Genomic DNA, 57,671 nt, shown 5'->3' on the forward strand with positions numbered 1-57,671 from the left:
ATAACGGACTGACGAAAATAATTCAGTTTATCCCAGGGAACCTGAGCCGTATCACCTTGGGCATACTGCGTTACCGTCTCCAGCCAGCCGGGCAAATTACGTTTGCTGTAACGGCGCTTATTAATCCCGGATGTCTCAACTAAAGGGGCCAGATCAGCGACAGATGCCAGCCACAGTGGCTTAAATTGCTGTAATGCTTCTTTTTCCGCCAGCCAGCCCTGCTGCAAATCAAACTGGCTATAATCCGGTTCCTGGATCAGCTCATGGATACTTAAAAAACTGCGGATTGCCGGCAATAACAGATCTGGGGTTTTGAACTGGTGTAACATTTCACCCGCCAATTCATACGGTGCCTGGTAAAATGCATCACGCCAATAATCCAATAACGCCTGACGAATCAGCGGAGCATCATCCGTAGTCAGTTCCTGGTTAAAGAGCGCACCACTTTCAAACGCATGTTGCTTGAGCATCCGTTGGCAAAAACCATGGATAGTAAAGATTGCCGCCTGATCCATTTCAGCTGCCGCCAGTTCAAGCAAGCGGGCTTTATCCTGATGAGCCGATGTGTGTTCAAGCAAGCGAGCCAGTAATGGATCGTCACTTTCCCCCGCCAGGAAGGCTTTCCGGGCTTCCCGGATACGTTGCCGGATCCTGTCCCGCAACTCCTGCGTAGCCGCTTCGGTAAAGGTCACCACCAGAATCTGCTCAACGCCAAGCGGCATCTGATTGCTTGCATTCTCAGGGCTGTTATCAGGGCTGTTTTCAGAGCCAGGCTCAGGGCTGTTTTCAGGGCTATTACCTAAACCCAGCAATAAACGCAGATACAAGGCCGCCAGTGTGTAAGTTTTACCGGTACCGGCACTGGCTTCAATTAAGCACTGGCCATGAATCGGCAGCGTCAGTGGATCAAGCAGCTTAATGGTCATCGTTATCCACTTCCAGATAGTTCATCATTTCACTAAACAGCTGTTCTGAATAAGCGAAAACACCCGGCTCAATCATGCGCCATTCAGGATAAACTCTGCGTACGTAGGGGTTGCTGGCATCCCCCCCCCGATCACTGTCAAAGCGGTTTTGTGCTTCTTTACGCGCTTTTTCTTCATCTTTATCACGCAGACTTAACCACTTCCACGCGGGCTCAGGTATCCAGTTCAGCGGGAAGCGCTGCCCCTCAAGGTAGATGTTGATCAGCTTGCTTAACTCAGCATGCGCCAATTCAGCAGTCATGGGTGTAAAGCTGAACTGCTCGCTCAAGCCTCGATAGGTAGTGCGCTCACTGTAGCCAGCAGCGCAGCTGGCCAGATGTTGCACCCAGGTCATAAAACGATGCCTTCCTGATACTTTGGAGACATCATATTTCAACACCCCGATATCGTAGATATCATTCACCCAGCCTTGTAGTTCCAGAGAATCCGGCAGATTAAAGCGTAAATTAATCTCGCGCCGACGCGGTTCACCCACCATCAATGGCTGCATTTTTTCGTAAAGTTCAGCAATATCATGAGTTCGCTTAGACAATTCCACATCGCCGGCTTTACCCACGGGTAAGATACCCGACTGGCGAATAAAGTGAGCAGTTGCCTGCAAACCATCGCCGCGAAGTGCCGATTGCAATAGTTTCCTGCGTAACTGGTAATCGATTAACGGCGCTAAACTAAAAGGCTCTTCATCAGATAACACCAATTCATCATCACGAAAGAAGATCTGCATGCGCTTCTGGAAAAAGTACTGAATCGGGTGCCGATAAAAAGCGATCAAATCATCCAGCTCTAACAAGGGGTTTTCAATTTTCTGTAATTTACCCTTAATAAAAGAGGCTGATGTCAGCGTCGACAGATCCGTTGGGATCATCCAGCGATTGTTATAACTAAACAGGCGCGGCGACGTTTGATCGAAGTAGCCGGGGCTATAAGCGGTTAACGGGTGCTCCAGTAAAAGATGCTCAAACAGGCTTTCAGGCGCTTGCCCCTCAATCCGATACGCCTGATCGCAGTACTCCAGCACTTCGCTGACCAGAACCGAGGGCACACGCTTTGCATTATCCGCAATCGATCGTCCAACATAACTGATATACAAGGTATCACGCGCCGAGAGCAACGCTTCAAGAAACAGGTAGCGATCATCATCACGCCGAGACCTGTCCCCTTTGCGCGGATGATCCACCATCAGATCAAACCCCATTGGCGGGATAGAGCGAGGATAGTCACTATCATTCATACCCAGCAGACAGACCACACTAAAGGGAATGGCCCGCATCGGCATGAGTGTGCAAAAGTTGATCTGTCCCGACAAGAAGCGCTGTGATGAGCGCTGGCTGGATAACTGCTCATGCAAATAATCCTGCACGATAGCGACATCAATATCTTTTTCAAAAGCCACTTCCTGAAAGGTTTCACGCAATGACTCCAGCGCCCGATAGATAAGTTCAAGCGCTTCATGGTCACGCTCATCCGGCAGATACATCGCCTCTATCATCTGCTGAATCAATGCAATCCAGCCGGTCAACGACTGAGCACCCGAAAACTGTGTGCGTAACTGCTGCAACTGCTGTAAAAAAGCGGATAACTGGCCTAATGCCGCCGACGCCAGGCCGCCTACACCATCGTAAGGCGAGATATCATTCCAGACGGCATCTGTCGTGCCAATGGCATAACCGCTAAACAACCTGTCCATGCCAAAGCGCCAGCTATTTTGCTCAAAACCTACACTGCCGCTATCAATACGTGACGTTTGATCCAGCCCCCAATGAATACCCGTTTCGTTGATCCACTGGCGGATATTTTCAAACGCCTCCTGCTCCAGCTCAAAGCGCTTTAAGGTCGCAGGTAGTTCCAGTAGCTCAATCACTTGTGAAACACTGAAACGACTTTTACTTAAGGATATTAACTGCAGGAAACTGCTTAACAGCGGTATTTCCTGCTCGGCTGATCTGTCAGAAATAGAATAAGGCAGATAATGCGCGGCAGCGGCATTGCCAAATACCGCATCAATATACGGCGCATAACGGGCCACATCCGGCATCATGACAATGATATCCCTCGGCTTTAAATCAGCTTTATCACTGAACATTGCCAACAGCTGATCCTGCAAGATCTCCACTTCACGTAACGCACTATGTGCTGAATGCAACTGAATACTCTGATCAGTATCCGCGAAGGTGATTACCGGGTCGCCGGGATTGATACCCGCGTGCGGCTCATTTCCACGATTAGTCAGCTCCAGCATGTCAGACTGTAATGCGCTCAGCAGTGTGTCATACCGGGCATCATTAAAAAGTGCGACTTCCGGTAGCTCCATCTGCTGGATCAGGTGCAGATAATCCCGCCCCAACTTTCCCATTGATGCCAATAAAGGATGGCCGGTTTGATAAGTTTCATCAGCATCCTGCCCTTTAGAAAGCCAGATACGATTCAGACGCGCCAGATAACCCGGATCGACGATATCGCCCCAGTAATGCCGACAGGGGTTCGCCAACATCAGATGTACTTCTACTTTTTGCCCTAATGCACCCAGTGCTTCGATATAGTTCTGCGGTAATGCAGAAATACCAAACACAAAGATCCGCCGTGGCACACCCGCCAATATGGTTTTGCTCTCTGAAAGTGCTTTGATAAAGGTGTCATACATATTGGCACGATGCCAATGCGGAAGTTCTCGGTTGTGCGTGTCTTCAACGATCGCCCGCCATAATGCTGGCTGCCAACGCTGATCTGCTTCTGAAGCAGGCTGATCATCACCCTGCTCCCACGCAGCAATCCAGTCGGGCCGATAAACAAGATACTGATCAAACAGATCGGCGACCCGCTCACACAGATGGTAGAGCCGCAGAGGGTCATCATCTTCCTGAAGATACTGTCGCAGCACACTAAACAGATCACTGTCGAGGTACTGTGGAAGAATCCGCATCAACACCCAGGTCATTGAGGCTTTGTTATAGGCGGAACGTTCCGGCACATCATCCAGTGCCGCAACAAAGACTTTCCACAAAAAACTGGCGGGTAAAGGAAACTCTATATTAGCAGCGATACCCAAACGTTCGGCAAGCTCCAATTTCAGCCACTGAGCCATACCCGGGCTCTGAACTAAAATCTGCTCTGCAACAAAAGGATCAGATTGCGGGTCCTGCCTGATCATCTCCACCAATACATCGCGCAACGTATCCAGCGCGTTAGAATGATAAACCCTTAGCATGATCCGATCCTTTGATGCCTGATGCCTGATGCCTGATACTGGTTAATCTGTCTGGGCTGCCTGGACTGGCGGTAAGCTGTCTGTTTCAGGCGGGCTTACCCGCTTATCTACAAACACAAACCCCTCCTCGACACTCCAGACATCTTTCCCCTGTTCAACCCTGATAACGCCGCTGAAACGCTTACCCAAATAGGTTACTGCCTCTTCCAGTGTATCGATGTCGCACAACATCACACCGCCTCGGTCATCTTCCGTAGAAAACAGAAAACTCTTCATGTTATCCCCTGATTTTCAGCATGACGGCGCCTGTTATATAAGCGCTATCACTATTATTTAGCAGGTATTCAGCATGTGGCTTCACACACATAAATTTATTCATGCATCTTACTGGAACTCAATTACAGCAGCCATTGATAAATAATTGTTTTATGTGAGAATATGGCTTTTTTAAGCTGTCAGAATTGACGCAGGACCCCCTTATGCAACACTCATTGGCGACACTCACAACACTGGTTCAGGAGATTTCGGGTGCTGAAAATGCCATGAGTGCAATGCAAACTATTGTGGCGCGTCTTAGTCAGCTAATGGATGTACCGGTCTGCAGTCTGTACCTCAAGTCCCCGTCACGCTCCAAATTAATTCTGGCAGCCACTCAGGGGCTATCTGAATCATCGGTAGGCAAAATAAAATTAAATCTTAATGAGGGGCTTGTCGGCGTTATTGCATCAACAAAGCACCCTCTGAACCTTGCAGATGCTCCAACACATGATCAGTTTGTCTTTTTTCCCCAAGCGCATGAAGCGCCCTACCGTCAATTTATGGGTGTCCCTCTTATCCACTTACGTCAGTTGATTGGGGTCATTGTTGTTCAGGGAACAACCAAAAAGGAGTTCTCACAAGAAGCAGAAGCCTTCCTCGTCACCATTGCATCGCAACTGGCAGCCACACTCTATAATATTCAGAGATCAGGCGAGTGGATCCCAACCCGCCGTCCCGCTAAGCTGTATAAACGCTTCAACGGCATCGTCAGCTCATCCGGCATCGGCATTGGTGACCTCACCCATATCAACACGCATATTGATCTGCTCCAGGTTCCTGAAAAAATAAGCGGATCACCCAAGGATGAACAGAACCTTTTTGAAGCCGCCTTGCAAAAAGTCAGCGACGATCTGGAGCATGGCGCAAACCGTATAAAAAAAGACCTGCCTGAAGATATTGTTTCTCTCTTTTCAGTCTATCGGATGATGCTACAGAGCCCGGAACTTCGCGATGGTACAATGCGAGAAATCCAGCTCGGCAACAGCGCTATGTGGTCGGTTCGCAAAACCGCACTTGAGCTCGCTACTGTTTTCGAAATGGCCGATGACCCCTATATGAAAGCACGCGGAGAAGATGTTCGCAATATCGCGATCAAGCTAATGATGCAGATGGCCAAACGTGAACGCTCGACCTCACCTGACAGCCTTACACCTATTATTTTAGCCGGCGATCTGATCAGTATTGCCGATCTATCTGAGTACAGCTCAACTCAAATTAAAGGTATTATCTGCAGCTCTGGTTCAGCCTTATCGCATACGTCCATTGTTGCCAATGCACTCGGGTTGCCCGCCGTAATGGGCGTCGCTGACCTCGATATTAAACGCTACGCCGGTCAACTTGTAGTCATTGACGGGAACCGTGGCGAAGTGGTCATTTCTCCTCCCAAACAGATGGTTAAAGAGTACCGCCAACTCGAGAAAAGTGATCAGCAATTCAACCAGGAGCTAGCCAAATACAGAGACCTGCCAGCCGTTACCCTGGATGGTTTCCATGTAACACTGCATACTAATACCGGTCTGCTGGCCGATGTATCCCCCGGTTTACGTAATGGTGCAGAAGGCATAGGTTTATACCGCTCTGAAATTCCTTTTATGGTGCATGACAGCTTCCCCACTGAAGAGGAGCAATACTTAACTTATAAAGAAGTTATTGATGCTTATAGCCCTCGCCCTGTTTCCATGAGAACACTGGATATTGGCGGAGACAAACAACTCCCCTATTTCGAATTCAAGGAAGAAAACCCCTACCTGGGCTGGAGAGGCATTCGTTTTACACTGGATAATACGGCGCTTCAGGTTACGCAGATCCGTGCGATGTTACGGGCGGCTCATGGGCGCGACAATTTACAGATTCTGATCCCCATGGTCAGTCGTATCGACGAAGTCAAAGCCATTAAAGAGCTGATCCAGCAGTCTTTGGTAGAACTTAACAAGGAAGGAAAACAGGTCAGCAAACCTAAATTAGGTATTATGATAGAAGTACCCTCTGCCATGCTTCTGTTAGACAAAATCGCACCCTATATTGATTTTGTCTCAATCGGTTCAAACGATCTGACCCAATACCTATTAGCAGTAGATCGTAACAACCCCAAAGTTTCGCGGTTATTTGACAACCTGAATCCAGCTGTTTTAGTTGCTCTGCAAATGATTAAAAGCAAATGTACTGAGTTGAATTTATCGGTGTCCTTATGCGGAGAAATGGCAGCAGACCCTGCCTCGGTCCTTTTATTAATTGCCATGGGATTTGATCGCCTCAGCCTCAGCGCACATAAGATCCCTAAAATTAAATGGATCATTCGCCAACTGAAAAGAGAAGATCTGTTAAAACTTCTTACCAAAGCAAATGCGGCTGAAGATGAAGCAGAGGTTCGAAAAGTGCTTTCAAAGAAAATCAAAGAACTTGGGCTATAGGACAAGATAATCTCTGAAAACATGACCGCTAGACTATATTTTAAAATTTTCCAGTAAAATAAAAAATAAAATCACGCTAAAGCCATCTATTCCTAGAAGGGGTTACTCTTTTTCTTTAAGATGTTTTAAAAATCAAACTGCAACCAGGTAGTATCGTGCAGCCAAAAACAGCTATACCCACTGATAATATCTATAAATTCTATGCTTTATCGGGACTTGTTTCGACTATCGTTTTAGTCGTTCTTTTTTTTCAGCTAAATGAAGAATATAACCGCAGGGTTTTCGATCGTTACCTGCAAACATCAGCGCTTCAGGGAATTATAACACCGACTCTGGAGCAGAAAGTGACACTACATGTGTTAGAGCGTCAGTCTGACTTAGATGCTTCCAACAAACAGTTTTATTCTATCTCGCTTGGTGTATTCATTAGCTGGAGTTTAATAGCCATGATAACCGGATTCTGGCAATGGCATACCAAAATCCAGCCTATACATACTGAAATTTGTCGTCATCAACTGATAAAGCTAAAGCACGAAATTGTTCGCTTAAAAAGAAACCTGTAACGCCAGCAAACTGTCGAACTTAACACTGGCCTACTGCCAACAAGCCCGACAGTCTGCTAGCGAACCATTTCAACTGCTTGCTGCATTTTTTTTGAAAACACCGCAATAATCAACATAGCCCACACAAGCACCGGTATCATAAGAACGTTCATGGTTTCCCAACCCATGCTGACTTCAAGCCAGCCAGAACTGAGGGCTGATAATGTCACCATACCAAACACCAGAAACTCATTAGTTGCCTGAGTTTTTGCACGTTCCTGATGGGTATATGCCCCAGTCACCATACTCGTCGCACTGATAAACATAAAGTTCCAGCCCAGCCCTAATAAGAACAGAGCGCTCCAGAAATGCCATTCAGACTGACCATTCAGGTTAATAAAGATACAAAGCAGCATAACTAACCCGCCCAACATCATCATACAAACAGAACCAAACCTTTGTATCAAACGCCCGGTAAAAAACGAAGGCAAAAACATACCCAGCACATGCCATTCGATGACCCAAGCCATCTGAGGAAAGGAAAAACCACACCGCGCCATCGCCAATGGTGTAGCCGTCATGAGTAAGTTCATGACGGTATAGCTGGCCATTGCAGCGACAACGGCGACAATAAACACTGGCTGCATAACAATTTCAAATAACGGACGCGACGGCCCTTTCTCTGCTTCTGCATTGACTGGCCGGGGAATAGAGACGCCGCTCAGCAACAAAAGCGCCAGACTATATAAACCCATTAACCCGACAAATGATCCTACAAACTCTTGCGATGAGATCCAATCACGGCTTTCAACTGCCAGCGCAGGCCCCATAATGGCGGCCAGCACCCCACCTAACATAACCATCGAAATTGCACGATTTTTTTGTTCAGGCCGACATGCCTCAACAGCAGCAAAACGATATAAGGTGCCAAAACCAATACCCACACCCAATAATGTAGTTCCCACACAAAAAATGAAAAAATTCTGATATAACAGCGCAACCGCAGAGATAACAGCCCCCATAATACCGAGCGAATTACCCAGATAAAAACCATTGCGTCGGCCAATCCGCTGCATGATGAGAGAAGCCGGAATGGTTGCCAACATTAACCCGATAAACTGCATGGCGATAGGTAATGTGATCAGTGCATCAGACGGCGATAACGATTGACCAATCAAGCCATTAACCGATATTAAAAGCACATTACCTGTTCCGAGCAAAGCCTGACACAATGATAATAATACGACGCTCCGGTTCATGCGCTTTCCCTGATTAAATATAAGCCGGTGGGGCAGTATGACAATTGAAGCGCATATCAGCAATTGATGATATACCTAAATTCAACAACCGACTGTTGCTAAAATTGTATACAGAAGATCAGGGATTATACCCCCGGCAACGAGACCTAAGCTGAACGCATGCATGCTTCTCTGATCCATGCAGAGGTCACATAAGCTAACAACCCATTTAACCTTATAAAATTTTTCTCACTGCGCAAAAGCTCTGGAATAGAAAATATTGACGGCTACAGTGACAGGGGTACAGCCTTAAACGCTATCCAGCTTCACATACCGGATATCGTACTTTCGTCGATGCACTTACCTGATATGACAGGTACTGATCTTTGCTGTAAACCGATCTGATATGACATTTTCAATAATATGATTACACAGCTGGTACTCAATCATGACACCTTGTAACTCATTCGGGATTCATTTTCACTTTATTAGCACATAAAAACGCCCGTTTATCCGGGCGTTTTAGCATATCTTTTACCACATTACAGAAGGTGAAGCGCTACTCTTCCAGCAACCTTTCAGGGTTAAACCCCATAATCAGCCCCCCCCAGTGCTGTCCGTTAATATATAACGGAATCGAAAGATCATTTAACACTTCGCCTGTGTCACGGATGAAGGTTTGCAACAGGAAGGGTTGTGTGTGTGCTGCCCTGCGTTTCTCCGCGCGGTTAGCCGAAAAAATACGACGATGACGGCTCTTGACATTATCCACCGCAAAGTCGCCCGTTAACCCAGCAGACACTTTAAGGTGATGTGCCGGAGCATAACCATTTTTATCGACAGCAATTGCATAAATAAACTCCGGACGTTCACTGACAAAGCTATCAAATAAAGGACGAAGCACAGATTCATAAGCCGAGACATAACTGACATCGTACTTTTCGGGCAACTGCCCTTCATTGGTACGCTTGTAGTTACTATCAAAAATATTATGTCCATTTTCAGATAAGGAGCTAATGGCGCCTGCCGTCTGATCCGCCCATTTCCGGCCCGTCTGAATCATACTTTCAAAGCCACCGTAGCCAATATTGAATCGTGACAACAACTCCTGCGTTTCTTCTGTTGCCAGCTCTAATTGACCGGAGTAAGTCTCAGACTCATCCATTTCATGTTTGATTTCATGCGCGATACTCGTAATTTCTGTTACGTGCTGATGCGACTGCTTATTGGTGTAGGACAATTCATCGATGGAAGCACTAATGCCCGATAACTCTTGATTCACCAACTCAAAGTCATCCACCAAACGAATAAACTGTGTATTGGTATTCTCTATAAAGCCCTCTGTGTTCTGGACATACTGCTGTATATCCTGAGCACTGATACGCGTATATTCAACCAGCTTTCCCATTTCACCAATGTTCTTATCGATCTCCTGAGTAGCCAGATTGACTTTCTGCGACAGACTGCGAACCTCATCGGCGACAACAGCAAACCCTCTGCCCGCATCTCCGGCTCTGGCAGCTTCGATAGACGCATTCAGTGCTAACAAATTGGTTTGTTCTGAAAACTCCTGAACCATTGTCAGAATATGAGTGATATTCAGTGAGTTTTCACTGAGTTTTTTCACGGTTTCCTGAAAGCTGTTCACCAAATCGCGAATAGAGCGTACCTGTTCTAATACCTTCATTAATTCATTTCCGGAAGTGCGCACCTCCTCCAAATTTGAATTATTATGCTCGTTCAACATCAGAGTGCTGGCCGCTACTTCATCAATCGCCAACGTAGCTTCCTCGCTCGACTGGAACACTAAGTGTGCTTGCTCCTCCTGCCGGGTAGCTGACGCCGATGCCTGAGATAAAACCTTTTGTAAGCGTGTTGCACTTAAAGCAACGCTGACACTTCGGCAACGTGACTCAGAAATCATTTTCTTTAAGCTACCGGAGAATTGATTATAACTACGCGCCATCTCAGAGATTTCGTCGTAGGTATATTCAGGCAGGGTGGCGGAAATATCGCCATCATTTTCTTTTATCTGCTGTAAAACATGGGTAATTTCATTGATCGGCCGCAAGAACAGCACGCGCATAAAGAAGATACTGAATACCGCAAGAGCCAATGCGATAACAATGCAGAAAACACTCGTTCGCCACAAGTCATGCAGCATGACGAGTAATTGATCAGAGGCATGGGGCTCTAAATTAAGGGCTGAAATCAGTTGGGTAATTTGACCTGAAAAGTAATGATTCACAAGCAGAAGCAGCACAAAGGGAACCAGTAGAAAAACCACATTCCCGACAATTTTTTTCGTTAATGAATTAAAAAATACCCGCTCAATTGTTTTATACAACGCCATGCCATTCTCATTTTTATAAAGTTATTAGGCCAGATTCAAAATTAACACTTCAGGACAGTGTAGCAGCGCTTACAATAACCACTAAATTGAAACATGCATTTTAATGCCGAACGCCCATAGTTTTACTTCTTCAGGCTGTATCAGATCAGGCCCGGCCTGATAACTTTCTCAGACGCTCTGACATTAATACCTCACTCATACCTCACCGCCATTGTAGCCATACACCTCTTTCTTTGAAGTAATGCCGCCACGTGGGAGTATCTGTGCAAAAAAGTGCCACCTTTCGCCAAAAAGCGGCCGAATGATTAAACTCCTGCAGATGACAAAGCTCATGGATAATGACGTAATCAATCGCCTCAGGATCCGCCATCATTAAACGCCAGTTCAGACCTATATCCCCTTTCGCAGAACATCGCCCCCACATGCTTTCATAATTACCGATGTCAACCCGGTTAGGCTTCAGGCCTACAACGTTTGATAATTCCAGCGTGCGAGGAATCAGGTAGTCTTTAGCCTGCTCTGCCAGCCAGGACTGCAACAAGCTATCCGCCACACTTTCAGGCGATCGACTAATGCGACGATTCAAATTCATGTCAATTGATTCATGGCAGAGAGCAACAGCACTGCGCTCAGCACTGTGACGTATATTCAAGGGGACATCCCGCCCCTTTAGCAGAACAGTACGTGTTTCATAAGGGTTGATCTGATAGTTTTTCTGCCGCGTTAACTGCGCCGCCATATGCTCTTCAATCCATGAGCGGCGCTGCTCAATAAACTGCTGAACCCATTCTTCCGGGGTTCCGACAGGTGTACGTATAGTTAATTCGCCATGCTTCACTTCAAGTGAGACAGTTTTTCGACGTCGACTTTGAACAACCACAGGGGCAACCCACACGCCATTGCATTGAATCGAATATTTACCCAGCTTTTTTTTCAATTCCTTTTCAACTCTTATTTCAACCTTTGCTTCAACTCTTGTTTCAACTCTTGTTTCAACCTTTGCTTCAACTCTTGTTTCAACCCATTACCAGACTCTTGTTTCAATTCGTTTTCCAACGCCAGCCTGTTTAACGCCTTTCCCGATGATACCTTGCTTTCCAAGTCGTTTAATTTTGTTCATAAGCTGTTGACTCAAACGATGATAAAGCCGGCTGGTTTCTTCTGCCTGAGCAGACACATCGGCATAGCGTAAACCCTGATACAAAGCGCTCCAGGCATCGAGCTCTGGTCCAATCTCAGGCAAGGTTTCTGCTAAACGTACACTATACATTTGAACTGTTTCACCTGAAGCGCGTTTAAGTTCAACGGATACCTTAGCCAATAGATCAGAAATAGCCACGACCTCCTTATCCAGCGGATGCATCCAGCGAGTCTGTACTTTTAACAGCCACCAGAAAACGAACATCAATACACAACCTACGGGTATAAACAGCAGCAATAGCACTTTCAAAACACTAATTTGACCAAACCAATCCTGTAACAGATTATTCTGCTGCTGATGGTAGCCAAGTATCCAACGATGCCAATTATAATTAAGCGCATCATAACGCAGACTCAGTGTTTTCACCCATGCTAAGTTTTGCTGCAGACGAAACGCCATCAAAGAGCTATCTGCCATAAATTCAGGTGATGACGAAAATAACTGATCAAACGGTTGAATGACTCTTTCGGGAGCCACGGCAGTCGTTGGATCCAGTCTTACCCAGCCTTTTCCATCCAACCAGGCTTCTACCCAGGCATGCGCTTCATATTGGCGTATCAACAGGTACTCTTCATAGGCATTCCACTCTCCTCCCAAGTAACCACCCACCACCCGTGAAGGTATACCTGCCAACCTGAGGGCATAGGCCGTTGCATTTGCAAAGTGCTCACAGAAGCCTTCACGCGTACTGAATAAAAATTCATCAATGCGATTACCCTGAAGTTTTTGTGGTGATAACGTATAGGTAAAATGCTGGTTATAACTCTTAAACAATGCTGCAATTTTCTCTTCAGCGGATAAACCTTTTTCCTGCCACTGCCTGACCATCTCTCTGGTTTGAGGATTGCCTGCTGCAGGCACAGCCAGATAACGAGACCGATTCACTAATGGATGTCCATCATACTGTTTAACCAGGAGCGAACTGGCGGTATAACTTATTCTTTGAGAAACAGCAGCGCTTGCTTTAAAAGTGCCATCACTATAACGCTGCACAGTAGAAGCGCTGGAAGCCAATGGATAATCTAAAGCAAATAACCATCTAGAAGCAGATGGCTCCGCTATAACCTGATATTCAACCAGGTCCTCATCAGACACACCCTGATGCATCTCTTGTTTCGTTACTTCAGCAATAGACCAACCCTGACCGTCAAAATCCGTAAATGTCATGACACGCCAATAGCGCTGCTCGGGCGCCGGAGGTTTGTTGTCGGTAAAGCTAACACGAAATGCAACACTATCTGAGCGAGTTAAGCGGCTGATATCTCCGGGCTGCATCCGATCAGACAGCCCCGTTTTTGCGGTGGATTTCTGATATTGGACACTCCACAGCGGCCCGATACGTGGAAAGATTAAAAACAGAATCAGCATTAAAGGAATGGATTGAAGCAACATAAACAGGCTTTTTTTAACCGGCAAAAACAACCATGCTTGCGTGTTGCCCTGATGCATCATCAGTAAAGCGCAAACAATACTCAGCAATGACACACCACCATAAACAGCACTGGGCATTGACTGATTAAACAAAAAACCAACTGCCGCTATAAAGCAGGCAACAAGCACTAAAACCCAGCCATCACGCTGTTTTTTTAGCTCCATAGACTTTAACAGTGCGCCTGCGATCAATAAGGACGACAGCCCATCTAAGCCTTTACTCTGCGAAGAAAAAACAAGCACCCCAAGAATGACAGCGATGACGACTAACCCTTTTCCCCATGGCGGGATCATATAGCGATGCCGTTCTAACGTCAGCCAGACCCAGAACAGTAGACACCCTCCGGTCGCCGCCAACCACAGCGGCACATACATCAGCTGAGGCGCACTGACTATAATCAGCATAATAAGCAGCCATTTCTTAGCCCCTGAGGTTAACTCCCCTGAAGTTTGATTAATCACTTCTGCCATCTTCAGCCCCCCTCGCCATAGAGAGCCAGCTGCGTTAATACGTTTTTTTTATGCTCAATCCCGGTTGCAGGGGCTATCTGCTTACCCGGTAACCGCAAACCAAATCGTGAACCACTCTGTGAAAAAACCAGTGCCCAGTAACACAACCGTGATAGCCGCGCCTCCACTGACAATTCAGGCCAGCTATCCCAGTCCAGCCACAGTTCATTTCCCGCATAACCCTGATGCTCTTTAACCTGTAACCCGTGCCCTTTGGCATAGACTTTCCAGGCAATGCTGCTTTTTGTAGCGCCGGGGTAATATGACTTTAATTCCTGAAACTCATCATCCCCCCGGGCACCGACTGCATGCTTATGCTGTTCAGCACCTCTTAACGCCTCTATCTCACCACCGGCAACCGGCTTTGGGTAAACCAACACAGACTGTTCAAAACGCAACCAACTCCAGGCTCGGAATAAACCCAATGGATACAAGCTACCGATGTACAACAGATCCGCCTGCTGCCATCCCCGCTGTAAACACAGCGATGGGATCTCGACATTAACAGGACGATTAGCGACAAGGTCCAGCGTCGTACACTCCGCCTTGTCAAACCCAAGACCCAACTGAAACAGCGCACGATCAGTATTCAACTGATAACGGAAACACGCTTCATCTCCAACAAACACAGGCTCTGTTAACAATCCCCTGGTTTCTAATCCGGACAAATTGGCATAGGTATGTAAAATAGCGGTGATAAACAGGGACAGTAAAGTAAAGCAGACAGCATAAGCGAGGTTGTTCTGATAATTAACAGCCAATAGCAAAATCAACAGCACAACCAGCAAATACGCACTCCCGGCTAGCGTCGGTAATATATAGATACGCTTTTGCGTTAATCTGATAACCGCTTGTCCGGGATAACGATTAACCAACCACGCCTGTATCCGGCCACGAAGAGACCGTCTATTCGCCATGCTCAACTCAGTACATCCACCTTAGCCAATATGGCCCGGGTCGGATCAGCCTCATGCTGATGGTCGTTTCTGATCAGCAGACGATGCTCTACAACAGAACTGAAAACCTGCTGTACATCATCGGGGGTAAGGAAATCACGACCTGACATATACGCCCACGCCTTAGCCGCCTGGATTAATGCCAGCGCTCCGCGGGGCGACAGCCCTAAAATAACCTCTTCACTACTGCGGCTAAACTGCGCTAATCGTTGGATATAATCTAATACAGGATCGGACACAGCCACCTGCTGGCACGCCGTTTGAATTTCCTGCAGCATTTTACTATCGATACAAACAGGCAGCTCTTCAATATCGCTTCGGGTATCACCATGCTTCAACAATTTTTTTTCTGTATCGGCGTCAGGGTAACCCAGAGAAATTTTCATTAAAAATCGATCCAATTGTGACTCAGGTAACGGGAAAGTACCAAACTGGCTCGTTGGGTTTTGCGTGGCAAGTACAAAAAAGGGTGAGGGTAATTGACGCGTAACCCCTTCAGATGACACCTGTCCTTCCTCCATCGCTTCCAGCAGTGCACTCTGCGTTTTCGGTGTCGAGCGGTTAATTTCATCCGCTAATAACAACTGAGTAAAAACCGGTCCGGGATGATAAACAAAACTGCTGGTTTGCTGATTGAATACAGCCCCTCCGAGGATATCAGCCGGTAACATATCACTGGTAAACTGGACTCGCCGGTATTCCAACCCAAACACATGCGCCAAGGTATGCGCCAATGTTGTTTTCCCCATGCCGGGTAAATCTTCAATCAACAGATGGCCACGCGCTAACATACAGGCAACCGCCAGCCTGACAACAGCCTCCTTACCTAAAACAACAGAAGATACCGTATCAACTAACTGATCGATCCTGTTTCGCATAAGCACTCCGTTTTGAGTATAAAATAACGGGGCTCATGCCCACTAAAGCCCCTTTTCACTATCAGTGTAGCGACAGAACTGAAAAATGAGACAAAAAAAAGCAGCCGAAGCTGCGTTTTTATAAGAACCGCTTAGTGGTGATGACCACCTTCACCGTGTACATGACCGTGAGAAAGTTCTTCCTCAGAGGCTGGTCGCACTTCCACGACCTCAACCGCAAAGGTCAGAGTCTGGCCTGCCAGCGGGTGATTACCATCTAATGTGATACCGTCTTCTTCAACATTCATAACAGTGACTGGCTGCTCTCCCCAAGGGGCTTGTGCCATAAACTGCATACCGACATGAATATCTTCAACACCCTCAAAGTTCTCATGATTCACTTTCTGTACTAATTCATCACGTAAAGGACCATATGCCTGTTCAGGCTCCACCGTCACTTCCAGCTTATCACCCACCTGCTTACCCACCAGCGCATTTTCCAGACCAGGAATAATATTACTTGCACCGCTTAAGTATGCCAGAGGCTCTTGCCCCTCAGATGAATCCAAGACTTCACCCTGGCTATTAGTCAAAGTGTAATGAATAGTAACGGCTGAATTTTCAGCAATCTGCATGAGAAACTCCCAAAATAAAAAATGAATATTACCGGAGGCTTTGAATATGTCGTCAGATCGCCAACAAACCCAAAGAACCCTCACAGAAATCAGGCGTCATCCTACCCCGCATGTAGCAAAACTTCCAGCCTGTTGCTAACACTGCCAAAAATAGTGAATAGATATTCAATAAATAGGAATTATTCCTATCTTTTTATGTCGAAGATGTAAGTACAATAATCTGCATAGAATCAATAATATGGAGTAACACTTGTTATGGATAACATCTGCCCCGATTGCCAAACGCTACTGACAAGTAAACATAAAGCATCTCACACGCTTTTATCTCTGATAAGCACGCTACCCAACAGCCAGCTATACAAGTGCACTGCATGTCACGCCTACTTGCATTGCTATGACCGTCAGTGGGAAGTATTAATTGAAGGTTACTACAGCAAAATGTCCGATCTAGTGAATTCATCTCAGCCTACACTAGCTGCCGTTTAACCCACATACACCCACAATCATTTTATAAACGGTTAAGATCGCATCTGCTTTCAGACGCGATCTTCCCCTCGGCTTTAGTAAGCTTATACTTGCTTACATTCAAAAAAACGTTTGAATACCTGAATCGTATTGATCAAATCATTCGTGCCCGCTAACTCCCTGATAGAGTGCATTGCTAATTGCGGTACACCTATATCAAGGGTACGTACGCCTATTTCTGCTGACGTAATGGGTCCGATAGTACTACCACAGGCCATATCCGAGCGCACAACAAACTCCTGTACCGCAACGTTATCCAGTGCTGCCAACATCCTGAATTGCGAGCTGGTAATGTCAGTCGTCGCATAACGCTGATTTGAATTGAGCTTAATAACCGGCCCTTTATTAAGAATAGGACCATGATTAGCATCGTGCTTATCGGCAAAATTGGGATGTATAGCGTGTGCGTTGTCTGCCGATATCATCATGGAATTCGCCAGCATACGGTTTCTACTTTCCGCTTCTGGCTGTATACGTTCAAACAAATGATCCAGCATAGGCCCCTGAGCGCCCGCCGCACTCATGCTTCCGACCTCTTCATGGTCGGTACACACCAACAAAACGCCTTCTTCTGAGTCAGATTGCAGCAAAGCCTCCATCCCCATAAAGCAGCTAAGCAGGTTATCCAAACGAGCCGACGCCAGAAACTCCTGCTCCAGCCCTATCAAAGCAGCAGACTGGGTATCATATAGAGACAGCTCATAATCAAGCACGTTAACCACTGTCTCACCTGACACCAGCAACTGATCCCGCAAAAGAGCACGGAAGTCCGGCTTCTCATCCACTTGCCCCAGCACCGGCGGCAGAAAAGTTTGCGCATTAATCGCACGCCCATTATTTGCTTCGCGATCAAGATGAATTGCCAAACTGGGAATCACAGCAACTGGCGTCTCAAAATTCACCAATGCACTACTTAGCTCGCCTGCCTCATTGACAAAACTAACACGACCAGCAATCGATAAATCCCGATCAAACCAAGGGGCCAGCAAGGCTCCACCATAGACCTCTACGCCTAACTGAAAATATCCGTGTTTATGCAGTTCAGGATTAGGCTTCACACGCAGACAAGGGGAGTCGGTATGCGCGCCGACCATACGTAAGCCCGACTCAGATAATAAGCGTTTTGCCGGCATTTGCCATGCAACAAGCGCAGAATCATTGCGCGTAATGACATATCGTCCCGCCTCTCTTAATACCCAGGTGTCTTTTTCATTGAGGGCTTCAAAGCCATCCTCAAGCAAGCGGGCTTTCATCTGCTGTACTGCATGAAAGGGTGTTGGCGAAGCATTAAGGAACTCAATTAAGCCCTTCAATGTACTATTTTTGTTATTCATTTTCTGTCCCTTTATTTTCCTGAACTTCAAGCAACTCTACTTTAAAAATCAATGTTGAATTAGCGGGTATTTCATTAGATGGGCTGGTAGCGCCGTAGGCCAGTTTCGCGGGTATATACAAGATCCACTCATCCCCGACTTTCATTTTCAACAAAGCTTCCTGCCAACCTTTAATCACTCTTTTAAGCGGAAAGGTGGAAGGTTTACCGCGTTGATAAGAGCTATCAAAAACTCCGCCATCAACACGCGTCCCTTCGTAATTAACAACAACTGAGTGCTGATAAGTCGGATGGACACCCGTACCACTTTTCAGAATCTGATATTGCAAGCCAGAAGGCAATTCAACAACACCGTCACGTTGTGCATTTTCTGCTAAAAATGTGATACCTGCTTCGCTGGTTTCATCGTTAAGTGCTTTTTCCATCAATTGTTGACGAAAAGCCTCCTTTTCAGGATCCTCACCACAACCGCCTAACAACAAACCGGAAATAAGCAGCAGGGGGATAAATAATAATTTCATCTTTAACCTTACGTCAGTAAATTGAATAAAACTCTTTAAATGGAACTCACTATCAGAGGGCTGAGGCTCCTTATCAGAGCGCTGAAGCTCCTTATTGGAGCGCTGAATCTCTTATCAGAGCGCTGAAGCTCCTCAACAGAGAACATAAACCTGCCCAGAGCGCATAATTAAAGGGTTGAATTAAAGCATTGATTTTACATTAGACAGGCCGATAGCTACACTCAGAATAAATGATTAAGGGAACAATAGATTACTATTCCTGTCATAACTTCATCGAATTAAAGAATATAGAATGGATAATATGTTGAAAGGTTTACGCACTCCCCTTCGCAACTCATTGGGCAACGCCCTTCGCAGTTCGCTTGCTGTATGCTTCCTGGTGCCTGCTATTGCACTAGCATCAGTCGATATTACTCCATTACATCCTGAAACGGTCCATCAGCAAACTATAAAGGATATTATCGGTTCCCTTAATGCTGGCCATTATAACAAGATTAATGTTGATGACTCGCTTTCCAGCGATTTACTCGACAAGTATCTTGAGGAACTTGATCCATCCAAAAGTTACTTTTACAAATCAGACATTGCTGAATTTGACGCCTACCGCTACGAATTGGATGACGCTATTCTCAACGGCAATCTGGACGTTGCCTACGCTATCTTTAATCGCCAGCAACAACGCATCATTGAGCGGCTCAACTGGACGCTCGACCGCCTGAATAATGAACAGGCTTTCAACTTTTCGCTGGATGAAACACTTAATACAGACCGGGAAAAAGATGATTGGATCGGCTCACAAAGTGAAATGAATGATCTGTGGCGCAAACGTATCAAAAGCGCCATTTTAAACCTTACTTTAGCTGACAAATCTGAGCAGGAAGCCCGAAGCACCCTGATCAAGCGCTACACAAGTCAGCTTAATCGTCTCTCGCAAAATAAAAGCGAAGATGTATTTCAGCGCTTCGCCAATGTTTTCACTAAACATTTTGACCCACACACTTCTTACTTTTCACCTCGCAACTCAGAAAACTTCAAAATCAACATGAGTCTTTCACTTGAAGGGATCGGAGCCGTGCTACAAAGTGAGAATGAGTTCACTAAAATTGTCCGCTTAGTCCCCGCAGGCCCTGCAGATAAAACAGGACAGCTTAAGCCCGCCGATCTGATTGTCGGCGTCGGCCAGGGAGAGACAGGCGAAATAGAAGATGTTGTTGGCTGGCGCCTGGATGATGTTGTTGATCTTATTCGAGGCCCTAAAGACTCGGTCGTCCGGCTTGAAATCATTCCTTCAGACAGCGAGGATAAAGCGAGCCGTAAAACAATTTCAATTAAGCGTAATACCGTAGAACTGGAAGAACAAGCGGCACAAAAACGCATCCTGAATGTTAAGCATAACGATAAAGACTATAAATTAGGCGTTATCGACATCCCGGCCTTTTATATCGACTTTGCCGCCTTACAACGCGGTGATAAAAACTATAAAAGCACAACACGTGATGTAGAAAACCTGATTAGTGAGCTACAAACCGAAAAAATCGACGGTCTGATTATCGATCTGAGAAATAATGGCGGCGGCTCACTGCGTGAAGCCAATGAACTGGTAGGCCTCTTCATTGATCGCGGCCCGACCGTACAGATAAGAGACCCGAATGGGCGTGTAGATATCCTTGGGGATTTTAATCCTAAAATTGCCTACAACGGCCCCATGGCAGTCGTCGTCAACCGTTTAAGTGCTTCCGCATCAGAAATTTTTGCCGGTGCTATACAGGATTACCAACGCGGCATCATTGTCGGCAACCAGACGTTTGGCAAAGGGACGGTACAAACCCTGCAATCACTGGATCATGGCCAGATAAAACTCACTCACGCCAAGTTTTACCGTATTTCAGGCGAAAGCACACAGCACAAAGGCGTTATTCCTGATATCACTTTTCCTGAGACTTATGACACCAGCGAAATCGGTGAAAGCGCACTGGATGGCGCCCTTCCCTGGGATCAGGTAAAAGAAGCACGACACGGCATCTTTAAAGGGATAGATTCTTTTAAGGCTGAACTGGAAAAACGTCATAACCTACGTACCGACAACCAGCCTGATTTCAACTTTTTACGCGCCCAGATCAACCGACAAACAGAAGTGAAGGATGACACTACCTTCCCGCTGAATGAGACTAAATTGCTGGCCAAGCGTGATCTTGCCGATAAATGGCAGATCGATGCTGAAAACAAGCGTCGCCTCGCCAAAGGGCAGGCACCGATTGCTAAAATCACCGACCTTGATGATCTTTTAGAGAAAGATGATAAGGGCCGACCCATTTCTCCCGAATCAGAAGCTATACTGGAAGAAAGTGCTCAAATCCTATTGGATATGGTTGACCTGACAAAACAACTATTGACCACTTATAACCCAAAATAAATAGCGGCTGACGATACATGTTACCAATGGCTCGTAACAAAAAGATCATCTTATTCGCCATGATAATACCGCTGATTCTCACTGGTCTGGGAATCGGTGGTTATATTCTCTATCAACGTATTGATTCCCAGCAGGTAAAAAACAGCAAAGAACTGGAACGCTTTGGGTACGAGATGGTCGGCAGTTCCCGCAGTACAGAAACTGCCGACGATTTAGGCGTAAGCCAGCTATCGTCCACCTTTGATCAGGATAAACTAACGCCGACGCAAAAAATCATATACGGCCTTAACCGTGATAAAGATGGATTACTCACTGAAAACAAAACCTTACAAGCGCAGATACAACAACTGCAAGCACAGGTCACAGAACTGACTGAATACAAACAACTCAACGAACATTTCGCACCCCAACAACTCAAAGACGAACTCCGTTCAGTAGAACACCAACTAAAAGCCTACCTGATCCGTAGTGCCGATGCAGAACGTTTCAGCACGATACAAATAGAAATCATGTCGGCCGCAGGCGCTGCCGAGTATAAAGCGTTCATCACGCGTAACCGACTCATGCTATCTGAAGACAAAAAACAGAGCCTCATCAGCAATTACCTACCCGCTTACGCCTTTTGCGTTGGCGATGGCGTAGAAATTGCCGCTAATTCGCGTAGCGAAGAGCGCAAACTGGCTAACTTTTTCCGCACCGAAGACACCAATTCTCTGACCGAAGCACTTTTTCAGGATTTATCATCCGTTTTAACACCCTGCCAGCTCTCTATACGTGAAAAACTGGATAACGATAAAGTATAAAACTGAATACCCTCTACCTAGACCGCTTCGCATACTGTATAATATGGCCTCTAATTTCTCTAATGTGTGACGGCTAGCCAGCAATACAATTGCACATTAAATAATCTGACCCTGTAAGCTGGCATTACAGGTTACGTGCCGGATTTTTTCTATCCCCGGCCAATTAATAGGACACTTTCATGAGCGAAAGCTTTGCAGAACTGTTTGAAGAATCCCTTCTAAATGTAGACATGAAACCAGGTACGCTTGTTATCGGTGAAGTTATCGATATCGACAGCGACTGGGTTACTGTTAACGCTGGTCTTAAATCTGAAGCGGTTATTCCTCGCGTACAGTTCTTAAACGACGCTAACGAGCTGGAAATTAAAATCGGCGATAGCGTTAAAGTTTCTCTGGAAGCAGTAGAAGATGGTTTTGGTGAAACAAAACTTTCTCGCGAAAAAGCTAAGCGCGCTGAAGCTTGGGAAGTACTTGAAGCTAAATTTGAAGCTGAAGAAACTGTTACTGGTGTTATCAACGGTAAAGTTAAAGGCGGATTCACTGTTAGCATCAACAACATCCAGGGCTTCCTGCCTGGTTCACTGGTAGATGTTCGCCCTGTTCGCGATGTTGATCATCTTGAAGGCAAAGAACTCGAATTCAAACTGATCAAACTGGACCAGAAGCGCAACAACGTTGTTGTTTCTCGCCGTGCCGTTCTTCAAGAAGCCAACAGCGCTCAGCGTGATGAAATCCTGGCTGCTCTGGAAGAAGGACAAGTTGCTAAAGGTTTCGTTAAGAACCTGACCAACTACGGTGCGTTCATTGATCTGGGTGGTGTTGACGGTCTTCTGCATATCACAGATATGGCTTGGAAGCGTATTTCTCACCCAAGTGAAATGCTCAACCCAGGTGACGAGATCTCAGTTAAGATCATTAAATTCGACAAAGAAACAGGTCGTATTTCTCTAGGCCTGAAACAGCTGTCTGAAGATCCGTGGGAAGCTATCAAAAACCGTTACCCTGCTGGAACTAAGTGCAACGCACGTATCACTAACCTGACAGATTACGGCTGCTTCGCTTCTATCGAAGATGGCGTAGAAGGTCTGGTTCACGTTTCTGAAATGTCTTGGACTAACAAAAACATCCACCCATCTAAAGTTGTTCAGATCGGTGAAGCTGTTGAAGTTATGATTCTGGATGTTGATGAAGAGCGTCGTCGTATTTCTCTGGGTATCAAACAGTGCACAGTTAACCCATGGGTTGCTTTCGCTGAGCAGTACGCTACCAACGATAAAGTATCTGGTCAGATCAAAACGATCACTGACTTCGGTATCTTTGTTGGCCTGGAAAACGACCTTGACGGTCTGGTTCACATGTCCGACATCAGCTGGGAAGGCGATGCTGAAGCAGCGCTGCGTCAGTTCAAGAAAGGCGACGAAGTTGAAGCCGTTATCCTGTCTATTGATGCAGAGAAAGAGCGTATCTCTCTGGGCATCAAGCAACTAGACAGCGATCCTTTTGCTGAGTATGCAGCAGCAAATGACAAAAACACCATCGTTAAAGGCATCGTTAAATCGGTAGATGCTAAAGGCGCTGTTGTTGAGTTGGCTGAAGGCATCGAAGGTACATTGAAAGTTTCTGAAATCAGCACAGACCGTGTTGATGATGCAACGACTGTACTGAAAGTTGGTGACGAAGTTGAAGCGAAGATCATCAACATTGATCGTCGTAGCCGCGCAATCGTTCTGTCTGTGAAAGCTAAAGACCAGGCTGACGAGAAAGCTGCTATCGCTGCTGTTCGCACACAAGAAGTTGAAACGGCTGGTCCTACCACTATCGGTGATCTGATCAAGGCGCAAATGGCTAACAAAAACAACTAATCAGTTGTTTTAAAGCTACAAAAAAGGAGCACTCAGTGCTCCTTTTTTTATACCCTATTTCTACTCTTAAACCCCTCTTTACTCCCTCTTGCTATCTACTTCAGCAGCATCAGCAGATGCTTTCACAGAAAAGTAAATGTCGCTTAATCTTCCAACAATACATAATCGATAAACTGATCTTCACTGATTTCGTTATCTTTTACTTCATAAATATGCAGCACCGAAGCACCGGCATCAATCACCGAGTTTTCTTTACCTGAAATCAAAGGATGCCATTCTGGCAGCTCTTTTCCTTCATGAATCAACCGATAAGCACAGGTCGGCGGTAACCAGTGAAAGCTCTCAACATCTTCCGGACGCAACTTTACACAGCTTGGAACTAACTGGCTGCGTTTCTCATACTGAGTACAGCGGCAATTATCGAAATCCAGTAAATTGCAAACAACCGTCGTATAGAAAACCTCTTCAGTATCTTCATCTTCAATTTTATGCAAACAGCAGAGCGCGCAACCATCGCATAATGACTCCCACTCAGGCGCAGTCATTTCAGTTAACGACTTGGTTCGCCAAAATACTTCCTGTGCCACTAGCGGACACCTGTTTCTGGGCGGTTAGGATACAAGTCCAGCATATAGTCTTCTTTTGGCGGCGGCATCTGTAGATAAAAGCCTTTCTCCTTAATCCCTTGCAGCATTTTTTCGACATCAACACGCGCCAGCTTGCGCCCCGGCCTGACCGGCATATCCATTAAATGCGAAGGTTTTCCAAACATTTCTACCAACGCATCAGGTACACGCTTTAACAAATCTTTTTTATCAACATAAAGATACATTTCATCTTTACGCGGGCTTTTATAAATTGAACAAATTATCATGCGCTACTAACCATTTTTATCAAACTGTTTAAGCTCAGCCAATAAAGGCAAGCCAATAATTTCACGACGCCAGCCGCTCAACTCATCCGGCAACTGATACTCTTGCCCATCCAACCCCGAACGAATTAATGCCTCAAGATCTTTCTTACGCAACAATATCTCTTGCGCTATACCTAAACGACCGGCTACGTCTCGTGCGATCGCCTTGAGCTTTTTAAGACGTTTATTCCAAAAAACAGGCAACGGGCGATTAATCGGAGTTATCTCTTCGCTATCTCCTCGACTATAAGCATTTTCCAGAATGGCAAGAATGGCTTCACCCTCTTCCCGCACGACTTTATGGCGAATTTCATCAGTCCGACCCAGCTCAACACTATTGCGCGGCCAGCTGTTGATAATAGAGAGTATCGTCTGATTGCGCAGCACCCAGTTGCGCGGCGTATCTCTCAAACGACATTGCTGTTCCCGCCACATGGTGATATCCCGTAGCGCCGCCAGCTTAAAACCGCTCACACCCGACATCTGACTAAAGCGCCGGTAATACTCACGCCCATCAGGATCGTTATCCAGCGCGGTTTGTAATGCCACCTCTGACTCTTCAACAAACCAGGAAAGCCGGTCATGCGACTCGAGCTCTGCTTTTTGCATCAGACAGATAGCCGGAAGATAAGCAACATCCAGCGCAGCATACACCTCTTGTTCAGGGCTCAACGGGCGCTTAAGCCAGTCGGATGTTGTCTCGCCTTTACCTATCTGAATATCCAACGCATGCTCAAGCAAACGCTGCAACCCCATGGTAAAGCCCCAGCCAATAAAAGCGGCCGCCAATTGAGTATCGAAGATCGGGCGGGGCAAGACGCCCAGGGTATGATTAAACAGCTCTAAATCTTCACTGCCGGCATGAATAATTTTTAACACTGCAGGATTTAAAAACACCTGACTCAGCGGCGATAGATCATCAATAGATAAGGGATCAATCAAATAACAGTGTTGATCATCTGCTATTTGAATCAGCCCCGGAATAGGGTAAAAAGTATCGATGCGCTGAAATTCAGTGTCCAACGCAATCATCGGCAATGTCTGCCAACGGGCACAGTATTCAAGCAGCAGTGCGTTGCTTGTAATATGGATCGGCTGCTGGGCCGACGCCTCTAAAACAGCCCAGTCATAGCTATCATCTTTCATTCATTAGCCTCAAAACAGCCGCCGCCCAGCCAATGCATGCGCCAACGTGCCACCATCAACATATTCCAGTTCGCCACCTACCGGCACACCATGAGCAATACGCGTCACCTTAAGTGAAGCACCTTTCAATTGCTCAGCAATATAATGAGCGGTCGCGTCCCCTTCCACTGTCGGATTTGTCGCGACAATAACCTCTTTTATCTCCCCCTGATTGACCCGCTCAATTAGCTGACGGATACCAATATCATCAGGCCCGATACCATCGATAGGAGATAAATGGCCACCCAGCACAAAATAAACACCGGCAAAGCTGTTGGTATGCTCAATAGCCAGCACATCCATAGGCGACTCAAGCACACACAACGAACTCCGGTCACGGCTCTTTGATGCACACAGCTCACAAATCTCTGATTCACTGAGTGTTCTGCACTGCTGACACTGAGAAACCTGCTCTGCAGCCAAGCGAAGCGAGGAAGACAACTCCAGCGCCGCATGACGATCTCTCTCAAGCAGGTGAAATGCCATGCGCTGCGCTGTTTTTGGCCCAACACCGGGCAAGCAACGCAACGCACTAACCAACTGCTGTATTAAAGGACTGAATGACATCGTTTAAAATGGCATATTAAAACCCGGTGGCATACCCATGCCGCCGGTGACTTTAGCCATTTTTTCCTGAGACTGAGTTTCAACTTTACGCACAGCATCATTTACCGCTGCAGCGATCAGATCTTCAAGAACATCTTTATCTTCTTCCAGCAAACCAGGATCAATCACGACACGCTTAACATCGTGACGACCATTCATGATAATTTTTACCAGACCCGCACCAGATTCACCATTTACTTCCAAATTAGCGACTTCTGCTTGTGCTTTCTGCAGTTCTTCCTGCATCTTTTGCGCCTGCTTCATCAGGTTGCCCATGCCACCCTTCATCATACTCTTTACCTCACCTATAACGGGTCAATTGGAACAATGGAATCACGGTCTATCGTGCCATCAAAATGCGAAACTAACATCTGTACTATGCTATCACTTTCAAATGCCGAAACAGCCATCACCAAACGTTCTGCTTTTAAACGCGCAAAACATTGGCCCGGGGTTTCCCGCGATTGAACAGCGTTAATGAATTCTACCTCAATTGAGGTTTTAAAATAATCACAGAGTACATCCTGAATACGCTGCTTCTGCACGTCATCCAGTACGGCCGCCTGCTCTCTTCGATAATGGAACACCATTTTATGCTCAGACACCGACTCAAGCGATAAGTTACTGGCAATATTAGCCGTCATCCCCGTTAGACCAATCTGGCCTAACAGAATAATCCAATCCTCTTCGCGGCAATCTGTAAGCGCCGTGGGTGCTTGTGCCGTAGGTGCTTGTGCCGTAGGTGCTTTTGCCGCAGGTGCTTTTGCCGCAGGTGCTTGTGCCGCAGGTGCTTCAGATCCTATGCCAGCTTGTGTTTTTAAATCAGCGCCTGAGATGACTTCAGAATGCTGATCAGTCCGGGCATCTGCCTGCCCCTCTGCGCTGACACCTGGCTTCACTTCCGGTTGCGTTGCGGTCTTTTCGGCTGCTACTTGCTTAACTGCTACTTGTTCGGTTTGTGCTTTTTCAACCAGCGCCTCAGCGGCAAAGCTTTCAGTAGGCTCGGCCGGTGGGAGTAGTGGCTTTTTTACCGGGCTTACCTCTTCGTCAGCATCATCCGCCGGAATATCATACTCATCATACGGAGGCGGCTCTAAATCCGAAGCCGGGGCAGAAACGGGGGCCGCTAACGGCTCAGGATCAGAATCAGGCAGAGGAGCTGGAGCAGGAGCTGGAGCTGGAGCTGGAGCTGGAGCTGGCGCTGGAGCTGGAGCTGGAGAGATGGTTTGCTCTGCGGGTTCAGATTGTCCAGCATCCGATGCAGAAGGAGCAACCTCATGCTGCAATTGAACCGGCCTTGGCGCACTATCAGCCGGACGAAACGCCAGCATACGCAGCAACACCATCTCCAAACCTTCACGAGCATCCGGTACATATGGCAGATCTTTACGTCCCATCAGCGCGATCTGGTAGAACAGCTGCACATCTTCCGCGGTCAGTTGGCGTGCCAGCGCCGTCACCTGCTCCTGATCTCCCATACTGTTATCAATCGCATCCGGGATCGCCTGCGCCACCGCAACACGGTGCAACAAGCTGATGAGATCACCGAGCACGTTCATATAATCCGGAGAGAACAATGCCAATTCAGCTACGACAGCCAGTAAATTACGCGGATTATGTGCGGTTAACTCATCCAGTAACCGATAAACCAAACGCTGATCAATCGCACCCAACATCGAGCGAACATCTGCCTCGAGTACCGTGCCGCTGCCAAAAGCAATCGATTGATCGGTTAAACTCAAGGCATCACGCATCGAGCCATCGGCAGAACGCGCTAACAACCATAATGCGGGATCTTCAAAACCGACTTTTTCCTCAGCCAGTACAAACTGAAGATGCTCAACAATGCGTTCGGGAATCAGGTTCTTAAGATTAAATTGCAAACAGCGCGACAAAATAGTCACTGGCAATTTTTGCGGATCTGTCGTCGCCAACAAGAACTTAACATGTGCAGGCGGCTCTTCCAGCGTTTTCAACAAGGCGTTGAAAGAATGACTGGAGAGCATGTGTACTTCATCTATCAGGTAAACTTTAAAGCGGCCATGTGTCGGCGCATACTGCACATTCTCGAGTAGCTCGCGGGTATCTTCAACCTTGGTTCGTGACGCCGCATCCACTTCGATCAGATCAATAAAGCGTCCTTCTGCAATCTCCCGGCAGGCACTGCACTGGCCGCACGGCTCAGAGGAAACACCGACTTCACAGTTCAGGGATTTAGCAAATAAACGTGCGATTGATGTCTTACCTACTCCACGCGTACCGGTGAAAAGATAAGCATGATGCAAACGATCCTGATCGAGCGCATTAACCAACGCTTTGAGGACATGCTCCTGCCCAACCATCTCAGCAAAGCGCTTAGGACGCCACTTACGTGCAAGAACCTGATAACTCATAAATAGAAGACGCCATCACCAGAAAAACAAACGCTAATGCTACCGGTTACGGGCTGATATGGCTACCAGTTAAAGCGCATCAGCGCTGTCATTTGCATGTAAATGCCCCCTTCAATACACCGCTTGAATACCTCTTTTTGATATACCTTTTCTAAACACCGCTTCAATACACCGATTACCCGTTATCTCCTGTACAGTATTCTTGACCTTCTTTTGTGGCTGATGAGAGCAACTACAGTGAGAGATCAAAGAATTCACCCAAAACAGAGAACCCAGACAAAATAAAACCCCGGTGATTTGCATCAGCGGGGTTTCAAAACAAGACTTAAGAAATAATTACTTGTTAGCTTTACGCTCTTTCTCTTCAGCAATAACCTTCTCAGAAACTGAGTTAGGACATGCAGCGTAGTGTGAGAACTCCATAGAGAACTGACCACGACCAGAGGTCATAGTACGCAGAGATCCGATATAACCGAACATCTCAGACAGAGGCACATCAGCTTTAATACGAACGCCTGAACCTGCAGTTTCCTGACCTGAGATCATGCCACGACGACGGTTAAGGTCACCGATAACATCACCAACGTGATCTTCAGGGGAGAACACGTCAACCTTCATAATCGGCTCCAGCAATTGTGGACCCGCTTTTGGCATAGACTGACGGAAAGCGCCTTTCGCTGCGATTTCAAATGCAATCGCAGAGGAGTCAACTGCGTGATAACCACCATCGAGCAGCTCAATTTCAACGTCCAGTACAGGGAAGCCCGCCAGTGGACCTGTATTCATCATGCCCTTGAAACCCTTCTCGATAGCCGGGAAAAATTCCTTAGGTACGTTACCACCCACAACTGAAGAGGTGAACGTAAAGCCAGTGTTCTGCTCGCCCGGCTTGATGCGGTAATCGATCTTACCGTACTGACCTGAACCACCAGACTGCTTCTTATGAGTGTAAGAGTCTTCCAGAGGTATAGTGATAGTTTCACGGTAAGCAACCTGTGGCTGGCCTACGATCAGCTCAACGCCGTAGGTACGCTTCAGGATGTCTACTTTAATATCCAGGTGAAGCTCACCCATTCCTTTCAGGATGGTTTCGCCGGAATCTTCGTCAGTTTCAACGATGAAGGTAGGATCTTCTGCAACCATCTTACCGATCGCAATACCCATCTTCTCAGCTCCACCTTTATCTTTAGGTGTAACTGCAATCGAGATTACCGGCTCAGGGAATACCATGGCTTCAAGCGTACATTCGTGCTTAGGATCACAAAGTGTGTGACCTGTTTGTACGTTTTTCATACCTACGATGGCAAGAATGTCACCGGCTTGAGCAGAATCCAGCTCTTTACGCTGATCAGCTTCCATTTCACACATACGACCAATGCGCTCAGTTTTACCTGTAAACGAGTTCAGGATGGTGTCGCCTTTTTTCAACTTACCAGAGTAAACACGAATAAAGGTCAGAGCGCCGAAACGATCCTCCATGATCTTAAATGCCAGTGCGCGGAAAGGCTCATCAACGGAAACAGTTGCAACCTGACCTGTTGGCTCGCCGAATTCATCCGTCAGATCTTGTGGGATAACATCTGTTGGGCTTGGCAGATAATCTACAACCGCATCAAGAATAAGCTGGATGCCTTTGTTCTTGAATGCAGAGCCACAGTATGTTGGGAAGAAATTAAGATCACGAGTACCCTCACGGATACAACGCTTGATATCTTCCATAGAAGGTTCTTCACCGTCCATGTAAGCCATCATCAGATCGTCATCCAGCTCTACAGCTGTTTCGATCAACTGCTCACGGTACATTTCAACATCGTCTACCATGTCGGCCGGGATGTCTTTGATCTCGTAGTTCTCAGGAAGACCCGTGTCATCCCAAACGAAAGCCTGGCGAGTTAGCAGGTCAACAACACCGACGAAGTCTTCTTCACGACCAATAGGAAGAACCATGATGAGTGGCTTAGCAGCCAGTACTTTCTCAACCTGATCTACAACGCGGTGGAAGTCAGCGCCCATACGGTCTAGCTTGTTTACGAAGATGATACGGGAAACACCCGACTCATCAGCATAACGCCAGTTAGTTTCTGACTGAGGCTCAACACCACCAGAACCACAGAACACACCAATACCACCATCCAGTACTTTCAAAGAACGATAAACTTCTACAGTGAAGTCAACGTGCCCTGGAGTATCGATGATGTTCATGCGGTGATCTTTCCAGAAAGTGGTGATCGCCGCTGACTGGATAGTTATTCCCCGCTCAGCTTCCTGCTCCATGAAGTCAGTAGTAGATTCACCATCGTGAACCTCACCTGTCTTATGGATTTTACCTGTCAGCTTCAGGATACGTTCGGTAGTGGTCGTTTTTCCCGCGTCTACGTGGGCAAAAATACCGATGTTACGGTAGTGTGATAAGTCAGACATTTCTTCACTCGAATGTTAGGGGGCATAAAATGCGCATTATAATACAGGATTTTGAACGTAATTGTGGAGGCTTTCCGTAGAAGAAAAGCTCTTTTTTTAGAAAAAGGGTATATTCTCGCCAAAAAATCGCGGACTCAACACCTTGCAGGCTTCCAACGTGCTGTTTTTATATCAACTCTATCAGCAGGCCAAGCACCGATCTTTCTCCTGACGGGTACATTCCTGCAAAACTGACACACTACTCTCTTTAGTAAATGCTCTTAATCCAGATTACATGTTGTGCTTTTTCTGAACAATACCATTTTGCTGCTGTACTTCACGCACAAACTTCACAATGGCTGCCATATCTGAAAAACCAACCCCTTCTTGAGGGGGCATATTTCCATAGGGCCAATGATGTTGTTGTACGCCGTTTCGCACAGCGGAATAAAAAGACTGATTAGAATGATGCCCGGGATTATAAAGGGCATGAATCAACGGAGGTCCCTGAAGAGATCCTTCACCATTATTACCATGGCATGCGGCACACGTATTATTAAAAGCCAACTGCCCCTTTTGCGCCGCAGCCGTCAAAGCCCCCACCTTAACATTCACATGGCCATTAAAATGCTCTGCCAACGCAAAGGGACTATTCAACAAAAGACCCACTACAAATATCCCGATTACCCCTTCTCTCTTGTACATTATTGTTAACCTTCTTTCGTGGCTGATGTGAGCAACTCAAGTGAGTGATTAAAGTGAATGACTATCGTTAATGACTAGTGGCTATGCTATCCATATCCGGGTTAATGATGTCCGGGATCATTTTCTCCACGTGCGGTCAGTATCTGATATTGAGCCGCCGTCAGTTCAGGCAAACGCTTGAGAAAAGCCACCATGTTCCAGATACGCACATCATCATGCCCCGGGCCCCACGCAGGCATTCCGGATGCCTTAATACCATGCTTAATAATCCAGAAATTTCGCTGATCGACTGCTTTTTCATCAGCCGCAGTCAGTGTACTATCTGCTAAGTTTGGCGGTACCGGATACAATCCTAAGGTAAAATCACTTTCCTTTTGATCCGGTTTAAGATGACAGCCAGCACACATATCATTGTAGTCGGCACCGCCTTTGAGTAAGCGATCCACTGAACTAAGATCCGACGGCACCTCAATGTCCTTAGAGGCACTAGCGATCGAATTCTCACGCAATGTCTCTAACACCCAGGTGGTAATATCATGGTGAGGATCATCGGCACCCATGGGGTATAAACCCGAGTAGATAAACGCCACGCCTCCTATCACGGTAGCTCCTATCATTGCTCCCGCCACTGCTATCAGCCGCTTGAAACACCCTCCCTTTTTATTTAAAACTGTCATCGGATAATCTCCCGTCAGTAGCCACCCCTGCCGCTCTCGCGGCAGGGGCATACTCAAGTAACCATTTATAAAATGCTATGTTAAGAAGCTATATTAAGTAGCTATTTTTATTTGATTACTGTTTTCATTTGTTTACTGCTTGTATTTATTACTTAGCGGGAGCCTGCATATGCTCACCCGCCTTATCAGCACCGGTCATCGGTTCGCCATGACTATTGCCATGTCCATGAGGTGCGCTCTCTGTTTCTGCTGAGCCATGCATGCTACTCATGCACTGCTGCATCATCGCCATGACAACAGGATCATTCATATCCATTTTGCTATGATCCATGCTGCTCATCGCGGCACAGTCTGGATTCTCTGCCTTTTCCATATGCTCTTTAGGACTATGGGCCTGTGCAGAAAACGCCAGCATGAGTGCAGGTACAGCAATCAATACGCCAAGTTGTTTGTTCTTCATGATTAACTCCTGAATATCTTAAAAATATATTATTTTTACGTTGATAAAGCCTGTTATAACCAAAACCTCATACCTACGACATAACGTGTATCACGAATAGACTCATCAGCGGCCCTGGCAATATCCGCCGTTTGGCCCAGCTTACTTGTCCACTCGACACCCACATAAGGTGCGAACTGACGTGTGATTTCGTAGCGTAACCTTAATCCAAGCGAGGCATCCGACAACCCCTCACCTAATCCGTTTTCGACATCATTCTTCCCATATAAACTCAGTTCAGCGCTCGGTTGTAAAACCAACCGCTGGCTAAGCAATAACTCATATTCGGCCTCAACTGAGACAGCCGTACGGCCACTTTCTCCAATATAAGCAGTCATATCTAGCTCAAACCAGTAGGGAGCCAGCCCCTGTAACCCAACAGCAAGCCATTGTCGGCCCACACCCTCATCGTATTGATCAAATCGTATGCCCCATTGCGTATCGAAGAAAGTACTGTAAGCATGGCTCCAGAGAATATCTGTCTGGCTTTCTTCTAAACGTCCGTTAGCGACATCACCTTCAAATTTCACATACAGGCGGTCATATGTGGAGCCATACCAGCCTCGCACATCAAACACACCGGTATCACTATCAGAATCGTATTCGACACGATCACCCTGAATCGCCCAAAATTTATGTTCGTCAGCCAGTTTTAGCAGACGTGGACCTCCTAATGCATACGGCCCCTCTTCCAAAGTATAGCCACCTGAATAGGCATGTGGGTCACGCGCCCCAACTTTAGCCGTTTTTGCCTGAGCCATTTCAGCGTGATTCATCTCAGCCCTAACCATCAAAGGACTGCTAATCATTACGAACACAGCCATTATTGCCAGCGGCTTTATCACTTCAACATTCATTAATCGTTTCATGACACCACCACTTCGCGGAACATCCCCGCATCCATATGAAAAAGAAGATGGCAATGCCAGGCCCAGCGCCCAAAATCATGCGGCGTTGTTAAAAAACTAACCCGTTGGGCGGGTTGCACAGAGATAGTATGACGACGGACTAGCAAATCGCCCTCGCCAGACTCCATATCACTCCACATACCATGCAAGTGCATGGGATGAGTCATCATAGTGTCATTCTGCAAAATAACCCGTATCCGCTCTCCATGACGCATCGATACCGGCGTACTCTTTCCAAACTCAAGTCCATCTATTGACCAGCTATAACGTTCCATATTGCCGGTCAGATGCAGCTCTATCTCCCGCGTCGGTGCACGATCATCATCTAGTACACCATTAATTGAACGTAAATCAGCCTGTGTTAATACACGCCGGCCATTATTACGCAGCCCGATACCCGGGTCATCCAAATTAGTACGTGGCGTATCCACACGCATATCGACAGACGGGCCATATTCCGTGCTTGCATGGCGAACCGTTTGTGAAGGTTTCTCCAAAGGATTCGGTGACATGCCATGCTGGCTGTGATCCATAGTACTGTTTTTCATCGGGCTATGATCCATACCAGGCTTCATCGCTGGTATGTGATGACCCATTGCGCTGTGATCCATTGAACCATGATTCATCGCACTGTGATCCATACCTGACTTCACCGCTGGTATGTCATGACCCATTGCGCTGTGATCCATTGAACCATGATTCATCGCACTGTGATCCATACCTGACTTCATCGCTGGTATGTGATGACCCATTGCGCTGTGATCCATTGAACCATGATTCATCGCACTGTGATCCATACCTGACTTCACCGCTGGTTTCGTAGCAGCATTGTCCATGCTATGTCCCATTGCACCGTGATCCATTGAACCATGAATCATTGCTCCCATCATGTCGGTCATTGCCAACCACTCAACGGGGTCAAGCTCTGGCACAGGAGCAACAAGCCCCGGACGAACCGACAAGGTGCCGCTAGCGTAACCTGATCGATCCATGCTTTGTGCAAAAATGCTGTACGCATCACCTTCAGGTTCAACAACAACGTCGTACGTTTCACCGGGACCAAAGCGAAATTCATCGACGCTAACCGGTTTCACGTTCTGACCATCGGCCTGCACAACACTCAGGCTCAATCCAGGGATGCGAACATCATAAAAAGTATTACTGGAGCCATTGATAAAGCGCAGTCGCACACGCTCACCTTTATTGAATAATCCGTTCCAGTTGCCCGCAGGCGTCATACCGTTCATCAGATAGGTAAAGGTTGCCGCTGAAAGATCCGCTAAATCAGTAGGATTCATGCGCATCTGGTTCCACATCCGGCGTTTTTCAAAAGCACCTTTCATTCCAATGCTGGACGCATCTTGTAAAAAGTCACCAACTACCGGTTGATTGAAGTTATAAACATCACTTTGTACCTTCAATTTGGAAAAAGCAGACATAGGATTTTCGTCGGTCCAGTCTGATAGCTGTACGACATGATCCTGATCTGCCTGAATCGACTCACCTTCGCGCGGCTCAACAATGAGTGCGCCGTACATTCCGGTCATCTCCTGAAAACCACTATGCGAGTGGTACCAGTATGTACCACTTTGTTTTAACGTAAAGCGGTACTCAAAGGTCTCTCCCGGTGCTATACCGCGAAAACTTATTCCTGGCACACCATCCATTTCGTAAGGAAGGATAATCCCATGCCAATGTATGGAGGTAGCAACGGAAAGACGGTTACTCACACGAATTGTCACCTCATCACCTTCACGCAAACGCAGGGTAGGTGCCGGAATCGATCCATTGATAGTGGTTGCCATGCGTCTGACACCGGTAAAACTCACAGCTGTTTCAGCAATAACCAAAGTGATTAGCTGGCCGCTCAGCACCGGCGCTGAGCCCAGGCGGGTATCATTAGTGTTGGCAGAAAGTAGCCTCGGCATTGCCGATAAGACACCACCCGCTGCCAGGCCCTTTACAAAAAGCCGTCGCGTCAAACGAGGGCGAGAAATTAACGCAGGTTCGTCTTGTTTCATGCTAACTTATGCTCCGATGCTACCGCCTACCACGCTATTATTTATTAAGTGACTGCTAACGTGTTAAAAAGCTCCTTGTCACTTGTCATATATCAAGTTTCTTACTCTAACGCCTCATCTCTGACAACCACATGACCCAAAGATGACAAAGTTGTAATCTGCGAGTCATCTAGGGGTGAACTTCCGTGGACTAAACTTACGCTAAATGTGAGATAAACTTGCGCTAAACTAGCCCCCATTTTTTGAGGCAGGAGATAAGCCGTGCGACTTCTTGTGGTCGAAGACGAAGTAAAAACCGGTGATTATGTACGTCAAGGGCTGACAGAAGCGGGGTTTATGATCACATTGGCTCGTAATGGTCTGGATGGCTACCATCTGGCAATGACAGAGCAATTCGAGTTAATCATTCTCGATGTGATGCTACCTGATGTCGACGGATGGCGAATTCTCAGGTCATTTCGCGAAGCCGGACACCAAACACCGGTATTATTTCTCACTGCTCGTGACAGTGTTGATGATCGCGTCAAAGGACTGGAACTAGGCGCTGATGACTACCTTGTTAAACCTTTTGCATTTGCCGAACTGCTCGCCAGAATTCGTACCTTACTACGTCGGGGGTCTGGCTCCAATTTAGCAAGCCAACTGACCATAGCCGACCTGATACTCGACTTACCCCGGCGTCGCGCCACTCGTTCGGGTAAAAAAATTGCACTGAGCCAGAAAGAGTTTTCACTTCTCGAATTGTTGGTACGCCGCCAGAGTGAAGTACTGCCACGTACCTTAATTGCATCCGAAGTATGGGATATGAACTTTGACAGCGATACTAATGTAATCGATGTGGCCATTCGCAGATTACGCGCAAAAGTAGATGACAATTTTGAACCTAAACTTATCCACACCGTTCGTGGTATGGGTTACAAACTGGATTGGGAAGATGGTGATGCTTGCGGGTAACGCCCGCCCTATTTCATTCACACTGCGTGTGTTGCTATTTGTCAGCCTCGCCACAGGACTCAGCCTGTTTCTCACAGCCTCTCTGGTCATATCGTCAGTCAATCACCACTTTATGGAGCAGGATGCTGCTGAGCTGCAGGTGATTAATCAATCGATAGAAAACATCCGATATTGCCCACGAATTACGTACACCGTTAACCAATCTGATCACTCAAACGCAAGTGACGCTTAACAAAAGCAGAGAGCCCGAAACCTATAGAGAACTGATCTATTCCAACTTAGAGGAGCTTGAGCGTTTAACAAAAATGGTCGGCGACATGCTGTGGCTCGCCAAATGCGATAATGACCTGATCAAACCAGTGATGCAGCCATTAGATTTAACAGAAAAGGTTGTCGTTCAACTCGAAACACCGACTGACAACATGGCGCGTATTTCAATTGCTAACTCTGGTATGAATATTCCAGCGAAACATCTATCCAGGCTATTTGATTGGTTTTATCGGGTCGATCCTTCCCGCCAACAACAAAGTGAAGGAGCAGGACTGGGACTGGCGATCACTAAATCCATTATTGAATCCCACGGAGGTAGCATTTCTGTTCACTCTGATAACGATGCCGTTACTTTCTCTGCCTTATTACCCCGTCAAAAGCAAAGCGACACCCCTGTAACGCCGAAACAGTTTACGTCCGCCAAAAGCCACTAGCGAACGCAACGAGGCCGACAAAAAAGCGCGCCTTACTTAGCTGGCACCTCTGCTCTTAAATGAAGAATCGTGCCTACCGTTCGATTCCAGTTAGCGGCGCATTCAGGCCCGCAACGCTTTGCCCAACGTGGCAAGATCACATCTGCGGCCACCTTATCGCGCTTGATAAGATCAGCCTCAGAAGGCTCGACTAAAACCATATTGCCCGTTTCACCCAGCGAACAAGGCCCGACAGACAAACAAGCCAGCGCTATGGCATCTTCGGTGGCGGTTTCCTGCCACATATTGTCGGTTAAGGTTGAAATTTCTGTCTGCAGGAGTGCTTGTTGAGACTCACTCAACAGGTTCCATTTATTGATATTTATAGCACCGAATGCCAGTCCCCAGCCAACCCGCAGAGTAAATCCATACGGTGTTAACTTATACAACTTTGCGGTATACGCTGACATGGTCCCGGTGATCACACAGTCAACCCTATCTTTTGCCAGAGCGTCGGGCACATCGTGATAGGCGACGCTTACCGGAATAGCACCAACCCCTTCGACAAAATCGCCAAGCGTTGTTAAAAATACCCGGATCCGCTTTCCTTTCAGATCTTCAATACTGTTCACTGGATTCTTGCACCAGATCATCTGACTGGGGAATGGATACAGCATCATCAGTTTAGCATTGTATTTTTCTGAAAAGGCACGCTCCAACGTTGGGAAATATGCAGCGGCAACTTTTCTCTGCACACCAATATGCTGCACCAGAGATGACAAATCCGCTCCTTCAAAAATTTCGCTTTCCTGCATGGCATAAGCAGGTAGCCCAAAGGCAAAATCAAATACACCATTCTTAAGCAGGTGCATGATTTCAAAACCGCGCAGGCCCAGCTCATCTTGTGGTTTTATCTCCCCAACTATCTCTCCAGCCGTGACATCTGCAATATGCTGATTCCAGAAGGGACCTTCATGTTTTGGATAATTGCTGAAGTATCCCCAGGTCCCTACCCCCTTGATAATGATAGTATCATTCGCTATCAACAGGCCGCTCATAGCCGACATCAGCACAACAAGAAAGAGTGAGACTGAGTAATTCTTTAACGTTTTAATAAACACCGGCTTATCAAAGCCCCTGAGTAGTGAGTTAATTGAATATCCAGAGTAGCTGGTATTTTAGCACTTGACTATAACCGCTTAAGCAAGCAGGTTATGGCAATATAGCTGCGGCAGACAAAGCTGACGCGCCTGATACAGCCCCCCTTAGCTAATGACTTAATTACTGTGTTCCTCTATGGCTGCTTAATTTCAAATTAATCTCTGAAGTGACTATTATGTCAAATAGGTTTATCAAGGCATATTTTTTATGAAAAGTAGTTATCGGTTGGGAATTCGCGGCCGTTTTTTCCTCGCGTTTGGCGCATTGAGTGCCTTCATCATACTCGCCAGCATTGTCAACTGGGTGTCGTATAACCGCCTTGGCAATGAATTGAACAGTGTGGTGGAGGGTAATATCCGCACGCTGAGTTCGATAGCCGATTTAAAAGAGCTAGGCACTAAAATAACCCTGATATCACCAAACTTATTGGCGGCGAAAGATGAACAGAGTCGTCTGGAAATTCGCCAGGAACTAAACCTTTATATAACCAGTATGGCTGATTTACTGTCGAACATTTCCGCCGTTACTCAAGATAACAAGGCACAAAAAGTCCTCCTTGAGCAGACTGAACTGTTGAAAAAAACACTCGCTGAACTTGATAGCAATGTATCAGAAAAACAGGATATTCAGCAGAAAAAAATAGCAGAAAACCAACTTCTCAGATGGATATCATCGAATTTCTTGAGCGATATAAACACACTAACAGAGAGTGTGCAGCTCAATCTTTTTAACCGCTTCAACCAGGATTTTCCTGATTCCTGGATGCCCATCGACAACATCAGTGAACAAACCGTTAGCGAAATAAATGCTGATTTACAAAGAGTGTATCGCATCAAGGCTGATGTTAATCTTCTGATCAATTTAGTCGACCGGGCACAGCACTTGCCCGACCTGAATTCACTTATTGCTACCCAAATTCACTCTGATGAAATCATCCAGCGTATCCAATATGACCTTGAGGCGGTGGATAGTTTACGTGGTGTACAACCCTTAAAAGAAACCGTGGTGGATATTATTTCTCTGTCGAGGGGACAAAACAATATGTTTACCCTACGCAGTCAGGAACGTGTGATCCTGGAGTCAGGCAGGATGTTACTCACCCAGGTCCAGGAAGAGCTTGGCCAGTTAAACCAACTGATTGCAATACAGACAGAAAAAACCGAAAAAGCGGCCCAAAGTTCGGTTTACAATGCCCGCGAAACCATCAAAACAGGGCGGACCTGGATGCTGTTAATGGTCACCGCGAGTCTATTGTTTTCTATTCTGGTTGTCTGGCTATATGTTGGCCGTAATATGGTGGCAAGAATTACCAGCCTGGATGCCAGCATGCGCTCAATTGCAAATGGCAATCTGGAAGAGCAAGTACAGGTAAAAGGCAATGATGAAATTGGCGCAATGGCACGTTCCCTGGTCAGCTTTCGGGATCAACTTTCCACGTTTCAGGAAGAGCTGGTACAAGCCGGAAAACTGGCGGCACTCGGTCAGTTATCAGCGGGCATTGCCCATGAAATTAATCAACCGCTGTCGGCCATCGGGCATTATTCACATAATGGTCTGCGTTTACTTCACGCTGGACGCCTGCAGGAAGCTGAGAAAAATTTAAACCAGATATCCAATTTGACCAAACGCGCCACCACGATTATTACACGCCTTAAATCTTTAGCACGTAAACAGCAAAATAATCTGGTTGTCGTCGATCTGCAGCGCGTGGTTGATAACGTCCTGATCATGCTTGAAGGTGATGAGGTCAGGAAATTAACCAACATAGAAGTAGTTTTCCCCATGCAGAATAACCTGGTCCATGCAGACCCTGTACAACTTGAGCAGGTTGTCCTTAACCTGGTTACCAATGCGCTGGATGCCATTGCCGATCAAGCAAAAAAACTGATTCGTATTGAATGTCTGCATAACAACGACCGGTTAGAAATTTATGTAAGGGACAATGGACCCGGGGTTAGTAAAGAGCTACGCGAGAATATTTTTGAGCCGTTTTTTACGACGAAACGACGCGGCCAGAGCCTGGGACTCGGCTTATCTATTTCTTTTAACATAATTAATAATTTTGCTGGAAAGCTGACAGTAGATGACGGCTCGGACAGCGGCGCGTCATTTTGTATCCAGTTACCCGAATACCGGAGAAGCAAGTCATGAAATCAGCCATGAAGGATGATCAGGTAATCGTCATAGATGATGAATCAGACAGCGGCGCATCATTCTGTATCCTGCTACTAACCGAATACCGGAGAAGCAAGCCATGAGCTCAGCCATACATGATGGCCAGATAATCGTCATCGATGATGAAGAAATAGTACGCGAATCAATGATGCAGACGCTCCAGTTGGAAGGCTATGACGCTATCGCTTTTGAAAATCCGCTTGACGCTATAGCCGAGTGCTCCACAAACTGGCGGGGCGTGATTATCTGTGACGTGCGCATGCATAGCATGGATGGTCTTGAAGTCTTGCAGCAAGTACTTGACATAGACCCCGAGATTCCGGTCATCATGTTTAGTGGTCATTCCGACATAGCCATTGCAATTCAAGCAATCAGAATGGGTGCTTACGACTTTCTGGAAAAAACAGATGATCCTCAACACCATCTCAACACGGTGCAGCGAGCCTGGAAAAAGCGCCAGTTGGTACTGGAAAATCGCGCTTTACGGCAGGTGATTCAAGGACAGCACGAAATTGATAACCGCTTGGTTGGCCAGACAGCATCCATGTTGCGTCTTCGACAAACCGTTTTACAGCTAGCCCAGGTCGATGTAGACCTAATTATCAATGGTGCTACGGGTACCGGTAAGGAAGTGGTCGCCCAGTGCCTGCATGATTTCAGTCCCAGAGCAAAAAAAGCCTTTGTCGCACTTAATTGTGGTGCACTGACTGAATCCATCATAGAAAGCGAGTTATTTGGCCATGAAGCCGGCGCATTTACCGGCGCACAAAAAAGGCGGATAGGTAAGATAGAGTACGCCAGCGGTGGTACCTTGTTTCTGGATGAAATAGAAAGCATGCCGGCTTCTCTTCAGGTACGGCTGTTAAGGGTATTGCAGGAGCGGACTCTGCAACGCCTCGGTGGTAATGCAGATATCGATATCGATATCCGGGTTATTGCTGCCTCTAAAATTGACCTGCGCGAAGCCTCTGATCAAGGAACATTCAGAGAAGACCTATACTACCGCCTCAATGTTGCGCGTATTGATATCCCTGCTCTTGATCAACGCAAGGCTGATATCCCTGTTTTATTCAGCCATTTTGCAGAACAAGCGAACCAGCGTTTCGCTCGTGAGAGTCAGGCTGTGCCTGAACCCTTCTTACGGCAGTTAAGCATGCAGTCATGGCCTGGCAATGTCCGGGAATTACGCAATGCTGCAGAACGTTGGGTGCTGGGGTTACCTTCGGCGCACGAAAGCAGCGTTGATACCGACATTCATCAGGCAACGAAAGAGGGCAATCTGGACGAACTGGTTGCCAGTTATGAGGAGGAGGTTATTTTAGCGGCGCTGAAGGCTAACAAGGGTCATGTAGAATTGACTGCCCAGGCACTTGATATTCCCCGCAAAAAGCTCTATCTGCGCATGAAAAAGTATGGACTGGATCGCAGCGACTTTACAGACAATTGAATTTACCGCCGATTGATTTTACAGCCCAAAGACGTGAACGATGAACGATTTGAGAGCGGCGTGTGTTAAAACTGACTCACCATGCCGATTTTTTTTGGGTCAAAACTGACCCATAAGAGATATTTACACTAACACCCAACCATTCAACTATTTGTTTTTTAACAATATTATTTACATCTGAAAGTATGGTACGGGGCTTGCTATATAGAAAGACAGCAAATGCCATTGGTATCGCTAACAAACTTTTATTTGGAGAATAATAATGAAATTTGTACCCAACCGAGCCGCAATCCTGATTGCATCCTTACTGACTCTCGGATCTGCGGGCAGCGCTTTCGCAGAAACGCAATGGCATATGCCAACGCCGTATGGCGATACTAATCTTCCGACTCAGATCGCCTACCAGTTTGCCGAAGAGATCAAAAGCAACACCGCTGGCGAGTTAGATATCGTTGTCCATTCCGGTGCTTCGCTGATCAAGCATCCTGAAATTCCACGCGCAGTCAGAACCGGTCAGGTTCAGTTGGGAGAGGTTTTTATCGGTATTATGGGTAATACCCACCCGGTCTTCAAACACGATAACATCCCCTTCCTGGCAACAACCTACGATAGCGCCGAGAAACTCTGGAGTGCAGCCAAACCAGAAGTCGAAAAGCAGCTTAAAAAAGAAGGCATGATGCTGTTGTACACCGTTGCATGGCCTGCCCAGAGTCTTTACACCAAAGTACCTGTTAACACACTGGCTGATATCTCAGGGTTAAAAATGCGAGCCTACAGCCCATCAACTTCCCGCTTGGCTGATTTGATGAATACCTCACCAACAACAGTGCAGGTACCAGAGATCCCACAAGCGTTCAGTACCGGTATTATCGATGCGATGGTCACTTCGCCTTCCACGGGCGTAAACGGTCAGGCATGGGATTATCTGAGTCATTACACAGATATCCGTGCCTGGATCCCAAAGAATGTGGTTGTCGTCAACACCCGCTCTTTCAAGCGCCTGGATAAAAAGACCCAACAGGTCATTCTTGATGCTGCCGCGAATGCCGAAGCCAAAGGTTGGGCGGGTGTCAGAATTAAAGCACTGGAAGATACGCAAATCTTAGCAGATAAAGGCATTATCGTGTCTGAACCATCCGAAGAGCTGATTGCTGAGCTGAATAAAATCGGCGCTACCATGATCGAAGAGTGGAAAGCTGAAGCACCTGAAGTTGAAGCTATTCTTACAACCTTCAATCAGTAATCAACGACGCCAACCGGCCCTGCGAAATCAGCAGGGCCATCACACAGGGTTGTTATTATGCGCTCTCTACTCAACAAGCTCTATCTAGCATCCGGATATTTATCCGGCTTCTGTATTGTCCTGATCACCCTCATTATTACCGCGCAAATTGTCGGCAGGATATTAGGTTTTATTGTGCCCTCTGCAGAAGATTTTTCAGGTTACGCGCTCGCCGCTGCGACATTTTTCGGGCTTGCCTATACCTTCCGTGAAGGCGGGCATATAAGAGTCACACTGGTTATTCAACACTGGAGAGAAGGCACTCGTTACATTCAAGAGTTATCGGTCCTTATTCTTGCGCTGTTACTGGTCTGTTTTATGTCTTTCTACTCCGTCCATATGGTTTGGGAATCATACATTTTTGAAGAGGTTTCTTCCGGGTATGTTTCGGTGCCAGTCTGGATGCCCCAGGTGCCTGTGGCATTAGGTATTCTTATGTTAAATATAGCTATTCTGGATGACGTTATTTCCATGTTAAGACGAAAGGCGCCTTCCTATAAAGCTCATGAAAACGAGCTTAATCTGGAGGAAATCTAATGGATATGACCTTTATAGCCATCTCCCTGGCGGTGTTCATGCTGCTGATGCTGGCGCTGGGAGTATGGGTTTCTTTGGCGCTGTTTGGCGTAGGTGTATTAGGCCTGCTTCTGTCAGGTAACGATCAGATCGGTTTACTATTTGCCACATCGACCTGGGGGGCAAGTACCTCGTGGTCACTAACGGCATTACCACTGTTTATCTGGATGGGCGAAATACTCTTTCGTACACGTCTGTCAGAAGATCTGTTTAAAGGACTATCCCCCTGGTTAAGCGGGCTACCCGGCAAGCTATTGCATGTTAACGTGCTCAGTTGTGGTATTTTTGCTGCGGTATCGGGCTCCTCTGCAGCCACGGCTGCCACCATCGGCAGAATGACATTGCCGGAGCTTAAAGCTCAGGGATACAGTGACAAAATGGCGGTGGGCACACTCGCCGGTTCAGGTACGTTAGGGCTGCTGATTCCTCCTTCGATTATCCTGATTGTTTACGGCGTGGCCGCAGAGGTATCGATTGGTCGCCTGTTTATCGCGGGTGCTCTGCCAGGGTTGTTACTGGTTACCTTGTTCATGGGCTACACCGTCATATGGGCCTTACTGAACAAAGACGAACTGCCCCAGCACGATAAATCGCATGTTTCCTTTGCGGCAAAAATCAAAGCCTTACGCTTATTGCTACCGATTATGGGCTTGATTGGTTTTGTACTGGGTTCCATCTACGGTGGTTTTACTACCCCAACCGAAGCCGCTGCGCTGGGTGTCGTTGGCGCACTGTTTCTAGCGGGTGTAACTGGCTCATTAAATAAGAGCAGCTTTGGAGAAAGTTTGACAGGTGCGGTCAAAAGCTCATGTATGATCGGCTTGATTCTGGCTGGAGCACACTTTCTGACCCTTGCGATGGGCTTTCTTGGTATTCCCAAAGCGTTGGCCGAATGGATAGGCCTTATGTCGCTCTCCCCCGGGGTGCTACTGATCTACCTGACCATTTTATTTGTAGCGCTGGGATGCTTCCTCGATGGTATATCAGTGGTAGTGCTCACTGTGGCCGTAGTATTGCCTATGGTGCAACAGGCCGGTATCGACCTGCTCTGGTTTGGTATCTACATAGTATTAGTGGTAGAGATGTCACAAATCACACCTCCAGTCGGGTTCAACCTGTTCGTTATTCAGGCGCTGACCGGCAAAGACATTCTGTATGTAGCCCGCGCTGCACTACCGTTTTTCTTGCTAATCCTGTTTGCTGTGGTATTGATCTATCTGTTTCCTCAGATCGTGACTTATCTTCCAACATCAATGAGCGGACCATAACCCATAAGATCGAGCCGCAACGATAGCAATAAGGAGGACCTAACGCTGAATAGCGCCTGGCCCTCCCGTCCTACCCAAACAAACCCATTTGAAACTACCTCTATGAATAACAATAATCAGATGTTGATTAGCCAATACATAAAAGCCAAAGACAACAACAAACCGCATTTGATGAAGAGTGTTTTTTCTCAGCAAGCGACACTTGAGATGATCGTGCAAACGGACAACATATCATTTCCAGCCAAGGTGACTGGCGTGGATCAAATCACACAGACACTGGTCAGCGAATTCAATACCACCTACGAGAATATTTATACCCTTTGTCTCACGGACACGGTGCAGCAAAAGGTGGAGCAAAACCAGCTCAACTGCCGCTGGATAGTGTGCATGACTGAAAAAACCTCCGGATCTTTACGCCTAGGCTATGGAGACTATCAATGGAATTTTGAGAAGAACGCCCCTGGCCTCGCTAATCATCTGGTCATTACTATCGAGCTGATGATTATTTTACCTCAGGCGTTGCAGCCCAAAGTATTATCCTGGTTTGATAAGCTTCCATACCCATGGGCTCTCTCATCAGAGCTGCAAGCAACCATGCCAGATATTGAACTACTCAGCGATACCCTACTGCCATTTTACCAATGACTCATTGAAAGGGAGCCTGATCAAATGCCTACTATATTAATTACCGGTGCTAACCGGGGTATCGGTCTTGCTTTGGCACGATCCTATCGGCGGGACGGATGGCGCGTTTTTGCGGCCAGCCGTAACCCGGACGCGTCATTAGCAGAAGGAGCCGAAGCCGTGACTCTGGACCTAAGCAGTCCAGAATCGATCAAAGCGTTAACGTTAACACTAGCCGGCATCCCGATCGATATTGTCTGGAATAACGCCGGGGTTTATCTGGATAAAAATCAAGCCCTCGAACAAGTCGACAACCGCGACTGGCTGCGTTCGTTCGAAATCAACTGCATCGCACCTATTCGTATCGCAGAAGCCCTGGTAGAAAACGTCAGTTTATCGGAACGAAAAGTAATGGCCTTCACCACCAGCAAGATGGCCTCACTCACCGTCAATGGAGCAGGAGCCTACGCTTATCGTTCATCAAAAACGGCACTGAATATGGCAGTACGCTGCTTTGCAAAAGACCAGGAAGCTAAGAAAATCAGCTGTCTGCTGCTGCATCCCGGGCATGTAAGAACAGATATGGGAGGTCCGGAAGGCGATATTGACATAGCCACCAGCGTCGCAGGTATGCGAAAGGTGGTAGATCAGATGAGTCCTGCCTATCCAGCCGAAATGAACAAAGGCTACTTTGATTACGACGGCAGCAGGATTCCGTGGTAAAGGAGAGAACAGCATTTCCCCTCCTCTTAAGAGAAGAAACCATGCTTAGTTCCAGAATATATATTTACAAAAAGCGAGACCACAAAACATGGTCTCGCTTACCAGGCCTTTAGACGATTCTGTTGCCATCCATTAACTGAGACACTTTCAACGGATTCCCATCGCGCAGAGCTTCAGGCAACAATGCCTGAGGCATATTCTGATAGCATACGGGACGCAGGAAGCGATAAATTGCAGCACTTCCGACTGAAGTAGTCCGGGAGTCCGAGGTGGCAGGAAACGGTCCGCCATGAACCATGGCATGACACACTTCAACCCCGGTTGGCCAACCATTCACTAACACCCGACCCGCTCTTTCTTCCAAGGCTGGCAGTAGTAGCTTAGCCTGCTCTATATCGCCCTCTTCCATCTGAAGGGTGGCCGTTAGCTGCCCTTCCAGCTTTACTGCAACGGACTTTACTTGCGCCATATCGTCGCATTCGATCAGTAAAGAGCAAGCACCGAACACTTCATTCTGAAGTCGGTCATCATTAAGGAACACCTCTGCAGAAGTGGTAAACAGAGTCGCTTGGCATTGGTTGGGAGCGTCACTCGTGTCGCCGTTACCGAGCGAGCGAACACCCGCGTTATCAGACAATGCTTTGACGCCTTGCTCGTATGCGCTATGAATTCCCGGAGTCAGCATGGTCTGAGTCGCGATACCGGAAATCACTTTACTTGTCGCTGCTACAAAGGTGTCAAGGGCCGGACTGCGGATGGCAATGACCAAACCAGGGCTGGTACAGAACTGGCCGGCTCCCATCGACAAAGAGCCGATAAAACCTTCAGCCAGTGCCTGAGTCCGTGACTGAAGCGCTTCAGGTAATAAAAATACCGGATTGATGCTGCTCATTTCCGCATAAACAGGAATCGGCTGAGGACGCGCTTGTGCTGTCGCCATCAACGCCATTCCACCACTACGTGAGCCGGTAAAACCGACGGCCTTTACCCGAGGATCAGATACCAATGCCTGTCCAACCTCGAAACCGGAACCAAATAACAGTGAAAACACACCCTCAGGCATCTGACACTGCTTGATTGCTGCCTGCACCGCTCGCCCGACCAGTTCAGACGTACCAGGGTGGGCAGAATGCGCTTTAACAATCACCGGACAACCGGCAGCTAACGCTGAGGCGGTGTCTCCACCCGCAACGCTGAATGCCAACGGAAAGTTACTGGCACCGAACACCACAACCGGGCCAAGGGCGATATGCTGCTGACGCATATCAACTCTGGGTAATGGTTGACGCTCTGGCAAAGCCGGATCAATACGGACATCTAACCATTCACCGGCGCGGACTACGGAGGCGAACAGGCGTAACTGCCCGCAAGTTCGGCCGCGCTCGCCTTCTAATCGGGCGCGAGGAAGGCCCGATTCGAGCATCCCGCGCTGGATCAGTTCATCGCCGATCGCCTCTATCTGGTCTGCGATAGTTTCCAAAAATGTCGCGCGCTGTTGCAGCGATGAAGTTCGAAAAGCCACACTTGCCGACTCGGCTAACTCGCAAGCTCGATTAACTTCTGCAAAGCCGCCACTGGCATAAGCAGGCTCAAGGTGCTCACCGCTGGCAGGATTGACGGCATGAATGGGAGCCCCTGCTGCGAAAAAGGCATCTAGACCAATGAGTTGTTGACCTTTAGGTTGCATACTTTTGCTCCTGCTTTGTAAATAATAGAATAAGGGTTGTGAGTTAACGTACTTAAATATGAGCCCCGGCACGGCCACCCTGAGTGGCCGGCGGGTTGGGTGACGCCATTAAGTCCTCTCAGCAACGCTCTCAACAGCGTTCACTGGATTCTTAATTGGTTTTTTGATGGCGAGGAAGTAAACGAAAATGAGTGTGAGAACAACAAAGAACAAACTATCCAGATTAGTAAAGAACGTCATTGGATTGCCATTCGAGAGAGCCAGCGATCGGCGCAAAAACTCTTCCAGATTAGGGCCGAGAATAAACCCAAGCAACAGTGTTATCACCGGGAAGTCATTCTTTCTCATGTAGTAAGCCACTACCCCCATTACCAACGCCATGATCATCTGGAAGGTTGAGTAAGTAGCAACATAGCTGCCTACCACCGCGAGCAGAGCGATAGCACCATAGAGGACATCCTTACGGATCGCGACAATCTTAATGAAGTAAGGACCGAGTAAGAACAGCGTTAATGGAATCAATACGACCGCACTAAATAATAAAGAGGCCAGCATCGGTGCAATCAAATCCGCTTGCCCAGACATCAACTGAGGACCAGGTTGAATCCCGTTGATAACGAGCACGCCGAGCATGATTGCAGTGATCGGATCGCCAGGAATACCAAACGTCAGCATCGGCACTAAAGCGCCACCACAAACCGCATTATTGGCTGTTTCGGATGCCGCGATCCCTTTAGGATTACCTTTACCGAAGCTTTCAGGGTTCGATGAGGTGCGAACCGTTTCAACGTAAGCAAGGAAGCTCCCCATAGATCCGCCCGCCCCTGGAAGCGTACCGACAGAATAACCAATCAACGCCGACTTGACGTAACAAACGATCCCAATTTCGCGAATAGACGCTAATGGCGGGATGAAATCCCGACGTCTGATTTTAACACTACTGATGGCTTCTGTGGTTAGACGAGCCTCTTTTGCAGCATTAGCCTGAGTCAATATTTCACTAATGGCAAAGGTACCGATAATCACCGGCATCAGATCGATACCTGCGGTGAGATCGCTTAATCCGAATGTGAAACGAGTGACCGGTTCCATCGCATCCAGACCTATCGTTGCCAACATTAAACCGATGCATGCTGCCATGGCCGCTTTGATCATTTTTCCGCGTTGAGCGATAACGATAACGATAATCGCAAAAGCCAACAGTGAAAATTTACCGGTGGTTTGCACCAGCAGTGATGCTTTGGCAATAAATGGCGCGATGGCGATGAGTAAAATGGCACCTAACGCGCCGCCCACCATAGAACCGAAAGCCGCGTGACCCAGCGCTAATGCGCCTTTGCCTTGCTGCTGCAGCGGATAGCCATCCAGAGCTGTCATCATTGATGACGGTGCCCCGGGAATGTTTATCGTCGTGGCCGTGATGCTGCCACCACACATTCCCGCCATATAAATACTGGAACAGGCCATTAATGCGGTAGTGACATCCAGACTGTATGTCAGAGGTAACAGCAACGCTAATGCCAAGGTTGCAGTCAGCCCCGGGATGGCGGAAAAAATAGTACCGATGAGAAAACCTGCTACCACGTAGGCCAGTACCACAGGATTTAGCAGAGTTGAAAAACTACCAGCTACCAGTGTAATAAATTCCATAATTTAACCCCACAAGGCCGGAAGCCTAACGCCGAAAAGTTGTTCGAATACGATATATCCAAGAGTGGCTATCACTAGTGAAATCGCTCCCTTTTGAGCGTATTTCCCCTTAGAGGAAAAGACCAATATGATTGCAAAAACAAACAACGCTGAAGAGATAAAATACCCAACCGTTGAAAAGGCAATAATATAAATGAAGATAGAAACAATAATGACAGGAACGGAAAACTGATTCTCAGCAGCACTGTCTGTCTCTGTTAAGCCGCTTCTTTTTACTGCGCTGAACTCGTTATAAAATAATACTCCACTAAACAGTACTGAAAACGAACCCAGAATCAGCGGAAAGAAAGAGGGCTGAATACTCCCTTCTGCAATTGGGTTTCCCAGGTTGATGGCAGTGATGAGATATCCGATGGAAACAGCAAGAATTAACAATTGAAAGATAAGTTTTTTACATAATAAAATCATTTTGAGTCCCTCGGGCATCCCCCCGGCAACACTGCAGGAGGATGCACGCTACATCGTTATAGGCCTAGTCCGTCCATCACTTTGAATGTTTCTGACTGCAGCTTATCAATCCAGTTCTGCACATCATTGGCACCCAGCCAGCTTGGCGTTACGCCGGTGCTCGCTACCCAGGTTTGGAACTCTTCGCTCTCGAAGGCATGCTTAAAAGACGCTTCCAACTTAACTATTGCCTCTTTAGGGGTGTTCTTAGGCGCAGCCAACAAAACGAAGCTTCCCGTTTCCAGTTCATAGCCCAGAGAGCTAATAGGCGGAACACCAGGGAACGACGGATTTTGCTCTGAGGACAGCTCTACCAGCCCCTTTGCGTCTCCTGACTCGATAATTCCACTAAAATCACCCAAGCTTGAAATAGCTGCATCCAACTCACCGGACAACAGTGCTTCGGCCTCGGCGCTGGATGATCCGGGGTAAGTGATGACGTTAAACTTAACCCCCGCTTGTTGTTCAAGACGACGGATCGCGAGAAAGGGACCAGACCCTTTAGGTGCAACACCCACACGCACGCTATTGGGTTTTGCTTTGGCAGCTTCAATCAGTTGGTTAAAGTCAGTAAAACCAGAATGCTTAGACACGACAACAGCGTCGGCTTCACGTGTAATTCGGGCAATCGGAGCCATTTTTTCCAGCGAGTAACCGGGAACCATGTTGCCACGCGGAAGAGTGATAACACTGTCGTAGGTTAATACACCGACGGTGTGGCCGTCAGGGCGAGCCCGCGTCATCTGCATCAGGCCTGTTGCGGTAACGGCACCAGGGATGTTTTCGACGTATATAGAGACCAGCATCTGCTGCTCGGCAAGGTTACTGATTTTTCGTGATATGGCATCGGCACCACCGCCGGCAGGCCAAGGAACGATAAGGCGAATATCGCGTGAAGGATAGTCAGCTGCCGCAACAGTTGAGGTCAGCAAACAAGCACCAATGGCGCAGATGAATTTATTTTTTAATCCTGTGAACATCATAGTGAACTCTCTTTTTATCTTATTTTTATTATTAACAGATAGTCATTGTTGGCGACGATCTATTAAATTTTTCAGGTATAAACGATTGGAGATTATCGTTTACCTCAGTCGTCAGATTACTTTTATAATAGTCAGATTACTTCTATGCCTTTTGGTTGTTGTACTCCTCCAGCGTTTCCGGATTAGGCGGATAAAGCCCGATGACTTTGCTGCCGGCACGCACTTTTTCCAGTACGTAATCTTCGTAGAGTTCCATTGCTATCGCCTGCTCGGCAACTTCCTCTGCAATCTCTAAAGGTATGACAATGATCCCGTCGCCATCGCCTACTAATACATCGCCCGGATTAACGGCCACTCCGCCACAACCAATCGGCACTTGAATATCAACCGCATGATGCTTAGTCAAGTTAGTGGGTGCGCTGGGTTTAGCGCAAAAGATTGGCATGTTCATATCGGATGCATCGTCACAATCTCTTATGCCTGCATCAGAAACAAAGCCCGCACATTGGCGATACTCCAATCGAGACAGAAGAATGCTCCCGGCAGAGGCTGCGGATGCATCCTGGCGACAATCGGATACCAACACCATTCCTGCAGGAACGGTTTCAACAGCCAGGCGCTGAGGATGGACGGGGCTTTTAAAAGCCTCGACAGTATCAACATCTTCGCGTGCCGGGATGTAGCGCAACGTAAATGCCTGTCCGACCATCTTCACTTTTTTGTTGTTAATGCGGTTTACACCCTGAATGTACGTGTTGCGCAAGCCTCGTTTGAAAAGTGCGGTGTGCAACGTAGCTGTCGAGACACGGCGAAGGTCATCAAGCACCTTCTCATCTAACAGCATATATTGATCGCTTGTTGTCATATATTTTACCTCGGTCAGAAAAAACAGTAATCGAACTGTACGCCATTAAAAATTACAAATCAAACAACTTTTTACAACTTTTTACTTTTTTGTAATAAGTTGTTGTATCTTTACTCTTATCCATCCAGTCGTATATGCCGCTTAATAACAAATACAGGCTTGTGAAAAAACTATCCCTGGTGTTAAAATTGAGACAATTAGTGACCATTTAGTCTGATTTTACCCGTAAAAAGCCAACATTTAATGAAGATACTGTTAATCGCTTTATAAATGAACTTTTCAGGATGAATGGTTAATTATAGTTGACAAAAGTTGTCTTTTTTAGCTTTAATACTACCTTCGGTTGTTATAACTATGCGAATGCAAGTACCAGAAATGAGTCAGTCGCTCTCGTCGGTGGTTTATCAGAAGATTCTGATTTCCATCATCAGTGGGGAATACCCTGCAAATGAAAAGCTTCCGAGCGAGGCTAAGCTTTGTGAAAAGTACAGCGTTTCTCGACCCGTGTTGAGAGAGGCCTTAACACGACTTAAAGAGGATAACTTAATTGTATCCCGGCGTGGATCAGGTAGTTTTGTCATTAAGCGTCCAGATGATGCTGTCCTCTCCTTCTCTAAAATATCCAGCATTTCTGATATTCAGCGGTGTTTTGAGTTCCGTACCAGTCTTGAAGGTAATGCCGCAGGGCTCGCCGCTACCCGGCGAACAGCCGAACAGCTGGGTCGCATCGTTGCCGCAGCAGAAAAAATCAATGAAGCGAATAAGCTTCATGCCCTCGCCAGTGACGAGGATTTTGAATTCCATCTCGCTATTGCCGAGGCTGCTAACAATAAATATTACACGACGGTGATGAAATCGCTGCGAGAGAACATTAAAGAGGGGATGAATATTACCCGGACGTTATCCTTGCGATCGTCGAATAATCGCATGGATCTGGTTCAGGATGAGCATGACACCATTTTGAAATATATCATCGATGGTGATGCCCAGAAAGCGGAAGCCGCGATGAAAGCGCACCTCAACAATGCCAGAATCAGGATGTTTGAGGGAACCGATAGCTAAACATTTACCTCATATTTACATGCCCTCCTGAATGTGTCAGAACGTCGCTACTGAGGGCTTTCAGGACGACTATTAATGACATCAGATTTTGCTACTGCATTGCCAAATGTGTTGGTTATCTGGCCTAACCGGCCATCCCAAATGGCTCATCTTGAAGCGACATATAAGCTGCACCGGCTTGACCTATGCAGCAATCCCGAAGCGATGATCGAAACTATTGGTGACAGTATCACGGCGGTTGTCACTACAGGGATAAAGGGACTCTCCAGTGACCTGATAAAGCGGCTTCCTAATCTTAAAATCGTTGCCTCATCAGGTGTTGGTTACGATAGTATCGATGTCGCACTGTGCTCCGAGTTAGGCATTCATGTGACCAATACGCCTGATATACTAACCGATGATGTAGCAGATATAGCCATCGCGTTAATGCTGGCACAGCGTCGCGGTATAGTGTTGGGTGATCGTTGGATCAGAGAGGGTTGCTGGGCACAACAAGGCCCGATGCTACTCACCAGCTCAATACGGGGTAAGCGCTTGGGGATTGTCGGTTTGGGACGAATTGGTAAGGCCATAGCGGCTCGGGTTGAGCCGATGGGGGTGCAGATCGCTTACTTTGGCCGTCGCCCTCAAGCTGATAATGTATATGATTTTAAACCCAAGTTGATCGATCTTGCGCACTGGGCGGATATCTTGGTTTTGGCATGCCCTGGTGGTGAGGCCACCCATCATTTAATTAATGCGGAAGTATTGGCGGCATTAGGGACTAACGGCACCTTGATTAATGTAGCGCGTGGGTCGGTCGTCGACCAACAGGCTCTGATTGATGCGCTAACCACTAATAGCATTGCCGGAGCAGGGCTGGATGTTTTTACCACTGAACCACATGATGGCCGGGCCTTTGCTGGATTGGATAACGTGGTGTTATACCCTCACCACGCCAGCGGCACTATTGAAACTCGTGATGCGATGGCGCAGCTGGTAGTCGACAATCTTGAAGCACATTTTGCCGGACGCGCGCTGTTAACCGCGATTAATTGAAGTGCGGCTCAAGACTGACTAACGAAACTAACGTATAAAATTTACGATTTCGTAAATTTTATACTGGAGAGAGCGGAAACCTTCCCGTTCCGGCAATCAAAGAATCAATTTCTGCAAGGCCATCCGTTTTATAGCACATTTTTTTGGGTTGGTCGCCAAGCGCTATTCAGCATTGGCGAGTTGAATTGGCTTACCACTATCAGCATATGGCCGCCTCTCACCGTACAAGCATAAGTGTTACACTTGTTATCTAAAATCCGTTATTGCATCGAATTTGTCCTTAAGACATTGTCGTCAAATATAACAAGGAACCTGTGCGTTATGCCGTGTCTTTCCGTTATGCCGTGTAAATCGTTAACCTATCTCTTCTTGCTACTCTGTGCTTGCGGCTTCTCGACAACGCTTTTTGCCCATGGTGTTGATGACAGTACTAAGCAGTTTTTACTGGCGAACCAAGGCGTTTCAATCATTCCTTATATGTATATTGGCGCCAAGCACATGGTGACCGGTTACGATCATTTGCTCTTTCTTATAGGGGTTATCTTTTTCCTTTACAGATCTAAAGACGTCATAGTGTATGTGACACTCTTTACTATCGGCCATAGCTTAACCCTGATGTTCGGTGTCCTGTATGACATTGCCATGAATGCTTATTTAATTGATGCGATTATTGGATTTTCTATCATCTATAAAGGGTTCGACAACCTGGGAGGCTTTAAGCGGCTATTTGGCTTCCAGCCGAATACCAAAGCGGCGGTGATGATTTTTGGCTTATTCCATGGTTTTGGTTTAGCGACCAAAATACAGGAATTCGAGATCCCGCAGGATGGCTTATTTGAAAATCTTATCGCCTTTAATATAGGCGTTGAGCTAGGCCAGTTTTCAGCCTTGATGTTTGTTCTGATTGCACTCAGTTTTTGGCGACGGCACCCTAGTTTTTTGCGATTTTCAACGGCAACCAATGCGCTTCTCATGAGTAGCGGTGTGATGCTGGTTGGCTTCCAACTCACTGGATTTTTTACAACGGTTTAAGGTGACATTATGACTCAACCAGAACAAACCGGAAGTGATCAGCATGAGCTGGAGCATTCGGTACAATCAACCCAAACGTTAGTTAAAGCCAGTGCCTTTGCCGGGCTTTTTGGGGCCCTTATATTAACAGTGGCGATACTACCTGCCGAATATAATATTGACCCTACGGGTATAGGGGCCTATCTAGGGTTAACCAAGTTAGCAAATGCAGCCCCTCTAGAGCCGACTACGCAGACAGTGACGGGGCAAACTGGCGAGTCCCAAAAGCACAGTACTGAAATTACTATTCCAGCAGGTAAGGGCTTGGAATATAAGCTCAGTATGTTGAAAGGTGAAGCCATCCGTTATTCTTGGAATTCAACGGGTGGGGAGCTGTTTTTCGATTTCCACGGTGAGCCCAAAGGCGATACGACAGGTTATTTTGAAAGCTATACGATTAGTACATCCGATACCATCAAAGGTTCGCTAACAGCCCCCTTTGATGGGTCGCATGGCTGGTATTGGGAGAATAGAGCGAGTTCGCCTATTACCGTATCACTGAAAATCGAAGGGAACTATGAAATTATTGGCATCAAGTAGGCGCAACTCAATTAGTCGCATCACTTGATGAAACTAAGTGACAACTTTAATCTATTTACCTGAGAAGTCTTATATATTTCATATGTGCTTAGGCAGTTTTTGGAAAGGTAATCCGAAAGCTCGTGCCTTCAATCGTCGATGTCACTGATATTTCGCCATTATGAGCTACGACGATTGCTCTGGTAATTGCCAAACCTAAGCCAGATCCTTCCGAGTCACCTTTCACTCGATTCTTATCAACCCTGTAAAAACGCTCAAACAGATGAGGGATGTCCTCTACCGGTATAGGGACACCTGCATTATTAACTATCAGCAAAACGGACTCAGAAGCAGATTCAATCTGGACGTCAATCGCTCCATGGGCCGGTGTGTAACGTATGGCATTAGATAATAAGTTATTGATAACACGGCGGATCATTAAACGATCCCCTTTGATCCGGCCTTTCCCTGTTACGCGTAGGTAAATTTGTTGATCCTCGGCTAATGCATCATAAAACTCAAACACATCAGCCACCTCTTCATCGAGTGCGATAATTTCATTTGAAGGCAGCGTTAATCCGTGATCCGCTTTAGCAAGAAAAAGCATGTCAGAAATCGTACGTGATAATCGCTCATACTCTTCTGCATTAGAAGCAAGAATAGCCTGATAAGTCCGCACATCTCTAGGAAAACTCAATGCCACATGTGTTTGCGTCATGAGGTTGCTGACAGGGGTTCTGAGCTCGTGAGCTATATCGGAAGAAAACTCCGATAGACGCCTGAACGCATCTTCTAACCGCGCTAACATTTGGTTAAGAGCATTCGCCAACTCTGAGATTTCGACCGGAACATTTTCAACAGGCATACGCTTATCTAACTGGTTTGCTGTCACCGCTAATGCACGTTTTTTCATTTGATATAGGGGTAACAAACCTCGTTTCGCCGCTAACCAACCGAGAAGACCACTGATTAATGCAGCAATAACAACA

50 protein-coding genes (1 of these 50 running past the window's edge) are annotated in these 57,671 nt (G+C 46.9%); 19 read left to right on the top strand and 31 right to left on the bottom strand.

Features of this window, described 5'->3' with window-relative positions:
* From ABY436_RS01490 to ABY436_RS01500, 3 genes are all read right to left on the bottom strand, one after another.
* The coding region (locus ABY436_RS01490; protein ID WP_372737256.1) for a UvrD-helicase domain-containing protein at window positions 1-926 on the bottom strand (926 nt) is incomplete at its 3' end.
* Window positions 916-4,191 (bottom strand): exodeoxyribonuclease V subunit gamma, encoded by a 3,276-nt coding sequence (gene recC / locus ABY436_RS01495; RefSeq protein WP_372737257.1) that lies wholly within the window; start codon window positions 4,189-4,191, stop codon window positions 916-918. The genes recC and ABY436_RS01490, both read right to left, overlap by 11 nt.
* A gap of 42 nt (window positions 4,192-4,233) precedes the next feature.
* Window positions 4,234-4,467, bottom strand: coding sequence for a hypothetical protein (locus tag ABY436_RS01500; RefSeq protein WP_372737258.1), 234 nt, complete (start codon window positions 4,465-4,467; stop codon window positions 4,234-4,236).
* Window positions 4,468-4,670: 203 nt separating this feature from the next.
* Between ABY436_RS01500 and ptsP the strand changes: the two genes are divergently transcribed.
* Window positions 4,671-6,920, top strand: a complete 2,250-nt coding sequence (gene ptsP / locus ABY436_RS01505; RefSeq protein WP_372737259.1) for a phosphoenolpyruvate--protein phosphotransferase — start codon at window positions 4,671-4,673, stop codon at window positions 6,918-6,920.
* A gap of 155 nt (window positions 6,921-7,075) precedes the next feature.
* A complete protein-coding gene (locus tag ABY436_RS01510) occupies window positions 7,076-7,483 on the top strand; it encodes a hypothetical protein (RefSeq protein WP_372737260.1) in 408 nt (135 codons plus the stop codon).
* 56 nt (window positions 7,484-7,539) lie between these two features.
* Here ABY436_RS01510 and ABY436_RS01515 read toward each other — a convergent pair whose 3' ends face one another.
* The 9 genes from ABY436_RS01515 to ABY436_RS01555 all read right to left on the bottom strand — a co-directional run bounded on the left by ABY436_RS01515 (window position 7,540) and on the right by ABY436_RS01555 (window position 19,022).
* The gene (locus ABY436_RS01515; protein ID WP_372737261.1) at window positions 7,540-8,721 is read right to left on the bottom strand and encodes an MFS transporter; all 1,182 of its coding nucleotides are present in this window, start codon (window positions 8,719-8,721) and stop codon (window positions 7,540-7,542) included.
* 538 nt (window positions 8,722-9,259) lie between these two features.
* Window positions 9,260-11,053, bottom strand: a complete 1,794-nt coding sequence (locus tag ABY436_RS01520; protein WP_372737262.1) for a methyl-accepting chemotaxis protein — start codon at window positions 11,051-11,053, stop codon at window positions 9,260-9,262.
* Between the two features lie 202 nt (window positions 11,054-11,255).
* The gene (locus ABY436_RS01525; protein ID WP_372737263.1) at window positions 11,256-11,990 is read right to left on the bottom strand and encodes a M48 family metallopeptidase; all 735 of its coding nucleotides are present in this window, start codon (window positions 11,988-11,990) and stop codon (window positions 11,256-11,258) included.
* Window positions 11,991-12,077: 87 nt separating this feature from the next.
* Window positions 12,078-14,156 carry a transglutaminaseTgpA domain-containing protein gene (locus tag ABY436_RS01530; RefSeq protein WP_372737264.1) on the bottom strand — a complete coding sequence of 693 codons (2,079 nt, stop codon included), beginning with the start codon at window positions 14,154-14,156 and terminating at the stop codon, window positions 12,078-12,080.
* 2 nt (window positions 14,157-14,158) lie between these two features.
* Window positions 14,159-15,112, bottom strand: a complete 954-nt coding sequence (locus ABY436_RS01535; RefSeq protein ID WP_372737265.1) for a DUF58 domain-containing protein — start codon at window positions 15,110-15,112, stop codon at window positions 14,159-14,161.
* A 2-nt stretch (window positions 15,113-15,114) separates the two neighbouring features.
* The gene (locus tag ABY436_RS01540; protein WP_372737266.1) at window positions 15,115-16,029 is read right to left on the bottom strand and encodes an AAA family ATPase; all 915 of its coding nucleotides are present in this window, start codon (window positions 16,027-16,029) and stop codon (window positions 15,115-15,117) included.
* A 131-nt stretch (window positions 16,030-16,160) separates the two neighbouring features.
* Complete coding sequence (locus tag ABY436_RS01545; RefSeq protein WP_372737267.1) at window positions 16,161-16,643, bottom strand: peptidylprolyl isomerase; 483 nt, start codon at window positions 16,641-16,643, stop codon at window positions 16,161-16,163.
* 569 nt (window positions 16,644-17,212) lie between these two features.
* Window positions 17,213-18,502, bottom strand: a complete 1,290-nt coding sequence (locus tag ABY436_RS01550; RefSeq protein WP_372737268.1) for a M18 family aminopeptidase — start codon at window positions 18,500-18,502, stop codon at window positions 17,213-17,215.
* Window positions 18,495-19,022, bottom strand: coding sequence for an FKBP-type peptidyl-prolyl cis-trans isomerase (locus tag ABY436_RS01555; RefSeq protein ID WP_372737269.1), 528 nt, complete (start codon window positions 19,020-19,022; stop codon window positions 18,495-18,497). The genes ABY436_RS01550 and ABY436_RS01555 overlap by 8 nt, the downstream gene beginning before the upstream one ends.
* 292 nt (window positions 19,023-19,314) lie before the next feature.
* Between ABY436_RS01555 and ABY436_RS01560 the strand changes: the two genes are divergently transcribed.
* From ABY436_RS01560 to rpsA, 3 genes are all read left to right on the top strand, one after another.
* A complete protein-coding gene (locus ABY436_RS01560; protein WP_372737270.1) occupies window positions 19,315-21,435 on the top strand; it encodes a carboxy terminal-processing peptidase in 2,121 nt (706 codons plus the stop codon).
* A gap of 17 nt (window positions 21,436-21,452) precedes the next feature.
* Window positions 21,453-22,238 (top strand): hypothetical protein, encoded by a 786-nt coding sequence (locus ABY436_RS01565; protein ID WP_372737271.1) that lies wholly within the window; start codon window positions 21,453-21,455, stop codon window positions 22,236-22,238.
* Window positions 22,239-22,417: 179 nt separating this feature from the next.
* The gene (rpsA, locus tag ABY436_RS01570) at window positions 22,418-24,100 is read left to right on the top strand and encodes a 30S ribosomal protein S1 (protein WP_372737272.1); all 1,683 of its coding nucleotides are present in this window, start codon (window positions 22,418-22,420) and stop codon (window positions 24,098-24,100) included.
* A gap of 143 nt (window positions 24,101-24,243) precedes the next feature.
* Here the strand turns inward: rpsA and ABY436_RS01575 are convergent, their stop codons facing one another.
* The 12 genes from ABY436_RS01575 to ABY436_RS01630 all read right to left on the bottom strand — a co-directional run bounded on the left by ABY436_RS01575 (window position 24,244) and on the right by ABY436_RS01630 (window position 36,407).
* Window positions 24,244-24,687 carry a YcgN family cysteine cluster protein gene (locus ABY436_RS01575; RefSeq protein ID WP_090728472.1) on the bottom strand — a complete coding sequence of 148 codons (444 nt, stop codon included), beginning with the start codon at window positions 24,685-24,687 and terminating at the stop codon, window positions 24,244-24,246.
* A complete protein-coding gene (locus tag ABY436_RS01580; RefSeq protein ID WP_372737273.1) occupies window positions 24,687-24,974 on the bottom strand; it encodes a YcgL domain-containing protein in 288 nt (95 codons plus the stop codon). The genes ABY436_RS01575 and ABY436_RS01580 overlap by 1 nt, the downstream gene beginning before the upstream one ends.
* 6 nt (window positions 24,975-24,980) lie before the next feature.
* On the bottom strand, window positions 24,981-26,159 hold the full coding sequence (gene rnd / locus ABY436_RS01585; protein ID WP_372737274.1) for a ribonuclease D: 1,179 nt from the start codon (window positions 26,157-26,159) through the stop codon (window positions 24,981-24,983).
* 9 nt (window positions 26,160-26,168) lie between these two features.
* Window positions 26,169-26,765, bottom strand: a complete 597-nt coding sequence (gene recR / locus ABY436_RS01590; RefSeq protein WP_372737275.1) for a recombination mediator RecR — start codon at window positions 26,763-26,765, stop codon at window positions 26,169-26,171.
* Window positions 26,766-26,768: 3 nt separating this feature from the next.
* Window positions 26,769-27,095: a YbaB/EbfC family nucleoid-associated protein gene (locus ABY436_RS01595; protein ID WP_372737276.1), complete on the bottom strand. Its 327-nt coding sequence runs from the start codon at window positions 27,093-27,095 to the stop codon at window positions 26,769-26,771.
* A 14-nt stretch (window positions 27,096-27,109) separates the two neighbouring features.
* Entirely contained in the window at window positions 27,110-29,197 is a 2,088-nt protein-coding gene (gene dnaX, locus ABY436_RS01600; protein ID WP_372737277.1) for a DNA polymerase III subunit gamma/tau, read from the bottom strand.
* Between the two features lie 336 nt (window positions 29,198-29,533).
* Window positions 29,534-31,618 carry an elongation factor G gene (gene fusA, locus ABY436_RS01605; protein WP_372737278.1) on the bottom strand — a complete coding sequence of 695 codons (2,085 nt, stop codon included), beginning with the start codon at window positions 31,616-31,618 and terminating at the stop codon, window positions 29,534-29,536.
* A 270-nt stretch (window positions 31,619-31,888) separates the two neighbouring features.
* Complete coding sequence (locus tag ABY436_RS01610; protein ID WP_372737279.1) at window positions 31,889-32,302, bottom strand: cytochrome c; 414 nt, start codon at window positions 32,300-32,302, stop codon at window positions 31,889-31,891.
* Window positions 32,303-32,403: 101 nt separating this feature from the next.
* Window positions 32,404-32,979, bottom strand: coding sequence for a cytochrome c (locus tag ABY436_RS01615; protein WP_372737280.1), 576 nt, complete (start codon window positions 32,977-32,979; stop codon window positions 32,404-32,406).
* 148 nt (window positions 32,980-33,127) lie between these two features.
* Window positions 33,128-33,439, bottom strand: a complete 312-nt coding sequence (locus tag ABY436_RS01620; RefSeq protein WP_372737281.1) for a hypothetical protein — start codon at window positions 33,437-33,439, stop codon at window positions 33,128-33,130.
* 53 nt (window positions 33,440-33,492) lie between these two features.
* Complete coding sequence (locus ABY436_RS01625) at window positions 33,493-34,347, bottom strand: copper resistance protein B (protein ID WP_372737282.1); 855 nt, start codon at window positions 34,345-34,347, stop codon at window positions 33,493-33,495.
* Window positions 34,344-36,407, bottom strand: coding sequence for a copper resistance system multicopper oxidase (locus tag ABY436_RS01630; RefSeq protein ID WP_372737283.1), 2,064 nt, complete (start codon window positions 36,405-36,407; stop codon window positions 34,344-34,346). The genes ABY436_RS01625 and ABY436_RS01630 overlap by 4 nt, the downstream gene beginning before the upstream one ends.
* Window positions 36,408-36,668: 261 nt before the next feature.
* On the opposite strand from ABY436_RS01630, the gene ABY436_RS01635 reads away from it, so the two are divergent.
* From ABY436_RS01635 to ABY436_RS01645, 3 genes are read left to right on the top strand one after another with little or no spacing between them, the layout of a single operon-like run.
* Complete coding sequence (locus ABY436_RS01635; RefSeq protein WP_372737284.1) at window positions 36,669-37,361, top strand: heavy metal response regulator transcription factor; 693 nt, start codon at window positions 36,669-36,671, stop codon at window positions 37,359-37,361.
* A complete protein-coding gene (locus ABY436_RS01640) occupies window positions 37,348-37,593 on the top strand; it encodes a hypothetical protein (RefSeq protein WP_372737285.1) in 246 nt (81 codons plus the stop codon). Before ABY436_RS01635 ends, ABY436_RS01640 begins: the two co-directional genes overlap by 14 nt.
* Window positions 37,583-38,065: an ATP-binding protein gene (locus ABY436_RS01645; protein ID WP_372737286.1), complete on the top strand. Its 483-nt coding sequence runs from the start codon at window positions 37,583-37,585 to the stop codon at window positions 38,063-38,065. The genes ABY436_RS01640 and ABY436_RS01645 overlap by 11 nt, the downstream gene beginning before the upstream one ends.
* 32 nt (window positions 38,066-38,097) lie before the next feature.
* Here the strand turns inward: ABY436_RS01645 and ABY436_RS01650 are convergent, their stop codons facing one another.
* Window positions 38,098-39,165: a TRAP transporter substrate-binding protein gene (locus tag ABY436_RS01650; RefSeq protein WP_372737287.1), complete on the bottom strand. Its 1,068-nt coding sequence runs from the start codon at window positions 39,163-39,165 to the stop codon at window positions 38,098-38,100.
* Between the two features lie 247 nt (window positions 39,166-39,412).
* Between ABY436_RS01650 and ABY436_RS01655 the strand changes: the two genes are divergently transcribed.
* From ABY436_RS01655 to ABY436_RS01685, 7 genes are all read left to right on the top strand, one after another.
* A complete protein-coding gene (locus ABY436_RS01655; RefSeq protein ID WP_372737288.1) occupies window positions 39,413-41,356 on the top strand; it encodes an ATP-binding protein in 1,944 nt (647 codons plus the stop codon).
* A 103-nt stretch (window positions 41,357-41,459) separates the two neighbouring features.
* The gene (locus tag ABY436_RS01660) at window positions 41,460-42,827 is read left to right on the top strand and encodes a sigma-54-dependent transcriptional regulator (protein ID WP_372737289.1); all 1,368 of its coding nucleotides are present in this window, start codon (window positions 41,460-41,462) and stop codon (window positions 42,825-42,827) included.
* Between the two features lie 262 nt (window positions 42,828-43,089).
* Window positions 43,090-44,070, top strand: a complete 981-nt coding sequence (locus ABY436_RS01665) for a TRAP transporter substrate-binding protein (protein WP_372737290.1) — start codon at window positions 43,090-43,092, stop codon at window positions 44,068-44,070.
* A gap of 57 nt (window positions 44,071-44,127) precedes the next feature.
* A complete protein-coding gene (locus tag ABY436_RS01670; RefSeq protein ID WP_372737291.1) occupies window positions 44,128-44,646 on the top strand; it encodes a TRAP transporter small permease in 519 nt (172 codons plus the stop codon).
* Entirely contained in the window at window positions 44,646-45,953 is a 1,308-nt protein-coding gene (locus ABY436_RS01675; RefSeq protein WP_372737292.1) for a TRAP transporter large permease, read from the top strand. The genes ABY436_RS01670 and ABY436_RS01675 overlap by 1 nt, the downstream gene beginning before the upstream one ends.
* A 102-nt stretch (window positions 45,954-46,055) precedes the next feature.
* A complete protein-coding gene (locus tag ABY436_RS01680; protein ID WP_372737293.1) occupies window positions 46,056-46,598 on the top strand; it encodes a hypothetical protein in 543 nt (180 codons plus the stop codon).
* A 24-nt stretch (window positions 46,599-46,622) separates the two neighbouring features.
* On the top strand, window positions 46,623-47,300 hold the full coding sequence (locus tag ABY436_RS01685; protein ID WP_372737294.1) for an SDR family oxidoreductase: 678 nt from the start codon (window positions 46,623-46,625) through the stop codon (window positions 47,298-47,300).
* 109 nt (window positions 47,301-47,409) lie between these two features.
* Here the strand turns inward: ABY436_RS01685 and ABY436_RS01690 are convergent, their stop codons facing one another.
* From ABY436_RS01690 to ABY436_RS01710, 5 genes are all read right to left on the bottom strand, one after another.
* A complete protein-coding gene (locus ABY436_RS01690) occupies window positions 47,410-48,987 on the bottom strand; it encodes an aldehyde dehydrogenase (NADP(+)) (protein WP_372737295.1) in 1,578 nt (525 codons plus the stop codon).
* A gap of 108 nt (window positions 48,988-49,095) precedes the next feature.
* Window positions 49,096-50,637 carry a tripartite tricarboxylate transporter permease gene (locus ABY436_RS01695; RefSeq protein WP_372737296.1) on the bottom strand — a complete coding sequence of 514 codons (1,542 nt, stop codon included), beginning with the start codon at window positions 50,635-50,637 and terminating at the stop codon, window positions 49,096-49,098.
* A gap of 3 nt (window positions 50,638-50,640) precedes the next feature.
* Entirely contained in the window at window positions 50,641-51,105 is a 465-nt protein-coding gene (locus tag ABY436_RS01700; RefSeq protein ID WP_372737297.1) for a tripartite tricarboxylate transporter TctB family protein, read from the bottom strand.
* 56 nt (window positions 51,106-51,161) lie between these two features.
* Window positions 51,162-52,127 carry a Bug family tripartite tricarboxylate transporter substrate binding protein gene (locus ABY436_RS01705; protein ID WP_372737298.1) on the bottom strand — a complete coding sequence of 322 codons (966 nt, stop codon included), beginning with the start codon at window positions 52,125-52,127 and terminating at the stop codon, window positions 51,162-51,164.
* A gap of 142 nt (window positions 52,128-52,269) precedes the next feature.
* Entirely contained in the window at window positions 52,270-52,992 is a 723-nt protein-coding gene (locus ABY436_RS01710) for a ribonuclease activity regulator RraA (protein WP_372737299.1), read from the bottom strand.
* A 375-nt stretch (window positions 52,993-53,367) separates the two neighbouring features.
* Between ABY436_RS01710 and ABY436_RS01715 the strand changes: the two genes are divergently transcribed.
* From ABY436_RS01715 to ABY436_RS01730, 4 genes are all read left to right on the top strand, one after another.
* Window positions 53,368-54,054: a FadR/GntR family transcriptional regulator gene (locus tag ABY436_RS01715; RefSeq protein ID WP_372737300.1), complete on the top strand. Its 687-nt coding sequence runs from the start codon at window positions 53,368-53,370 to the stop codon at window positions 54,052-54,054.
* 75 nt (window positions 54,055-54,129) lie between these two features.
* Window positions 54,130-55,092 carry a 2-hydroxyacid dehydrogenase gene (locus ABY436_RS01720; RefSeq protein WP_372737301.1) on the top strand — a complete coding sequence of 321 codons (963 nt, stop codon included), beginning with the start codon at window positions 54,130-54,132 and terminating at the stop codon, window positions 55,090-55,092.
* Window positions 55,093-55,431: 339 nt separating this feature from the next.
* Window positions 55,432-56,124, top strand: a complete 693-nt coding sequence (locus ABY436_RS01725; RefSeq protein WP_372737312.1) for a HupE/UreJ family protein — start codon at window positions 55,432-55,434, stop codon at window positions 56,122-56,124.
* A 9-nt stretch (window positions 56,125-56,133) separates the two neighbouring features.
* On the top strand, window positions 56,134-56,703 hold the full coding sequence (locus tag ABY436_RS01730; protein ID WP_372737302.1) for a hypothetical protein: 570 nt from the start codon (window positions 56,134-56,136) through the stop codon (window positions 56,701-56,703).
* A gap of 88 nt (window positions 56,704-56,791) precedes the next feature.
* On the opposite strand, the gene ABY436_RS01735 is transcribed toward ABY436_RS01730, so the two are convergent.
* Window positions 56,792-57,671 carry the 3' portion of a heavy metal sensor histidine kinase gene (locus ABY436_RS01735; RefSeq protein ID WP_372737303.1) on the bottom strand. It continues 512 nt past the right edge of the window, so only the last 880 of its 1,392 coding nucleotides appear in the window; its start codon lies off the right edge, out of view; it ends in the stop codon at window positions 56,792-56,794.

Origin of the sequence: Neptunomonas sp. (assembly GCF_041601355.1) — a bacterium.
Taxonomy (GTDB): domain Bacteria; phylum Pseudomonadota; class Gammaproteobacteria; order Pseudomonadales; family Balneatricaceae; genus Neptunomonas.

What these genes read in the sequence shown, in the direction of transcription:
- recC (WP_372737257.1), bottom strand. Translation starts at nt 4,191, where the DNA reads ATGCTAAGGGTTTATCATTCTAACGCGCTGGATACGTTGCGCGATGTA.
- ABY436_RS01500 (WP_372737258.1), bottom strand. Translation starts at nt 4,467, where the DNA reads ATGAAGAGTTTTCTGTTTTCTACGGAAGATGACCGAGGCGGTGTGATG.
- ptsP (WP_372737259.1), top strand. Translation starts at nt 4,671, where the DNA reads ATGCAACACTCATTGGCGACACTCACAACACTGGTTCAGGAGATTTCG.
- ABY436_RS01515 (WP_372737261.1), bottom strand. Translation starts at nt 8,721, where the DNA reads ATGAACCGGAGCGTCGTATTATTATCATTGTGTCAGGCTTTGCTCGGA.
- ABY436_RS01520 (WP_372737262.1), bottom strand. Translation starts at nt 11,053, where the DNA reads ATGGCGTTGTATAAAACAATTGAGCGGGTATTTTTTAATTCATTAACG.
- ABY436_RS01530 (WP_372737264.1), bottom strand. Translation starts at nt 14,156, where the DNA reads ATGGCAGAAGTGATTAATCAAACTTCAGGGGAGTTAACCTCAGGGGCT.
- ABY436_RS01535 (WP_372737265.1), bottom strand. Translation starts at nt 15,112, where the DNA reads ATGGCGAATAGACGGTCTCTTCGTGGCCGGATACAGGCGTGGTTGGTT.
- ABY436_RS01540 (WP_372737266.1), bottom strand. Translation starts at nt 16,029, where the DNA reads ATGCGAAACAGGATCGATCAGTTAGTTGATACGGTATCTTCTGTTGTT.
- ABY436_RS01545 (WP_372737267.1), bottom strand. Translation starts at nt 16,643, where the DNA reads ATGCAGATTGCTGAAAATTCAGCCGTTACTATTCATTACACTTTGACT.
- ABY436_RS01550 (WP_372737268.1), bottom strand. Translation starts at nt 18,502, where the DNA reads ATGAATAACAAAAATAGTACATTGAAGGGCTTAATTGAGTTCCTTAAT.
- ABY436_RS01555 (WP_372737269.1), bottom strand. Translation starts at nt 19,022, where the DNA reads ATGAAATTATTATTTATCCCCCTGCTGCTTATTTCCGGTTTGTTGTTA.
- ABY436_RS01560 (WP_372737270.1), top strand. Translation starts at nt 19,315, where the DNA reads ATGGATAATATGTTGAAAGGTTTACGCACTCCCCTTCGCAACTCATTG.
- ABY436_RS01565 (WP_372737271.1), top strand. Translation starts at nt 21,453, where the DNA reads ATGTTACCAATGGCTCGTAACAAAAAGATCATCTTATTCGCCATGATA.
- rpsA (WP_372737272.1), top strand. Translation starts at nt 22,418, where the DNA reads ATGAGCGAAAGCTTTGCAGAACTGTTTGAAGAATCCCTTCTAAATGTA.
- ABY436_RS01580 (WP_372737273.1), bottom strand. Translation starts at nt 24,974, where the DNA reads ATGATAATTTGTTCAATTTATAAAAGCCCGCGTAAAGATGAAATGTAT.
- rnd (WP_372737274.1), bottom strand. Translation starts at nt 26,159, where the DNA reads ATGAAAGATGATAGCTATGACTGGGCTGTTTTAGAGGCGTCGGCCCAG.
- recR (WP_372737275.1), bottom strand. Translation starts at nt 26,765, where the DNA reads ATGTCATTCAGTCCTTTAATACAGCAGTTGGTTAGTGCGTTGCGTTGC.
- ABY436_RS01595 (WP_372737276.1), bottom strand. Translation starts at nt 27,095, where the DNA reads ATGATGAAGGGTGGCATGGGCAACCTGATGAAGCAGGCGCAAAAGATG.
- dnaX (WP_372737277.1), bottom strand. Translation starts at nt 29,197, where the DNA reads ATGAGTTATCAGGTTCTTGCACGTAAGTGGCGTCCTAAGCGCTTTGCT.
- fusA (WP_372737278.1), bottom strand. Translation starts at nt 31,618, where the DNA reads ATGTCTGACTTATCACACTACCGTAACATCGGTATTTTTGCCCACGTA.
- ABY436_RS01610 (WP_372737279.1), bottom strand. Translation starts at nt 32,302, where the DNA reads ATGTACAAGAGAGAAGGGGTAATCGGGATATTTGTAGTGGGTCTTTTG.
- ABY436_RS01615 (WP_372737280.1), bottom strand. Translation starts at nt 32,979, where the DNA reads ATGACAGTTTTAAATAAAAAGGGAGGGTGTTTCAAGCGGCTGATAGCA.
- ABY436_RS01620 (WP_372737281.1), bottom strand. Translation starts at nt 33,439, where the DNA reads ATGAAGAACAAACAACTTGGCGTATTGATTGCTGTACCTGCACTCATG.
- ABY436_RS01625 (WP_372737282.1), bottom strand. Translation starts at nt 34,347, where the DNA reads ATGAAACGATTAATGAATGTTGAAGTGATAAAGCCGCTGGCAATAATG.
- ABY436_RS01630 (WP_372737283.1), bottom strand. Translation starts at nt 36,407, where the DNA reads ATGAAACAAGACGAACCTGCGTTAATTTCTCGCCCTCGTTTGACGCGA.
- ABY436_RS01640 (WP_372737285.1), top strand. Translation starts at nt 37,348, where the DNA reads ATGCTTGCGGGTAACGCCCGCCCTATTTCATTCACACTGCGTGTGTTG.
- ABY436_RS01655 (WP_372737288.1), top strand. Translation starts at nt 39,413, where the DNA reads ATGAAAAGTAGTTATCGGTTGGGAATTCGCGGCCGTTTTTTCCTCGCG.
- ABY436_RS01660 (WP_372737289.1), top strand. Translation starts at nt 41,460, where the DNA reads ATGAGCTCAGCCATACATGATGGCCAGATAATCGTCATCGATGATGAA.
- ABY436_RS01665 (WP_372737290.1), top strand. Translation starts at nt 43,090, where the DNA reads ATGAAATTTGTACCCAACCGAGCCGCAATCCTGATTGCATCCTTACTG.
- ABY436_RS01670 (WP_372737291.1), top strand. Translation starts at nt 44,128, where the DNA reads ATGCGCTCTCTACTCAACAAGCTCTATCTAGCATCCGGATATTTATCC.
- ABY436_RS01675 (WP_372737292.1), top strand. Translation starts at nt 44,646, where the DNA reads ATGGATATGACCTTTATAGCCATCTCCCTGGCGGTGTTCATGCTGCTG.
- ABY436_RS01680 (WP_372737293.1), top strand. Translation starts at nt 46,056, where the DNA reads ATGAATAACAATAATCAGATGTTGATTAGCCAATACATAAAAGCCAAA.
- ABY436_RS01685 (WP_372737294.1), top strand. Translation starts at nt 46,623, where the DNA reads ATGCCTACTATATTAATTACCGGTGCTAACCGGGGTATCGGTCTTGCT.
- ABY436_RS01690 (WP_372737295.1), bottom strand. Translation starts at nt 48,987, where the DNA reads ATGCAACCTAAAGGTCAACAACTCATTGGTCTAGATGCCTTTTTCGCA.
- ABY436_RS01695 (WP_372737296.1), bottom strand. Translation starts at nt 50,637, where the DNA reads ATGGAATTTATTACACTGGTAGCTGGTAGTTTTTCAACTCTGCTAAAT.
- ABY436_RS01700 (WP_372737297.1), bottom strand. Translation starts at nt 51,105, where the DNA reads ATGATTTTATTATGTAAAAAACTTATCTTTCAATTGTTAATTCTTGCT.
- ABY436_RS01705 (WP_372737298.1), bottom strand. Translation starts at nt 52,127, where the DNA reads ATGATGTTCACAGGATTAAAAAATAAATTCATCTGCGCCATTGGTGCT.
- ABY436_RS01710 (WP_372737299.1), bottom strand. Translation starts at nt 52,992, where the DNA reads ATGACAACAAGCGATCAATATATGCTGTTAGATGAGAAGGTGCTTGAT.
- ABY436_RS01715 (WP_372737300.1), top strand. Translation starts at nt 53,368, where the DNA reads ATGAGTCAGTCGCTCTCGTCGGTGGTTTATCAGAAGATTCTGATTTCC.
- ABY436_RS01720 (WP_372737301.1), top strand. Translation starts at nt 54,130, where the DNA reads ATGACATCAGATTTTGCTACTGCATTGCCAAATGTGTTGGTTATCTGG.
- ABY436_RS01725 (WP_372737312.1), top strand. Translation starts at nt 55,432, where the DNA reads ATGCCGTGTAAATCGTTAACCTATCTCTTCTTGCTACTCTGTGCTTGC.
- ABY436_RS01730 (WP_372737302.1), top strand. Translation starts at nt 56,134, where the DNA reads ATGACTCAACCAGAACAAACCGGAAGTGATCAGCATGAGCTGGAGCAT.